Source organism: Sphingobium sp. EP60837 (assembly GCF_001658005.1).
Lineage (GTDB): Bacteria > Pseudomonadota > Alphaproteobacteria > Sphingomonadales > Sphingomonadaceae > Sphingobium > Sphingobium tyrosinilyticum.
In genome coordinates this window covers 230,686-288,356 of record NZ_CP015987.1, presented here as the reverse complement: position 1 = coordinate 288,356, position 57,671 = coordinate 230,686, and the positions used below count along the sequence as shown (strand labels likewise).

Here is a 57,671-nt window from a genome sequence, read left to right as displayed (position 1 = left end):
ATAGTCGATGTCGCCCCGCCGGTGCCCGCCAGAAATTGCGGGATCTGCAGATTTTTATAATCCACATAGAAGGCCGAAAGATTGGTGCGCAGGCGGCGATCAAACCATTCGGCCTTCACGCCGGCTTCATAGGATATGGCCTTTTCCGGCGCGAAGATGTTGATCTCCGAGGCGGACGGATTGATGCCCCCAGCGCGGTAACCGCTCGACACGCGGGCATAGGTCATCAAGTCCTGACGCAGCTTGTAATTGGCGGAAATCAACCAAGAGAAGTTGTTATAGGATACCTGTCCGTCGAGGTTGGGTTGCACATCACCGGCAAGCATCAGCCATTTCCTGTCCTTTGTATAACGGGCGCCGCCGGTCAGTTCCAAATTGCTGCTTGGCGAATAGCTGAGCTGGCCGAAAACGGCATAGGAACGTGCCTTGCCATGAAAGGCCTGTAGTGGCGAAAGATTTACACCCGCATCGCCACCGGGAAGCACGAAGGTCAACTGTTGATAATTGGCTTCGGACGACTTTTCATGAAAATAAAAGGCGCCACCGACATATTTGAACGCCCCCGATTCACCCAGCAACTGCACTTCCTGAGAAAACTGACGCTGACGCTGCGTAGTGTAGCCGTCATAGGGCGTCACCGGCTGGACCCCGGTAGGCAGGATGGTGCCGTCGATGAACAGCAGCGGGCTTAAGGTGAAGCCCAGCAACTGCCCGGTGCCCGACAGGCCGTTGGCGCCATCCTGGCGATAGGCGCGATGGGCCGTGATCGATTTGATCGCGAGCGCGGGGATAAGCTGATAATTGAGCGTCAGGGCATGGCCGTAAACCCTCGCCTTGACGCTGAAGCTCGGGTTGCCGTTTAGGTCGATGGCCGGTTGTTGTTCACCCCGGCGCAGTCCTTTTCGACCGATCTGAAATGCTGAGCCGCCAAGAGCCTGCGAATTTCCATAATAGGTACGAAGATCATCCGTTGCGTTGATGACCTGGAAGAACGTCGGAGCACCTTCACGGACATTATAGTCGAAACCGTAGTTGACGGTTAGCTTGCCGAAATCACCCTGGACAGCAGCGGTGACGGCATCACTGTTGAGTGCGCCGGGATCTTTGCTTGAGGGAGCCAGACTATTGTCGAAATAGCCGTTTTTCTGCCGATGCATGTAGGAGACCGTAGCTTTGATCGGCATGTTGCCGATTAGGCCGGTATCGAACCGCGCGCGGGCGAACCAGTCGTCGAACGTGCCATAACTCGCTTTCCCCTCGAAGCCCGGATCGTCGGTGGGCTTGCGGCTGACGAGTTGGATCGCGCCGCCCACACTGTTGCGCCCGAACAGCGTGCCCTGGGGGCCGCGCAGCACTTCGATGCGCTCCAGATCGACCAGGTCAAAGATCGCCCCGGCCGATCGCGCAATATAGACGCCATCAAGATAGATGCCGACGCCCTGTTCCGACACTGCACTGGGCGATGCGTTGCCGATGCCGCGAATAAATATCGACGCGGCGGTAATCGACGCGGGCTGCGCACTGATGCCGAGATTCGGGGTGAATTGTGCCGTCGCCACCACATCGCGGATATTAAGCTTGTCTAGCATTTCGCCGGTCAGGGCGGTCACGGCCACCGGTGTTTCCTGAAGATTTTCGCGTGTCCGGCGGGCAGTCACGACAATGGTGCCGAGTTGAGCATCGGCCTGAACCACCGGCTTTTCCGCCTGCGCTTCCGCCGCCCGGGCCGCGCCGCAAATCGCGCTCAACGCCGCGCCAGAAAGCAACAGATTGCGTGATAAACGCCGTAACATCATGACATTCCCCTCTCTTTGCGTAGCCGATGCGGCTTATCACTCCTGATTCTTTGCATGCTGGCACAGAGCTCACGTGCAAACAAGACATTGTGTAGTGTTTGTATCCCGGCTATCATGATCGCTCTGCCACCGCTGATCGCGCCCGGCGCCCGTAAGTCATGGAAAAAAGGAGAGGGAAAACATGTCCGATACCGATGCCGCCGCCAGCTATGGTTATTGCGAGGCACGCATCGCTGACCGCATCTTATTTTGCTCAGGCCAGATCGGGATAGAGGCCGATGGCAGCGTCGCACCCGATCCATCCCGCCAGTATGAGCTGGCCTTCGCCGCGCTGGGGGAGGTTCTGCGCCGCCACGGATGCGGCGCTAGCGATATCGTGGATCTCACCTCTTTCCATGTCGGCTATCCTGCGCACATGGACGGTTTCATAGCCGCGAAGTCCGCGTTCATGCAGGGCGGGAGCACCTGCTGGACCGCGATCGGCGTTAGCGCGCTGGGCCATCCCCGCTCGATCGTCGAGATCAAGGCCGTCGCCCTGCTGCCCCATGCCGTATAGCGCCGACTTTCTCGGCATTTCCATTCCTCTCCTCTTGGAGCGACTGCATGAAATTAGGCACGGAATTCGACTATATCATCGTGGGCGCGGGCTCGGCGGGATGCGTTCTTGCGAACCGGCTTTCGGCGGACGCGGCCGTTCGGGTCCTTCTCCTCGAAGCGGGTGGGCGCGATCGCAACCCACTGATCCATATTCCCGCCGGTTTCTTCCCTATGTTGCAAGGTGGGATGGCAAGCTGGCACTATCAGACCACGCCGCAGCGGCATCTCGACAATCGCATCCTGGCTGATGCACGGGGCAAGGTGCTTGGCGGCAGCAGTTCCATCAACGGTATGTGCTACAGCCGTGGCAGTCCCGAGGTTTTTAACGGTTGGGCGAACCTCGGGAACAGCGGCTGGTCCTATGAAGAGGTGCTGCCCTATTTCAGGCGCGCCGAGTGCAGTGCCCATGGCGAAGACCATTTCCACGGCGGCAGCGGCCCGTTACCGGTGACGCGCGCAGAGATCCGCAACCCCGGCCAACATGCGTGGATCGAAGCCGCGCAGCAGGCTGGTTATCCCTATAGCGATGATCAGAATGGCGCGGCGCCAGAAGGTTTTGGGCCCTCTGAACATACCATCCGCAACGGCCGCCGGATGAGCACCGCCGTCGCGTATCTGCATCCGGTGCGAGGACGGCGCAACCTCATCGTCCGCACGAGGGCGCATGTGACCCGGCTGCTGCTGCACGGCCAGCGCGCTGTCGGCGTCGAATATCGGCAGGGCAGGGAGACCCGCCAGGTCCGCGCCGCGCGCGAGGTGATCGTGAGCGGGGGCACGTTCCAGTCGGCCCAGTTGTTGATGCTTTCCGGCATTGGTGATGGCGATCATCTGAATTCGCTCGGGATCAACACCGTCATCGACCTCAAAGGCGTCGGCCAGAATCTTCATGACCATATTGGAACGCAAGTTCAGATCGGCTGTCCAGAGCCCATCTCCGACTATAAATTAGCGGCCAGTCCTATCAGGATGGCCGCCGCCGCCTTGCGCTACATGATCACGCGCGGCGGCCCGCTCTCCGGCAGCGGCACCGATGCGGTCGCTTATCTGCGCTCGGGTGCGCCGGGGCATGACGAACTCGATCTGAAATATTATTACCTCCCGATGCTGCTTGGCGCGGGTGGCAGGCCGATGCGCGAACATGGCTTCACCAAGCTGGTGATCCTCACCCGGCCGGAGAGCCGGGGGGAATTGAAGCTGCGCTCTGCAGATCCCATGGACAAGCCGCTTATCAATGCTAATTATCTTGCAGAGGAACGGGATCGGGATGCGCTCCGCCGGGGCATCCGGATCGCGCGCGAGATTTTCGCGCAACCCGCCTATGCCCACTTGCGGGGGCAGGAATATGTGCCGGGCGCGTCCTGCACGAGCGACGCTGACCTGGACGCCTTTTTCCGCAGCACCTGCAACGTCAATTATGAAGCGGTCGGAACCTGCCGCATGGGACAGGACGCGCTTGCCGTCGTGGATGCGCGACTGCAAGTCCATGGAATCGAGGGGCTGCGGGTCGTCGACGGATCAATCATGCCACGTATCACCACCGGCGATCCCAACGCGACAATCATCATGATCGCGGAAAAGGCTGCAGATATGATATTCACCGGGCGTTGAGGAATGAAGGAAAGAACATATGCATAGGCGGTGCAGGTAGACCTCCGACATGGCGAATACCGGTTGCCGAATGCGTCCTTATGCGCACGAGGGGCGAATGGCGCCATTCGAATTCCGGTTGGCTTGCGTCCGGACAGGCCGCGTATCTCATATCGTCTGCTCTTAAAAAAACTTGCGTATCTTCTTGATCGCCCAATTTTTTTGGCGCGGAGCCGACGCGACATAGGTCCTGGCTCCTCGCGACGGTTGCGACTGTCCAATCCAGGGATAGACCGTTAGCGACGGTGGACTGGGCGCAGCTGCCCTCGAACAATCAGGCTAGCCTGTTGCGCGCCAGACCCTTGCACCGGATGATGAGGATGCTAGACGTGGGATCAGCCCGTCTGACGATTGCCTAGGCGTGATCGCCATCCGAGGATCAAAGCTATCTCCAACAGCCGCCTCCCAGTTGCCGATGTTGGCACATTGCAGTCCCGCGAAACGCTGCTGAACACACTATACGCGAGTGCCTCGGAGGTCCCCGCATGGGTCAGCTTCACGCATGCTGCGCGCGCGGTTTTCGGCTGTGACCATGCAGCGGTGATGGTGGGTGCATCCCACGATGGAGTCGTCGTGGGCGCCTATTCAGATGACGCGATGGCAGCGGAGATCGAAGCTTTCTTCGCCAGCGCAGCGTTCGAACGGAACAGCGGCGTCCACAAGTTCGCATTGGCTGGCGGCGCGCATGTGACGCTCCTGCCCGTCGCCGATAGCCAGAAACGCAGTGCAGCGATCATATTGTGGGAGCAGAGTAAAAGTGCGCCCCTTTCTGCGCCGCAGGAAGAGCTGCTTGGGTCCCTGTCCGAACCATTGTGCCGCAGCTTGCAGATTTACTACCGCATCATGGATCTGGCACGGCGCGGCATGTTAAGTGATCTTGCGCTCAACACCAGCCGCATCGGCGCTGCTCTTGTCAGCAGTGATGCGGAGTTGATGATGGCCAACGATGTTGCCGACCACCTGCTTGCGACCGGCGGCGGCTTGCGCGTCGTGGGCAGCCGATTGCAAGCTGAAAGCGCGGAGGAGACGCGCACGCTCCTGGCCGAGATAAAACGCTGCGCACTTGCCCAGGCGCCGGAGCCGGATCTGCAAAATTATGTGCCGATGGCTTTCTCTCGCCGCGATCATGCCTTGCCGCTTACGATCATCGTTCGGCCGGGCCCCGGCTATTTCCCGCTGCGTCAGCCCAACCGGCGGACGGCGATCCTGGTGCTCCGCGACCCTGCGGCTCAGGCGGCGTGGCCGGCAGAGACGCTCGCCCGCCTTTTTGGCTTAAGTGCGGCCGAGGCGCTGCTTGCAAGCAAGCTGGCAAAAGGCGCAAGCCTTGAGGAAGCGGCAACCGAACTCGGCATCAGCCGCAACACAGTGCGATCGCAGCTTCAAAGCATCTTCCTCAAGACCGGAATCAATCGTCAAAGCGATCTTATCCGGGCGCTACTGAACTCAGCTGCCACCTCCGCATAGGCCGTCCTGTCATCGGAAAGATGTGAGCCTCATCCCCTTTGCAGGTCCGCATCCGCCTTGCGCTCCGCAGGATCTGGACGAAGGCCGCGCACCAGGCGTCCCGGAAGCGCCCCGGTAGGCTGCCCGTCCCGCAACACGATCTCCCCGGCCAATATGGTGACATGATAGCCATCGGCCCGCTGCGTCAGCCGCCGTCCACCGGCCGGAAGGTCGAACGTGACCTCGGGAGCATGCAGCCGAAGCGATTTCAGGTCGATGACGTTGATGTCCGCGCGGTATCCGGGCGCGAGCAGGCCGCGATCGTTGAGGCCGATGAGCGAAGCTGGACCGCGTGTTAGGGCAACGACAGCGCGCTCGAGTGGCACGCGCCCATAAGCGCGATCCCGCACCCAATGGGTCAGCAGATGGGTCGAGTAGCTTGCATCGCAAATCGCCCCATAATGCGCACCTCCGTCGCCCAACCCCATCACGGCATCGGGGTGCATCATTATCTTTCGCATGCCGTCCAGATTGCCTTCGGCATAGTTGGAGATGGTCAGGTACAGCTGCCGCTTGCCATCCCGTTCCAGCAGCAGATCGTAGGCAAGCTTGGCGGGCGTGGTGCCCAGCGCCTCTGCCCGGCCCGCCAGGCTCTCGGCCAGCGGCGGTTCGTAATTGGGTGTGTCGGCGAGAGGGAAGATGCGGCCGAAATCATGAACGAAGTTGGTCAGGGCATTCCCTGGATCGGGCGTCAACGGCTCTGAAAGGATCGCGGCCCGGATTTCCGGCCGCCGTAGCTCCGCGATCTTTTCTTCAAGCGACAGCGTCGCGAGAGAGCGGTAGGTCGGGCTAGTGCAGAAGGGGTGCAGCGTAAGCTGATGCCCCATCACAGCGCCCGTCGCACGGCCCAGAACCTGTACGCCGATGCGGCAACCGACTGCGTTGGCGGCGCTGATCCGCGATAACAGGTTGCTCCGGTCCGGGTCTTCGGCAGTGCCGCTCACGGGGAATGTGATCGGTCGACCCGACTGCCCGGCAATGCGGGTCAGCATGTCGAATTCGGCATCCTCGTCAGAGAAATCGCTCACGAACTGGAATGTGCCCCCGCCTGCAGCGGTCATCGCGTCCGCAAGCGCCTGGAGTTCGACTTCTTCGGCCGTCAGCGTAGGGATGAGGTTACCGTCTATGGAGCGGTGGAACATCGTGCGGGACGTACCGATGCCCATCGCGCCCGCCGCAATTCCCTCCTTCACCAACGCCGCCATGCGAGAGCGGTCTTCCGCCGTCGCGGGCTCGCGCGCTTCGCCTCGCTCGCCCATGACATAGACGCGCAGCGCCGCGTGCGGGATGAGCGCCGCGACATCCGCGTCGAAAGCCTTGTTACCGATGCTGTCGAGATATTCCGGAAAGGTTTCCCAGTTCCACGGCAGGCCTTCGGTCAAAACCGGGTTAGGAATATCCTCCACGCCCTCCATCAGCCGGACGAGGCCCTCCCGCTGCTGCGCGCGGCAGGGAGCAAAGCCGACGCCGCAATTGCCCATCAGCACCGTGGTCACACCATGCTCGGTCGATGGGCGCAGCCGCGAATCCCACGTCACTTGCCCATCATAATGTGTGTGAATATCGACGAAACCCGGCGTCACGATCATGTCCGTAGCATCGATCTCTTCGACACCATCGCCGAGATTGCTGCCCACCGCAGCGATGCACTCGCCGATAACCCCGATATCGGCCCGCCGAGCCGTGCCGCCGGTGCCGTCAACTACCAAGCCATTGCGTATAAGGATGTCGAAGCGGCTCATTCCATTGCTCCTCGCCATCGCCGCCTTTGCGGCGAGAACATTGCTGCTTGTTCTACGCGTTGACGGTAGCAACAGACGGCCTGCCTGCCTTCATCCAAACGGATGATCGCAGCCATGAGCCTAAGTTTCTCGTCTCCCTCCCGATCATTCATTTGCATGATGACACTCGTGAAGCGGCTCATGACAATGGGTGCCGCAACAACGAGGTCGCCCGTCACGGGGTGGATCAAGCAGTCAATCATTTTAGGATTGGGCTGAGCCAAATGAGGTATGTGCGATGATCGAAACAAGGAAGCTCGGCGCGATCGGGTTGGAAGTCATCGGCGTCGATGCTTCAAAGACAATCGATGAAGATACAGCGCGGCAGCTCGTTTCTCTGTGGCAGGAGGAGGGCGTGCTGCTGTTCCGGCGCGTCGGCATTGACCCTGAACTTTTGCTCAATCTCAGCCGATGCTTCGGCGAACTGGATCCGCACCCTATTCCCGACCTGCGCGTGCCGGAACATCCCGAATTGATCCTCCTTACCAACAAGGGCGGGCCGCGTGGACCAGTCTATGCGTTTGACGGCGTGCCGACCTATGGCCGGATACCCTGGCATACCGATCTTGCCTTCCAGGAAGTGCCTAATGCCGGGGCCTTGCTCAACATGGTTGAGAAGGCGACGATCGGCGGGCGCACCGCCTGGCTCGACACCGCAGCGGCCTATGACGCGCTCGATGAGTCGCTCCAGCGCCGTATCGAGGGGCTCGAAGTGCGTTTCGAATTTTGCACTGACCTCAGCCGCGTCCGCTTCGGCAAGGAAAATGGCACGCGCGTTAGCGAGATGAAGATGAACTTCCCGGATTATCCACCGCAGGCGAGGCCGCTCGTCTGGAGGCATCCGCAAACCGGCCGCACGATCATGAATATCTGCCCGTTGAACCTGCAAGGCATAGTTGGCATGGATCAGGGGGATAGTGACGAACTGCTCCAGACCTTGATCGACAAGCTCTGCCAGCCGCAGTTTATTTATGAACATGACTGGGAGGAGGGCGACACCGTCCTGTGGGATAATTACCGGATAATGCACCGCGCCGAAGGGCATCCGCTTGACGTGATCCGGGTCGTGCACCGGACGACATTGCGCGGATCGGCGAAGGTCGGGCGGGCCATCTCTCCGCACGCCGCGCTCGTCGCTTGATGCGGTGCCCTCCGTCAGCGCCAATCACATCGATTTGAGGCTGTAAATCGAGGAGGGGTAGGGCTTCGTCGCAGGTCTGGACCGCGCGGAGATTTCCAGTGGCTTTGTATATGATGGACGCCTTGCTTCGCCGCAGAGAATGGGTGCCGTAATCCTCCCTCGCCAGGCCAATTCCTGTGACCCAATCATTAACAAGGCGATGATATTGCCGTGTGCTGATGTGAGGCGCGTGGTCGGCGCGGCTCGGAAGGGCGAAATCCTCAAGTGATCCACCCCACAACTCAAGCTATTTAAGAAGGCTGGCTCAAGCATCGTCCATCAGCTCAAGCTGGACTGGCCTTCCGGTCTTCTTCTGAACCACGGCGGTTCGCGTCCGGATGCTTAAGCTAAGGGCGCTCAAGTGCCAGTTTTCCAATGGGGCGCGGCCACTGCCTTCGATTCTGGAGATTCCCGTTGTCTGAGAAAAATCGACAACAACACAAGAACGGCAGTGGACAAAAACTCACTTTGCCAGTTCTGAAAAGATTCAAACCAGAGCTGTGGGTCGCCCAGATAGGTCAGAGTGCTGAGAGGTGTCTCGCCATGTTGGACTGCGTTCTCGGCTGCTGCTTTAGCACTTTGCGTCCAATGGATGATGAAAGATATGAGGAAGAGCAGCGCCAACGCTGATCCTAATGAACGGGCGTAGATTGCTTGCCACACAGAACCCCACCGGAGGATGTGAGGGGCGCCTGGCCTTTGCGCCTGCCTTTCTAAATCCGCGTCGCGCGCTGAATCATCGGGATCCTTCGACTCTGCCGATCCCCGCTGAAATAAAATAGCTGTGAGGACAACATATGCGGACATCTGCAGGAATTCGCTTTCCCAATTTTCGAAGACGGAGGATAGGAAATCCGGGCTCACGGTGTAGGCAGCTAACGACAGCGCAGGCTGGTGATGACGGGACGCTTCTTCAAGCGCCACATGCCAGCCGGTTAACCATTGCCCCAGAATACTGGCCGCAAACAACGCCAATAGGGTGATCGTTAGACCATTGTCCCGCAACAGTCTCATAAGACGCGCTCCTTCATCATCGTTGAAGGAGAACGCATGTGAAACGGCTTTGGTCCGACAGGCCACCCTTTTAACCAGAGTTGATTTTTTGCCGATCTGTAGGGAGAGCCGCGGCTTTCGAGACATGCCAGCAAGCCGCTCCAAGCCTGATCGCCAAGGCAGATCGTTCTGGCTCTCGCTGACATGATCAGCGCCAGGTGTTGCGATCGCTTTTATCCTGTGGAAGGCACGTGCCCATGAAAGGGTCAAAGCTCTCAACTAAGAAGCTGGCTTCCGGTCCTGCTGCTCGATCTCGTCCAGCACCGCTTCGGGCGCCACATCTCTGGTAATGTCGGCGATGACCGGGTCATCAGCCTTTCGCAGTCCGAGATGCTGCGCCAGTTCCAGATTCAACTGGACCAATTTGGTGATCTCATGTTCGGCCAACAAGCTGATCTGAAGATCGAGATCAGCCCTCTTATCCGCCGCGGCCGCCGCTCGATTCTGGCTGATCAGAACGAATGTGGACAGGAAGATCGCCTCGACCGACGCCCAGGTTGCCAAAATGACGAAGGTTGGATCAAATGGGGCAATTTCAGGGATGAGGTTCAAATTGCTTGCGACCCATGCGCCGAACAAAACTAAATGAAGGTATACGAACCGCAAGCTGCCGGTAAACCGGTAAACTGGGTTATCGCTTCGGCGATCTTCTCCTGCGCACTCGCCTTTCCCTCTTCGCTGCGACGCCGGTCCTCAAGCGCCGCGATATTTCGTTTCAAAGCCTCAGACAGGTCGGGCGGCCCAGGAGGCGCTATTGTGACCGCTGATTCAGGTCTGGGAGGTTTGGGCTTGCTCATGACGGATCATTTTACCTGGACTTTGTTGCATCGCTTCATGTGGATCTTTCCTCAAGCGCTTGCTTTGACGTCAACCGGCGTTGAAGAAAGGAAAGTACGAGAGTTTCTTCCGGCGTTAGGTGCACCAATTCTTCACGCAGCTCCTTTTCCACTTCCACCCGGGCTTCTAGGATGAGGGTGTCACTCAAATAACTGTCGAATATCTCCGGATGAATGTAGCATTTCCTGCACACGGTCGGCGTATTCCCGAGCCGTGCGGCAACCTTCTCGATGGCTGATCGAATGTTGCGCTTTGCTGCGGCCTGGCTATCGACCTTCTCCAGTTCTGCTAGCGCAAGCGCCGCGAGCACCGTGCCGCTCCAGGTTCGAAAATCCTTCGCCGTGACCTCGCGGCCGGAGATCTCCTTCAGATATCCATTGATATCTCCGGACGTCACCTCGCGCCGTTCCCCGCCCTCATCGAGATACTGAAAGAGGTGCTGTCCGGGAAGATCCTGGCTGGCTTTCACGATCTTCGCTATTCTGCGGTCCCGAAGCGTGAGCCGCCATTGCTTTCCACTCTTGCCTTTGAATTGAAGCCGCAGTTCCGAGCCGCTCACGTCCACATGACGGTCACGCAGTGTCGTCAGCCCATAGCTCTTGTTCTGCTTGGCGTAATCAGCATTCCCGACGCGGATCATCGTTGTTTCCAGTAGGCGAACGACGGCTGCGAGCACCTTCTCGCGAGGCAGGCCTTTGAGCGCGAGATGTTCATCAACCCTCGCGCGTATACTGGGTAGAGCAGCAGCAAAATCGAGCAGATGCTCGTATTTTGTACTGTCGCGTATCTCCCGGAATTTTTCATGATACCGATATTGCTTGCGGCCTTTTGCATCCCGGCCCGTTGCCTGAAGATGGCCGTTGGCGTCCGGGCAGACCCAAACATCCTTATAAGCCGGTGGGATGGCTAGCTTGCGAATGCGCGAAAGCGTTTCAGCATCCTTGACCGGCGTCCCGTGAGGCGAAAGATACTGAAAACCTTTTCCGCGCTTGAGACGCCTGATCCCCGCGTCTTCGTCACTCGTGTAAACGAGTCCCGCCACCTCTGCAGCTTCCCGCGCGTCGACAATCGTCCCGTTCTCTTGATCGCCAGCTACGTGAGTTGAGGTTCCGAGCACCATGCTGAGAAATCACTCGGGGCTGCTGTCAGTTCCATAGCAATGCTCTGGTTGTTGGCCTCGAAGTCTGCGGCGAATGAACGACTGGGGACAGGCGAACCTTTCAAGCCAAAGCGCCCAGGCCTCTCAACTGCAACACTGATGCGCATCCTGGCTCCGACCACGATGGCCCTCGCTTCCCGTTGCAATTAGATGGGAGTTTCCTGCGTCGGATCCCGCTGTCTTTTACGATGATGAGCAGCAAGCGAGAGCGTGGCAGCTTTTGCTGAACCATTTCGCACTGGTTGCGTTTGCATCGGACACGTAGGGAGGAATTTATGCACATCAAAGGCTTAGCAGTCGTTGCAAGCGGCTTGTTGCTAGTCGCTTGCAACGGGGGAGGCTCTGGAGTCAGTTCGGCCGGATCGATGGCTGGAGGGCTAGCAGGGAAGGTGCCATCGCTCGTTAACGTGGATCTCCGTAACGTCCTCAATGATCTTGCTGTGCGCTTAAACCTCGACAAGGCAAATGTTCCTATCAACGCTCAGATCCCGATTTCGCTCGCCGTGAACGTGTGCGGGGTGTCGATCAACGTGCTGTCAGCCTCAACAGGCGGACAGGCAAATTGCACCGCGAATACCGCGTCACCCGAACTCGCGCAGGTTGTTCAGCAGCAGATGGCGGCCGGGGGCTCGGTGGGGGGCGGTGCCCAGGGCGGGTCTCAGGCAACGAACGGCGCCCAAACAGGCCTTACAGCGCCCAGCGGCGCAACACCGACGAGCGAAGCGACAGCTCCGGCAGGTGTCACGTCTCAACCTTCCAACACCCAACCATAAGTTATAAAAAGGAGTACCGGATGCGTCAGAAACTTTATCGGACCATCGCCCCTTGCGCCTTGGTGTTTGCGATGACTGCTTGCAATGGCGACGATGGCGGAACGGCCAGCGCAGGTAGTACCGCCCCGCCAGCGGCATCGGGAACAACGAACGAAACGGGCACAGCTGCGGGTACTGGCAGCGTGGCTAGCGGTGCTTCCAGCCCGTCGGGGGGTACTAGCAGCGGCATTCCTGCCCTTGTTAACGTGAATCTTCAGAACGTTCTCAACGACCTATCGGTCAGGCTTCAGGTCGATCGTGCGAATATCCCGGTCAACGCGCAGATTCCAATTGAGGTAGCCGCTAATGTGTGCGGCGTGTCTGTCAACGTGTTATCGGTTTCGACTGGCGGCCAGGCGGCCTGTACTGCAAAGGTTGCAAGCTCGGAACTAGCGCAAGTGGTTCAGCAGCAGGTTGCGGCAGGAGGCTCGGTCGGTGGTGGGGCGCAGGGAGGCTCGACCGCCGCGACAGGTGGGGCTACGACCACCGGTGGTAGCTCGACATCGGGAGCTAGCGGCACCTCAGCAACATCCTCAGGAACAAGCGAGACAACCACCCGCACCCCTTGAGGCTCCGATCTTGGAGGGCGCCGCGCCGAACCCTGCGCCCTCACTCATGCGCCAGAATGGCCCCGGGGCACAAACAAAATGGTGCGAAACGCGGCACCCGGCAATCTGGTCAGACGCGCCTCTTATTTGCACGCGGACCAATTTTCGATCTCCAGGACCCTATGGAGAAAAGCGGTGAGGTGGATGGCTCCCGCTCACGGCATCTAAGTGCCAAGATGGGTTTGCTGTCATGCAAACCCGAGCAAGGAGCCAACGCCAGGGAGATTAGCACGATCGGCCTGGATTTGGCCAAGAACGTTTTTCAGATTCACGGTATCAGCGCGACCGGCGAGGTCGTACTTCGTAAGGGGCTGCGGCGCTCGCAGATGCTGCCGTTCTTCGCCATCAAGAGCCGTGACTGCGCCACATGGCAGGGGTTAGATAGGGACCCTGTTCATCATCGCCAAGGTCGTGGAATAATAATCGCCATCGTTCCGCGCCGGGGGCTCAGGGCGGCCGAGCAAGCGTGCGGCAATGGTGCTGCCGCCGCTAGAGAGAGGATAAGGCGCAGTCTCTCCGGTCACGACATTGATCCAAGCCGGCAGCGGTTTGCCGCTCCGATTGAGCGAGAGCCAATAGCGCGCGATTGCATCGCACAGGCTGCGGCGGCCGCTCATCTGGCAATAAAGCGGAATACGAATGCCTTCAAACCCGAAGACGGGATCGCGGCCTTCAGCCGGCTCCACAATGCCCTCGCCCTTGATGTCAAGCCAGTCGGTCGGCAGGGCGTTCGTGCCGAATCGAGCGACTTTCATGATCCTCACCCCATCAGCGCTGACCCGCTTCCACGGGCGCGGGTCCTGCCGCGAGAGGGCGTCGATGGCGGGCCAGACATAGTAAGAGGGGTTGATGACTACCCGATCGCTTTTTGCAAAGCCCTCCAGCCCCGGAAGCAGCAGCGTGAAGCCGTGCCGTGAAACGATCAGTTTTTGCGTAATCGCGCTGCTGATGTCGGCGGATTGCTGGAGGTAATCAGCCTTCCCCCAACGGTGGCCCGCCAATAGCAGCGCCCATGCGATCAGCAGGTCACCGTCGGTAGCATTGTTGAGATCAGCGACCGGGTTAGCCTGACCCGGAACAAAGCGCCAGCTGTGGAGCGCGACATCCTTCCGCATCAGAGCGCCGCGGGTCCAGCGCGCCATTGCGTCGAACGCCGTGGCATCGTTCGCCGCCTGTGCCAGCAGCATGCCATAGCCCTGTCCTTCGCTATGGCTGACGCCGCCATTGCCAGTGTCGACGATCCGACCCTCCGGGAGGAGGAAGCGGCGCTTATAATCCAGCCAACGCGCCGTGTCAGGTATCGACCTTGCGGGCGACTTGGCGCGCGCGCACCCGGTGGTGAGCGCAAAGGCGAGGGCGGTCAGGACAGTGCGCCGTTCAAATCCCATGGCGCAGTTCAACACGCCCGGCTTCACGACGCTGAATGCTGGTCGAGAGCCGACCGCCGCCACCGACCTGGCGAAACCAGGCGTCATAAGCCCCCTTTAGGATCAGGGGGGCGGCGCGGCTCCATAGGCCCTGCGCGTCCCCCTCCAGGCTCCTCGGCAGATCCTCATGGAAGATGTCGATCCCCTCATCGTCCATGTCGAAGCGCACATGTCCCCAGTTAAAGGCCTGCCAAACGAGATTGGCGTGCTGCGTCAGCCTTTCCAGTTCTCGCACATTACCCGTCGGGTAGCTGGCGGCCAGCCGCTTGCCGATTGACAAGAAAAAGCCGCTCATCTGTTCGTCCGTCGCGGTGGCGGCAATCTCCGTCAGCAGCAGGCTGGCGAAGCGGGCAATCGCCTCGCGGTCATGGCCGAGCAGGGCCATATCCTGCCCCTCCGCGACGGGGAAAGATTTGACGAACAGCATCAATTATCTCCGATGGTCTGTCTCAGCCCAATGAGCGATTTGAACTCCTTATATGGACCAAAAGTATTGATATTCAGTTCTCCGCCCAGCCTTGTGTTCGGGCTGACCTGATAGAAAAGTGAGCCGCCCGCCTGCAGCCCGAAGCCTGTCCGGCTGAGGCTGTCGTAGCGGGCGCGCACGTCACTGTTCACGCTCTTGAGATAATCGAGCACGCCCTGAGCGTCCGCTTCTGTGGGATAGAGAGCCTCGCCCTGCTGGTCGTAGCTTTGATAGCCCGGCGCCACGCTAGCCTGAATGCTGAGCGGTCCATTGATCGAGGAATAACGGATCGGGAAATTGACACTCAGGAAGCTCTGCGGACTGAAATAGCCGCCATGGCCATAGGTAAAGTAGTTCTGGTTATTGTCGTAATTCTGATAATTAACGTTGAAGCCGACAGTTATGTTGGAACGCGTATCCTGCCAGGCGCGAAGATAGCCCCCCGCGTTGATTTCCATGCTCTGATTGTCACGGACGGCTGTGCCGTCATAATGATAATAGGAGCCGTCGGCATAGACACCGTTGCCGTTCCGGTCGTACGAGAGTGACAGACCGCCCCCGCTTTTCATCACCGCACCCCAAAAGGCGCCGCTACGCGGATCTTTGGTGCCGGCATAGGCGACCAGGCTGTCGGTGACCGGCTTGCGATCGGCCCAGAGGCGGGCAGAGGCGTTGGCAAACAGGCGCGGCGTGACCTCGATCTTCCCGGTCAGATGCTCCTTGGGGAAGCCTAGCGGAGTGGTGCCAGCCTCTACCGTGAGCAGCTTGCTGACATAGCTGGCGGTGATGCCGACGCCGCTCTCATGCTGAGTGTCGGCGTTGGTGAGCTGGGAAGGCTGCTCATCCACTATACCCTGCGCTTCAGGCGTGGCGTTGGTACCGAAGCGGGCGAGGCCCGATCCGGCCGGCCGGCCGGAATCCAGGACCACGGCAGTCGCCTTGACGCCGATCCTGCCTGCCGCGACATGGGTCGACAACTGCGCGCTGCCGGTCATTTCACGTAACTTGCTGAGGCCGGTTTCGCCTGAACGGGAGCGGTAGCCGGTGTCGACGTCGACGCGCGGACCGCTGTCGCCGGCGCTCTCCTGCAACTGCTGGTCGATTTCCGAAAGGACGGGATCTGCCGGCACGCTCCCGACGCTCCCATAGGCCGCATAGCCGTAAGGCTGAGCGGGTAGGGGGGCTAAGGCCGAGGACGCGGCGAAGCCCTCCGGGGGCGGTGGCGCGTACGCCGGAGCCGGCATTCCGCCGCCGCTGGCGTAGGCGGCAGCCCCATAGCCAGTTGGATAAGAGGGTGCGCTTGGCCCTTGTGGCACGAAGCTCATGGGTGCAGCGATGGGTGCGCTGTTGCCGCTCAAGGTGAAAGGATTGACCGGCTGCGGCGCCGCCATTGCCCGGAAGGGGTTGGCAGACTGGGGCGCCGCCGCGAACGGATTGCCGTTCGCCATGACGGCGCCAGGTGCCATGCCGGTTTCGCGCATGTAGAGTGCGCGCGCAGTCTTGAGATAGCGCGACGCCTCGCTGTCATTGCCGCGGGCGCGCGCCATGCGGCCCGCGGCCATATAGACGCGATAGTCGGCCGGGTGCGCCTGTATCGCCTGCTGAACGGTGGCACGTGCGCTGTCGTAGTCGCCTGCGGCCGTCGCCGTGTCGATCAGTCCGACCATCGCATCACGATCATTGGGCTTTTGCGCCAGCACCATGCGGAAGGTCTGGGCCGCCTGCGCGTTCAGACCGCCCGATTGATAGAGCCGTCCGAGAGCGGAGAGGATTTCCACATTGCCCGGAGCTTCGTTCCACACGCCCTGCAACAGATCGAAGGCCGGCGCATACTGCCCCGCCTGCCGCATCCGGTCGGCCTGAGAGGCGGCCAGCGTCGCCTTGAGATTGCCCAACGCTCGCTGCCCGGACATGGCAGGTCCGGCTAGCGTTGCGGCCTTTTGTACTGCGCTCATGGCAAGTCCGTCCTGCCCCGTGCTGGCCAGTACGCGCACGGCATTGTCAAAGGCGCCCGGATAATTGGCGGGCGCATCCAGCGCCTGGATGGCAAGCTGCGATGCGCCTCGCGCGTCGCCCAGATCCAGAGCCGCCTGCGCCAGCGCGCCGAGCCGGTCGGCCGGAAGCCCCCGCGTCTCCGAAGCCTGCCGCAGCATCGCCAGCCCCTGTCCCTGCGCGCCCCGCGAGGCGCTGGCCCTTGCCTGGGCGATCGTCGCCGCGACGCCCAAGCCGGCGGCGAAATCGCGCATCTCGGCCGTACGCTGCCCTTCAGGGATGCGAGCGACCACAGCTTGGGCGTCGCCGGTCCGGCCCGCCCGGTCGAGGATCAGCGCCGCCGCGTAAAGCGACTCCGCCTTGCTTGAATAGGCCAGCTGACGCACCAACGCGTCCTGTTCCGCTGCCCGGCCCTGCTGCTGGAGCAGCCCAGCCAGATCATAAGCGATCCAGGGATCGTCGGGAGAGTTGCCCATTGCCGCCCGGAGCAACTGTTCCGCCCGGCCCGTATCGCCCGCGTCCAGCGCGGCGCGCGCCTCGTTGCGGATCGCGCTCGCCTGAGCAGTGGCGGCGCTTGCACCTCCCTTGCCTAGTTGCCGGTATAGGTCGGCCGCCTCGTTATACCGGCCCTGCCGTTCATAGACACTGGCCAGCATCGATATCGCGGGGCCCTTGTCACGGATATCGGATTGGACCAGCGACGCCGCCAGTCGCTCAGCCTGTGGCAGGTCGCCCTTGTCGCGGGCCGCGCGCGCTGAGTCGAGATCGGCATAGAAGCGCGCCGACGCAAGCGCTTCCGCCCATTTGCCGGCGGATCCAGCGCGCGACGCGCGGGAGAGCAGGTCTCGTGCCTGCGCGAATTCCGATTTGCGCAGGCGTACGATTCCCATGCCGCCGAGCGCATCGGCGTCATTGGGATTGGCCGCAAGCGCGGTGCGAAAGCGCGCGGCCGCATCACCGAGCTGCCCTGCCTCTAAAGCACGGAAGCCCGCCGCGCGGGCGTCGCCGCCCCGGTTTGCGCGTGCTGCACGGACAGCCGTGGTGCGTCCAGCCGAGGGGAGGCCCGATTGCGCGGCCGGGCGGGCTGCGGCCTTGGGCGTGGGTGACGGCGTGGGTACCTGGGGCTTTGGCGCCGCGGCGGGCCTGGCCCCGGCCAGGCCGCGCCTTGCTTCGGTATTGGCGGGGTCGATGGTCAGCACACGATTATAGGCCTGCCGCGCCAGATCTCCCCGTCCCTTGGACTGCCAATACCGCGCCTGCTTGAGCAGCGGGGCGACGCCGGGCACTTCGGCATGCGCCGCAACGGGAGCGAGCACCAGGGCCAACAGCGGCAGCGCCAGATTGTTCAACTTCTTCATGACTGTTTCACCGCTTCCAGGCGCTTTTCTTCCTGCCGCTTGAACAGCAGGTAGACAGGCGCGGAGACAAGGAAGGCAACCAGCAGGCCGCCCAGCGCCATTAGGATGGGCCGCTGGCTCATCCAATAGGCAATCTTCATCCAGATGGGCAGGGATCCGACCCAGTAGCCGTTGCCGACCGCGAAGCTGGTCATACCCTCCCCGTCGACGACTGAAAGGTCGCCCTGCACCTGGGCGTTGATCTTCGTGTCGTTAAGGCCGCCAACCAGGGCCGGCAGCGCTTCGGGGTCGCTCGCCAGCAGCGCCACGACGCTGCGGCCGGCGTCGAAGGGGGACTGGAAACCGACAATGCCGTTGAAGCTGTCCGATCCGGAAAAGAACCCGTCGACCGTCCCCGCATCGCTGCGGTCATAGGGGGAGAAGAAGTCGAACAGGCGTTCGACCGGGGTGCGCTCCGTAACGCGGAGCCGGCCGTCCTGATAAAAGACCGGTGCTCCCGAAAAGAGCGACTCCGACTGAGCCATCTGCACCGGGCCGATGACGAGAATATCCTTCCCCTCCAGCTCCGCGGCGTTAATCGACCGGGTGACGGTCAATCGGATGGCGGGCGCACCGGTCGCATCACCAAAGCGACCCATGACGTTCAGGAAGGTTTCGACCACCGCTGGCGTTGGGTCAGCAGGTAGCAACGCGACGGTTTCCGCCATGTCTGGCCGCACGGTGAAGGGATATCCCCCGCCCGCAAAAGTGGCAAGATCCGGCATGTGCAGCGCATGATAGGCATGGGTGAGGTCGATCGTGCTTTGCGGCAGGATCGCGACGCGAACATTGTCCGGTAGCATGCCTTCGCACCGCTGTTTCGACTGCACCAGAAGATTATAGTCGAACACGAGCGAGTTCTGTCCGAACAGGTCGTAGCGAGGCAGGATCACGTCGGCATTGGACGTATATGCGGTGGGCCGGCCCGCGCCAATCCACTTATCCCACCAATGCTCGCCGCTCAGCGGCAGGGTCGTCAGATATTGCCCGTTCATCGACAGGTCGAGGCGCGACCTTTGTTTGTCGAGCCAAGGCGCGGAGGGATAGCGATAGCGCAGGTCGAGCTTGGCTCCCTGCCGCGGCCAGAAGAACAGATCGGGCGCGACATGGAAGCCGGCGCTGAGCGGCCCCGGCGGAAGGCCGGTGCCCTGAAGCGAATAGCGTGGCGCGATTTCGCCCAGCCGCACCGGGCGGTCGGTCCGCAGCCAGCGCGGCGCCGAATAGGCGGGATAGGACGGCAGGCGCACTCCCTCGAGTGAGGCACTCGCCCCGCCTAGCAGTCCGCGCCCGATGGCAAGGGCGGCGGCAGCCTGCTTCAATTCCTTTTCATTACTGCCGCTGACGATCAGCAACTGGCCTTCGCTATCCACCGGATTGGTGACGATAGTGACGGCCGGTCCCGATGGCGTTGTTATGCCCGCGATCCGGCGGCCCGGCGTCGTGAACAGTACGGCATTGCCCGCGGGGATCTGTCCGTAAATCGGTTTGAAGGCATAACCGCGGTAGCTTGCCATGCCCCCGAACCAGGAGGCCGTGCTCGCCGCCGCCTGCAGCTCGCCATTGGTCGGCTTGGCGGCGAAGACGAAGGGCAGTTTCAGCGCCAGATTGTCATTACGGTCAAAGAAGGGAGCAGGCAGCCGGGCCAGGTCCGGCCGCAACGGTAGCGTTTGCGTCGTGATATTCAGGGCCGAGCGCGTGTTGCTGACATTGGCCCAGAGCGAGCTGTGGAAGGGGTCCTCGCAGTCGCGGGTATAATGGCCCACGAAGCGCAGGTTGAGCGAATTGTCGCCTGGCAAGAAGAGGGCCGGGTTGATCGGGATAGTGATGTTCTGGCCTGTTCCGTCGGACGGACGCAGCGGTAGCGCGCTCACCACTTCTCCGTTCAACAGAACGACGATCTGACTGAGATCTCCGAGCAAGGCCGGCGAGAAGTTGAAGGCAAGTGTCAGCGACGCGTTGGTCACCACCTGATTACTACGCAAGCCGAACGGGATGCCATATTCGCCGCGGGTGCCGGCCAGGCGGATCGGGTTCCTGACCTGTAGGTCCTTGAGCAGCAACCGCTGCTGCCGGCCGCCCACGCTGGACACCGGTGCCGTTTTAGCTGGCGCACTGAGGGACACGGGAGCAGGCGCCGCATTGGCGGACGTCGGTGCGAGCGCACCCGCCACCGCGGCGGCGGCCATTGCGCGCATTGCCTTCTTTCGGCGGCGCGGCAGGCGCCATATGTCGATGATGGTATCGATGTCCACGCTGAAAATATCCTTGATCGATTTAAAGCCGGGCACAGGCGCGAGCGATTCGGCCGGCTGCCAAGCGTCGGCGCGGCCCATGACGGCGCGGACCAGATGGCGGGCGCGCACCATGTCGAGCGGCTGGAAGCGCAGCTTGGCGTGGCCGCCGGCCATGCGCACAGTGTCGACCGGGATGGTCAGAGTCTCGTCCCCCATCGGCAACGAGACATCGGTCACCGAGCGACCAGCGAGGGCGAACGCCTCCGGCAGTTCAGCCGCCAGCCCACCGAGGGAAATGTCAACGGTGGTGCCATCGACGACATAGCCATCCTCGAAATAAAGGGTGACCGGCATGCGCGCGGCGATGCGGATATTCTCGCGCACCTGCCGCTGCTCACGTGCCACCGAGATGGCGGAAATAAGGATGAGCAGGCTGAAAACGGCCCAGGCGGTATTGAGCAGCACAGTGTCGAACTGGACATCGAACAGATGCGGGTAGAGCAGTTTCACGAAGCCAAACACCACCCCGAAGACAAGCAGGCCGGCGATAATCAGGTGCGGCCGCACGGTCGTCGCATCGAAATAGGTCTGGTCGAGCAGACTGCCCTTATCGGTCACGTTGAACTTGCCCTTGCGCGGACTGAATAGTGTGACGACGGTCGGCCTCACAAGATGGAAGGCAAGCAGCGTCTCGTAAATCTCACCCCAGAACGGCCGCCGGTCGCCCCCCTGGATGCGCTCGCTCGACATGGTCGAGATGAAGAGGTGCGGTAGCGCGTAGGCGAAGATCAGTGCGGCGGAGGCGTGGATGATGTTTTGCCCTGCGATCAGATAGGCGAGCGGCGAGGTCAGGAAGACGATGCGCGGCAGCGGAAACTGGAAATGCAGCATCGCATTCAGATAACAAAGCCGCTGGTGCCAGTTGAGGCCGGGGCCGAATAGCGGATTGTCGATTCGCATGATCTGCGTCATGCCGCGTGCCCAGCGGATACGCTGGCCGACATGCAGGACAAGCCGTTCAGTGGCGAGGCCCGCCGACAGACGGATGCCGATATAGGCCGTGTTCCAGCCCATGCGCTGGAGTTTGAGCGCGGTATGGGCGTCCTCGGTCACGGTCTCACCGGCAAAACCGTTGGTCTGTTCCAGGGCGGAACGGCGGATGATGGCGCAGGAGCCGCAGAAAAAGGTCGCGTTCCAAAGGTCGTTGCCCTTTTGCACCGCGCCGTAGAACAGGTCACCTTCGCCTGGCAGTTCCTTGACATTGCCGAGGTTGCGCTGGACCGGATCGGGCGAATAGAAATGGTGCGGCGTCTGTAACATGGCGAGCCGCGCATCCTTCTGGAACCAGCCCACCGTCATTTGCAGGAAGGCACGGGTCGGCACGTGATCGCAATCGAAGATGGCGATCAGTTGCCCATCTGTCTTCTTCATCGCGGCATTAAGATTGCCCGCCTTCGCATGAAGATTGTCGGCCCGCGTTAAATAACCGCAGCCCGCCTGCCGTGCGAATGCGCGAAACTCCGGGCGGCGGCCGTCGTCCAGAATATAGACATGAAAGCGGTCTTTGGGATAATCCATGTCCATGGCCGCAAAGACCGTGTTCTGGACGATCGCCAGGCTTTCATTATAGGTCGGTATATAGACGTCTATGACCGGCCAGCTTTCGGGATCGCCCTCGATTTCCACCACCGGCCGGTCGAGCGGCCAGCTGGTTTGCAGCAGTCCCAGCACCAGGATGATCCAGGCATATAGCTCCGCCAGATATAGGCCCGACCCGAGCAGCGCGGCAGATAGGCTGTCAAATTCCAGCGTGTGGGTGGTGCGCCAGAACAGATAGCGGGTCGATACCAGGAGCGAGAGCATACCAATGGCGATTGTCGCCCGCTGATTTCGCGATCGATTGAACAGCAGGACGCCCGCCATGGTCGTGAGGGCAAACATCCACTGGGAACCAAGGTCGAGCGGCACCGTCACCACTACCAGAATGACGGCGGCCACGAAGAGCCCCACCGCAAACCTCAGCAGGGCTTGCGGGGCTAAGAAAGGGAGAAGGCGCATTAGACGTCTCCAGATACAGTGACGTTTGCCTCTCCCAAGGCATGCGCAAGGCCGATGCGTTCCTCGACTGCGGAGGCGAAGAAGCGTAGATCCTGCAAGGCGGCGCTCGTTGGCGCATTTTTGCTTATCGGTTCGAACCGCGCGAGCGCTTCATTGATGGCCTCGTCGCGGCGAATGGTGGCGAGCAGCTGGTCGCCAAAGAGATCGCGGATGAAGCTATGGCTGTGCCGCGACAGCTTCTGGCGATCATCCAGCTGATTCAGCACGAAAACGGTGCGGTCCAGCTTCATGGCGGGCGCGGTTTCGCTCAGCCGATTCAGCGTGGCGAGCGAGGCTGCTGTCGGCAGGAGCGCGCACACATGCAGCGCGCAGCGGGGCGTAAGCAGCTCGAGCAACTGCCGGTCTTCCGATGCGACGTCCACAACCCAGACGTGACCCGGATCGAACAGCCGGTCCAACTCCCGCGCCGCGTCCCGCAGAAATGCCGGTGATCGCGTATATTGATGACCTTGAAGCAGCTTGACGCCAAAGGCGACGAGCGGCTCGCTTGCCGCGCCGTCCAGTTCGGGCACCTGGTGCGGCGGCATGAAACCAAAATGCATTTTGAGCGCATTCTGATAGGTACAATCGAGGGCATTTACCTCATGCCCCTTGCCCGCCAGGTGAAGTGCCAACTGGGCCGCCAGAAACGTCGAACCGGTCCCGCCCTTGGGGGACTGAAAAAGGATGACCGCCATCAGTCGAGATCCGAAAATCGGTTAAAGAAATCGTGCAAGTCGACACCCTTTTTCGTCCCGCCTTTGAGTGGTGTCACACCATAATTGGCGAAGATCTGATCTGGCAGTGATGGCTGCTCCCGCGTCCATGCGGGGGCGGTGGCCGCCTGCGCCTTCCCCGTGCGAGCGGAGGGCAGGGTCGCTGCCGCATCGCCCACGACGCTATGATCGCCTAATACAGCGGCGAAAATCGGCCATAATTCGGTTTCGGAAAAGGAATCCTCGAACTCGCGATAGGCAAAGTCCGTTCGGTTCAGCTTCTCCAGAAGCTTACGAGCATCTCGACGCATGGGCCCCCATTAGGCTTAATCAGAAGTTGATCGCACCATATATCGTTTCTACTATAACTTTATTAACAGGAGTCCAGTCGAAAGAACCAGGCCGCATTCTTGATCTTGATCAAATAATCCTTGGCTAAAAATTCGAACGCGACTGGTAATCCACAGGAACGCGGCGTCCAGAAAGGCTGCCGTTAGCGCGGACGGTTGGGCCGCAACCTACAGGCTGTCCGTGAGCGAAGTCGTCGGGGCTTAACTTTGGTCAGTTCGATCCGTTCACGCCCGCCCCGATGGAGGGGGTTGGACGGATTGACCTGCGGTGCGATGAGCCGGTTACGGCCGAAGTTGGCCTAAGCCCGGGGCAGGGGAGCTTCGCCGAATGCCGGCGTCGCAGTAGCAGGCGCACTGGTCCACAACCTGTTCACCAATGCACAGCTCACCATGGTCTGGGGTGACGGCGCCGGGACCACTGCGACGGTTACCCTTTCAGGGAGCAGTGCGGTCATCCCCCTCTATGGCATCGTCGCCCCGCGGCAGAATGTCTCCGCAGGGATCTACCAGGACATCATCGTGGTCAGCATCGTTCATTAGCGCGGTCAGGGCAGTGATCTCGACATTGAGCCCACGAACCGCTCAGGGTCGCCATCGCGGCCGGACACCGCCCTGCCCATCCCCAAAACCCAGCGAACAGTGTCGTCGGCGCCCACCGTGCGGTAGCAGATGCGATAGGTCTCACCCGAAGCGATGTAGTCCTTGAGCTTCGCCACCACCTGCTCGCGGTCGGCGTCGTGGACAGAACTTGACCAGATCTCTCCGGTAAGTTCGAGCGGGCAGTCCGGGCCCAGCCCGTGCATGGCCCGTTTGGATCTGGCGCGAGCCAATCTCATGTCTGCGTCAGAAGCAGGAGGAAACCGCGTCAAAGGTTAGCACATGGTCCGCCCGTCGGTGCGAGAGGGTAATCTTTTGCAGCTTGCCACTCGCAATCGATGTTGGCCAAACAAGGCATCCCGCGCTACCCATTTCAGCCTTTCGCGTCGCCGGCCGCAGTAGGCTGCCGTGCCGTTTCTTCGAGAAGGTGGAGTGATCGGGCACGTCTCCCCTCCAGGTCCAGCCGGCAGAACCACCGATACGCCAGGTTGAGATGGACCTCCTCGCATAGGCGCCGCTCGGAACGGATGCCCATGCAGTAGCCGATGATCAGCATCCGGATCATCAACTCCGGGTCGATCGAGGGCCGACCCGTCTCGCTGTAATAGGGGCGCAGATGCTCACGGATTGCCGAGAGATCCACGAGCCGGTCGATCGAACGCAACATATGCTCTGCCGGCACATGACGCTCGAGACTGAAGCTGTAGAACAGCGCTTCCTGCGCCACCGTGCGTTCACCCATCGTCGGCCGTCTCCGCTCGCCCGCGATGATGGAACCAGGACTCTCCCGCTACTTCAAGCCCGTCTTTTTCAACACAATCGGCGCTTCGCGGACGCACAGCTGCAAATCTTCCTCTTCCAGGTGCGACCGGCAGCTCAGGCAAATAGGCCGCTATCCGCGGACGCGAAGCAATGGAATACGGGCGATCATGACAAGGCAGCACAGGCCAGGTCGAAGGTATCGCATTCGTACCGCGCAATCCGGCGACCTTGAGATCAGTGAGGTTTTTTGCTAATGGCTTTCGGTTCAACGCTAAGCGTGTCTCGCCTTTGTAGCACGCGGAGCGCCATCGATATTGAATGTTCAAGGATGACCATTGCCTTCCTATAAAGCTCCCTCGTTCCAAGACCGTATCGCCGCCGCAGGATCGGCCAAACAAAAGGCCTTAGATGCACTGAGAGCCAAGCCGCCCGTCGACGAGGCACTTATGGCGGAACGACGCAAGGCGCGCGAAGCGCAGGATCAAGCAATTGCAATCGAGCGGGCGGCTAAGGCTGAGGCCGTTGCTTTAGCCAAAGCTCAAAAGGCAGAACGCAAAGCGGCCGGACAGGCGGCAGAGGCCGAAAAACAAGCCGCCGCTGATGCCGCTGCGGCACTGAAGGCCGCTAGGCTCACGCCTGCCAGCGCCGCGGAAATGAAGGCTGCGCGGGACGCTCGCTACGCTGCGCGCAAAGCTCGAAATAAATAACGCCTTCTGCGGGACGGCCGATGACCTGGTGCGATCCCCAAATTGGAGATGCCGGTGTGGAGATCTCGGCCTCATCACTGCGATAGTTGGGCAGCGTAATTTTTTGAGGCAATTCAGGTAAGCGCATGGCCCGCAAGCATTTGAAACATGACTCCTACGAAGACCTGCATCGCGAGAACGAGGCTCCGGCGGCTGTAGTATGCTGCTGGCTATGTGATCGGCCTACCGGCAAGACCATCGTTTGGCACCACCCAGTGCCCAAGAGCAGGGGCGGGCGTGATGTTGTGCCCATGCATCCCATTTGCCAGCAGACGCTGACCGCCCATTTCACCAACAGCGAACTGCAGCGCTATGGGATGGATGTGGAGGGACTGCTGGCCAATCCTACCGTGCGCAAATTTGTCGATTGGGTGTCGAACAAGGCCCCAGATTTCAACGCTGCCACGGCCAAGAAACAGCGCTGATCAAATGAGCCTTGGCGTTCAGGGCAACGTATCAACACTGAGCATCCACCCGAATTCTGGAGAAAGCATGGCCGATTTGTATCAGAAAGCATTGGAGTCGGAACGCCGAAGTCTATGGGCCGAATGCAGGCTGAAAGGTCTTGCAAAGGATACCCCGGAGCGCATCCGAATAGCGGAATTGGACGAATTGCTTGCTAAGCATAAAGCCAAGAAAGGCGCCGCATCTCACCCGTCCCGCTCCGAGGGGAAAACGCCATGAACGGATACGTGAAATTCGAAACGCCCGATGGCGATGTCCTCACCATCAATGCGGACCGTGTCAGCTTCGTTCGGCGTTACAGAGGAACGGATCAAGCCAGTGCCGTTAATTTCGAGAAGGGACACTACATCGTCGTCAAGGGCGACCTTGAATCGGTAATGGAAGCGCTCGCTGAGGCGTAGTCCGCGGAGTTCGACCAATATCGGCCGCGCCATTACCACTTCTCGGGAGTGGACTGTCCGCTCGTTGCCAACCGATCGTAAATTCGTCGAACTCTGCACTTCTAATCATGTCAGCAACTGCGCCGCCAATTGTTCTCTAACCTTATTCATCAAAACATGAGGACATTGCAGTTCGATTGGACCTTCGTCTTAAATATATTCTATTGCTAACCAGCTGGATCAAATGCCGTTGTGCGGTCTTATAAGTTTAATGTGATCATCGCAGAAGAGTCACAGATCATTCGCGCAACTGCAACATCGCTTCCCTAATGGCGCTGCAAGGCCGGTCCGGAGAGACGGGTCGATCCAAGGGGGAAATCATGATCAGCATGCGCAGCCGGATGGCCTTGACGGCCTCCAGCCTCATTTTCGTCGCCATGAGCTCAGTGCCGGCATCCGCGGTGGACGCCGTCACGGCCGATGCCGCCGCAGCCGCGGCATTGGCGGAGGACAGCGGCCTAACCGTGGTCACCGTCACCGCCCAGAAGCGCCCGGAGAGCCTCCAGTCCACGCCGATCTCCATGTCCGTGATGCGCGCCGAGGACCTCGTCAGCCGCCATGTCACATCGCTTGTCGACCTCGGCGATGGCTCCATTCCATCCCTGAAGATCGCGCCCTTCTATTCTCGCAGTTCGGCGCTGGTCGTGAACATCCGCGGCATTGGCGTGCTGTCGGACGCCAACCAGCCAGCGCGCGATCAGGGCGTCGGCGTCTATATCGACGGCGTCTATCTGGGGCGCGCCCAGGGCCTTGGCACCGCCCTGTTCGATATCGAGAATGTCGAGGTGCTCAAGGGTCCGCAGGGCACCCTGTTCGGACGCAACACCGAAGGCGGCGCTGTCAATATCGTCACGAAAAAGCCGAGCGGCGAACTGCATGTGAACGCAACCGGCGGTATCGGCAATTTCGGCGCCTACAAGGGCGAGATGCATCTGGACCTCCCGTCGTTCAACGACTTCGCGGTTAAGATCGACGGCGTCGTCGCCCATCGCGACCCGCTGGTGAAAAACCCGCTCTCCGGCGCCGACGGCTTCAATCAATATGACAAGCGCGGCCTGCATGTCGAAGCGCTGTGGACGCCGTCGCCTGATTTTACCGCCGACTATTCCTTCGACATTTCGAAGGATGAATCGACCTCGCTCTACCTCAATCTCGTCGCGCCCGGCACCAACGCGCGCGCGGCGATCGCCACGGTCCAGCCCGATCGCGTGCGCACCGCCAATGTCGGCGTGCCGCTGCAGCCCAGCGTCGGCAATGTGCACGGCCACCGCCTGACGCTTGAATGGGAGGCGTCGCCCGAGCTCACCCTGAAGTCTATTAGTTCCTACCGCAAGCTGCGCCAGAGCCAGTTCGACAATGCCTCGGCCGCGACCTCTATGTCCTCACCCGCAGCGTCACTGGCCGCCAATGCCGCTGGCGGCTTCACCAACTTCCAGTTTGCCCGCTACAGCCTCGCCCATTTCTGGCAGAACCAGCGGAGCCAGGAGTTGCAGGCCATTGGCGACATCGGCCGCGTGAAGTTTGTCGCCGGCGCGCTCTACTATCGCGAGCATGTGTCGGACAATGCGCAGGCGTACAACACCAACATGTTCACCAACGCAGCCGGATCGACCTACACGGTCCTTTCGCTCGATCCCGCCGCGCAGCGGATCGACCGCGCCAGCCATGTCACGACCAAGAGCATCGGGGCCTTCGGCCAGGCGACCTGGACGCCCGATATGCTGGGCGACGCCGTGCACCTGACCGGCGGCCTGCGCTGGACCAGGGACAGCAAGCATGGCGCGCTGGCGATCGTCAACGGCGCGCTGCCAGTGAACCGCAACGGCTTGGCCGGTGAGATCGGGCTGGACGCCAGCTGGTCGCGGGTCGATCCGATGGTCAATCTTGCGATTGACCTCAGCCAGGACATGCACGTCTACGGCAAATGGTCCACCGGCTATAAATCCGGCGGCGCCAATTCGCGTTCGCAGGAATATGACCCGTTCAACCCGGAATCGGTGTCGATCTTCGAAATCGGCGCGAAGACCGAGTTTTTCGACAATCGCGCGCGCTTCAACATCGCGGCCTATGCCGGAACTTACAAGAATATCCAGGTCGACTTCAGCCGCCCCTATGAAATCGGCGGCGTGCGCCAGACGCGCACCACGTTGTCCACGGTGAACGCGCCGGGCAAGGGCGGCGTGCACGGGATCGAGGCGGACCTGACGGTCAATCCGCTCGAAGGCCTGACCCTGTCGGCCTCCTACGCCTATCAATATGTCCGCATCCCCTCGACGGTGAATCCCTATCCGAACGCCGCGGGCGTGATCAGCCCCATCGCCGTGCCGATCTACCAGACCTACACCCCTAAATATTCGGCGAGCGGCGCGATCGATTACGAGCTGCCGATGGACGGCTTCACCATCCGCGCACATCTGGACGGCAATTATGACTCGGGCTTCTATGTCAATGCCAACGACCCGGTCTATGTCGGTCCCGGTAGCGCCTCGAACGTCTACCAACCGATCGGCGAAAAGGCCTTCATCGTGAACGGTCGCCTCGCCATTTCGGACGTGCAGACGGGCACGGATGCCAAGGTCAGCTTTGCGCTGTGGGCGCGCAACCTCTTCAACGAACAGCATCTCTTCTACAAAGCGCTGAGCCCGACTTCGGGCCTCAATGGCTTCTTCAACGAGCCGCGCACCTTCGGCGGCGAGATCAATCTTCGCTTCTGACGACGGCAGGGAACGATGGGCTGAGCGCCCGTCGTTCGCCTCTGCCATCTGAATTTCACATTATTTCGGCAAGGCCGCCGATACAAACGCCGCGAGAGGAACGCCCCATGAAGCTTCAAACCGTCTTGCCCCTGATCGCGCTGCTGTTGGCCGGCACGGCCCATGCCGAGGCTGTCCAGACGCCGCTGGTGACGCGAACGGCGCTAGACGCACTGACGGTCAGCTGGTCCGGTCGGGAACCTGTCGACATTTTTCTCTCCGACGATCCCGCCGCAAAGCCGGACGATGCGAAACTGGTGTCGAAGGAGGATCGCGACGGCACGGAGACAGTGAAGGTCGCAGCCGGCGAACGCGCCTATTTCCTGCTGAGGGGCCACAAGTCCGGCGATTTGGTGCGCGTGGCGGAGCGAGTGCTGCCCTTGCGGCAGGGATCAAACTTCCGCGACATTGGCGGCTATCCGGCCGCCGACGGCAAGCATGTCCGCTGGGGCCTGATCTATCGCTCCGGTGGCCAGCCCCTCCTGACCGACGCCGACGTGAAGCAGATCCAGGCGCTCCAGCTCGCGAACCTAGTCGATTTGCGCTCGAGCGAGGAACGGGTGATCGCGCCCACCCGAATAGAAGGCGTACCCTACCAGGCTGTCGGCTATTCGATGTCGGCGCTGACCGGCGGGAGCGTCCCCAAAAATGGGCAGGGTGTCTATCGGAACCTGCCGACGATGATGGCGCCGCAGTTGCGTCTGATATTTCAGGACCTGCTCGCTCGAAAGGGAGCGATCGCATATAATTGCTCCGCGGGGCAGGACCGAACCGGCTTTGTCACGGCCATGATCTTGTCCGCGCTGGTCGTCCCGCGCGCCACGATCATCGCCGACTATCATCTCTCCACCACCTACAGGCGGCCCCAATGGGAAATGCCCAAGATCGACACGGTGGCTCAGGTCAACAATCCGGTTGCGATGTTCTTCGCCAAATATCAGCAGGACCCGGCAGCGGCCAAACCGCAGCCTCTAAAGGAGGCAGATGGCACCCCCTTCCTCAGCCATGCATTTGACGAGGTCGACAGCCGATGGGGCTCGGTGGAAAACTATCTCGATCAGGAGATCGGCGTAACGAAGCTTGACCTGGCAGCCCTGCGAGCTGGTTACCTCGAATAATGTGCGACACCTTCCGCAAAGGCCATGCAGTCGCAGCCGACCCTTCTCCTTTGCCGTTCAGCGGCCAATTTACTATCCCTAGGTGTGGACCGTCTGCTAAGCTCACTCGCTCCTTCAGGCCCCCCGGACCGAGCGTCTCGCGGAGAGGTGCTGCCGGACATGTTTGACCGCTGTCCGCCTCTAAAGCGGCATGTTGGCGCCAGATGGGCAGCTGAGAACGCGATATCATGAAAAAGCGGAGCACAATCGTGCTCCGCCAAGTGCCCAGAGGCTAGGGAGAATTTAGCCTTTGGTCTGTTCAATCATGCTGTAGTCGATATATCCGCGTGGACCTGGAGTATAGAGAGTTGACGCATCGAACTGCGCCAGAGCGGCATTAGACTTGAGGCGGAAAGGCAGATCCGGATTGGCGATGAACGGCCGGCCGAAGGAAAAGGCGCTAGCCACCCCTTTCGCAAGCAGTTGCTCGGCAAGGGCGCGCGTCAGCCCTTCGTTCAGGATGAGGTTACCCCGCCATTTGCGTCTTACCAACACGAGACTATCCAGCTGTGGATTGGCCACATCAATTAGATGGCAATAAGCAAGGTTCAAAGACGAAAGCCTCTCAAGCAATGCCCCATAGGTCTCCGTCGGATTGTCGTCCCAAATATCATTAAAGGGATTGCCTGGGCAGATGCGGAAGCCCACTCGACCCTCCCCGACAGCAGCTACCATCGCCTCAATTGTTTCAGCGGCGAATCGGATCCGATTAGCCGCGGAACCACCATAGTCATCGGTCCGTCGGTTACTGCCGGACGAGAGGAACTGTGCCGGCAGATAGCCGCTGGTGCAATGCAGTTCGACCCCATCGAAGCCGGCGGCTATCGCGTTCCGCGCGGCCTGCGCAAATTCTTCGATTAGCTTGGGGATCTCGCTAAGCTCGATCGCGCGCGGCTCGTCAAAGGGTATCATCCCCTTATCGGTAACGATTTCTCCCTTTGCGCGGATTGCAGATGGTGCGATCGTCTCCGTTCCGGGGGCCTTGTTCAGAAGGCTGCCGACACGCCCGCAATGCATGATCTGGAGCACGATCTGCCCGCCCTCCGCATGAACAGCATCGGTCACCCTGCGCCAGCCGGCAATCTGCGCCTCGCTATGAATTCCGGGCGTACGTATATAGCCCTTGCCTGATGCGCTCGGTTGCGTGCCCTCGGTGATGATGAGGCCGGCACCGGCGCGTTGCCGATAATATTCCATCATCAGTTCGGTCGGGACATCACCATCCCCCGCCCGGCTGCGGGTCATGGGCGCCATGACAATGCGGTTTGCGAGCTCAAGGTCGCCCAACCGGATGGGATCGAAAAGCGTCGCTGTGGTCATGCCACTGCCTCTTTGGTCCAGGGGGCCTCGGCGGTAACCGCGCGTCACCGTGGCGCCCTTCACGCGCATCTGATATTCCCCTGCACGGGCCCTCGGATTGAAAAACTGCCTGTACCAGATGCGCACTTTGCCGAAGGGGCCGTCCCCCTGAACTACCATGGGATTGAGGCAGGCCCTTTTGTGCCGCCAGATTTGGATATCCTGTGAAAGCGCCGCGCAGCTCGCCTCCTGGTAGGGCCGAACAGCGGCGATCGTTTCCGCGCTGGCCACCGCCTCAGCTGATTTCACTGTCAGCCCATGCCAGAGTTTAACACAGCCTTCGTCAACAGGAGTGTGACAGAAGAGCATGATCGATGGATATTCGCCTGCCATCCACGATTGAAGGATGCCTGGCCCGGTATAAGAAGTGTCATTCACCATATACTCGCCCTCGCGCCCCGCAAGCGTGCGGTGACCAGCGCGTAGATGTTGCCAAACGACATGAGCGTCGAAGACATTCTCAAAGCGCTGCATGTCAATGCTTCCGTGAATCGGCTCGAGATGGGCTTTGTCTCCAATATTGTCGATGATTTCCACTGGATGGCAGGGTAGCTCACCGAGCGGATCGATTGTCCAGTTGACCCATCGGGGATCGTCCCACTCGGCGAAGGAAGGCAGATCATAGTCAGGCTCCCCTCCCTCGGGATCGTACCAGACGAACACGCAGCCCGCGCGTTCGACAACCGGCCACGTACGGATGCACGCCGCCTTGGGAATGGGCGCGGGCGAGTAAGGAATGTCATCGCACTTGCCGTCCGGTCCAAAACGCCAGCCATGATAGGGACAGCGGATGGAATCACCCTCAATCTGCATCCCATCGCGTACGATGTAAGAGGAGCTGCCATGCGCCAAATGCGTGCCCATGTGCGGACAATATGCGTCCATCAACATGACGCGCCCGCTCTGCCCGCGATAGATCACCATGTCCTGGCCGAAATAACGAACTGCCAGCGGAGCGCTTCTCAGTTCAGCTGACGCCGCGACCATGAACCAGCCGCGGGGATAGCTAAATTCACCCAGGCCATAGTCCGCCGTATTTGCCATTATCATTTTCCCAATTGGAGCTCGCCCGTGCCCAGCACGCCATGCGCGCACGAGCGAGCTAATTTCTTAAAATTCGACGGTCAGGTCCAAACCATAGGTGCGAGGGGCACCAAAAATTGCGCTCGGGACGCCAGCCGGGAAAGAGGTCGCGTAATAATTCTCATTGGTGAGATTGCGGCCCCAAGCCGCGATTTTGACGCCGTCGAGGCCAGGAATTTTCGACAGGCTGATGCGGGCACCGAGTAGGCCGTTCGAACCGACAATATATCGGGGATCGTTGGCGATAGCGGTATAGCGATCTTGCCAGGCGTAATTAACGTTGACGTCAAATTTCCCGATGCCCGTTTCCGGCGAGCTATAGTCGGCGGCTACCGTGAAGCTGTTCTTTGGTGCATTTGTAAAGTGGAAGCCACTAGTGACATCATTTCCTGTAAAGTCGATCACCTTTTTGTACTTGGGATTGACACGACCATAGGAGGCCGAAAAAGTCATACCTTTGAAAATGCGCGCCGAGAGATCGACTTCCAAGCCAGTGATTTTTGCCTTTCCTGCATTCAGCACATCATTGACGCGCGGATTAACCGGATCGAGGACGTTGAGCTGAATGTCCTTATAGTCATTGTAAAAGGCTGCAACGTTCAGGCGAACACGCCGGTCGAAAAACTCGGACTTGAGGCCTAGTTCATAGGAGATGAGCGTTTCGGGACCAAATCCACGTGCAAAGGTCGCGGCCGAGGAGGCAGCCGGATTAAACCCGCCGGTCTTATAGCCTTTTGAGAGCTTAGCGTAGACGTTCACGTCTCGATTGATGTCGAACGCGATTGTGCCCGTAGGACTAAAATCCTGAAAACTCCTGCGCCCATGCTCATTGATAGCGACGACGCCTGGCGCCACCCCTGCGAAATTGGTTTTCACGAGCGTGGCATCACGCTTATCCTTAGACCAGCGGGCGCCTACAGTAATATGTAGTCGATCATCAAGCAGCGCGGGTGTGAAGGTTGCCTGACCGAAAACCGCGTAGGCCGAGTTCTTAAAATCCACTGCGCTCGTCGAGCGCCCACCAGGCGTCACCGATGTGTTGAAGCCATCACCATTCTCCGTGAAATAATAGATGCCGGCGACATATTTGAGCCGCTGGTCAATCGCGCTACCGATCAGTTGCAGCTCCTGCGTGAACTGCTCCTGATTGACGGTGTCACTGACCGTGAAGATCGGGAACAGCCCCAAAACACCGCTATGGTAGTCCTGATATTCAAAGGAATTGAGCCGACGATAGCCTGTGATGGACTTCACGGTGAGGGTGTCCGAGGCATCCCATGAAATCGTCAGATTATGTCCCTGCACCTGTGTGTCATTAGGCTGAAAATTGCGGACGGCGGCATTGCTTTGTGTCGCCCGCTTTGCTTCTGCCGGATAAAAGGGAACCTGCTGAATGAAGGGAGATGTGTCCTTGATCCACGCGGAGTCGTAAGTGTAGCGCAGTTCGACGTTGTCCATAGCTTTCCACAATGCGGCGGCGCGGATCGCATGACGATCAACGTCACCGAAACGTGGTGCCCCCGTCCCGAGGTTCTTTACGAATCCGTCTTGGCTGTTCCTCAGATAAGAAAGCTGGAAAGCCACGGTATCGCCGAACGCGAGGTTGACAAGTGTGCGCGCTCGGAACGCGTCATAGTTGCCGATGCCGATGTCTTGTTTTACCCAGGTTTCACCCAGCTCAGGCGCCCTGGTAATGAAACTGATCGCGCCGCCCGTGGCATTGCGGCCATATAGAGTGCCCTGCGGACCGCGCAGCACTTCGATACGCTCTAGTTCGGCCAAATCGGTGCCAAGACCCTGTGTACGACCAACATAGACCCCATCTACATAGATGGCATTGGGAGAGTCGCGCGTGATGTTGTTGGAAAGCTCACCGACACCACGGATGATCGGTCTGACCGACACTGCGCTGTTGGGATGCGGTGAAAGCTGAAGATTGGGCACCCCTCCAGCAATATCGGTGAGAGAGGCTATGCGCCTTGACTCCAGCGCGGCACTGTCAATTGCGGCAATCGAGATAGGTGTATCTTGAAGAGATTCCGACCGCTTCTGAGCAGTAACAATGATTTCCTGAAGACTGCCATCTTCGACTTGGCTATCCTGTGCCAGCGCATTTGATGAATATGCTGCCGAAGCGAGCAAAATCGCGACTGAGTATTTCATTTTCCCTCTCCCCATTTGTATTCAGAACCAGTGAAAGCGGCGATATAGGCCGTTTCTCTTGCGCTCCAACTGAGCGCGCCGGCCCTCGGCCGTGATCGTCTTGACCGACTTCGGCAGATATTTGCGCAATGTTGACTGATCGACGAGCATCGTTTCAATCGAAGTCGCGGTGTCGGCAAACATCCAGCGCCGCCCGATCATTCCCTCAGTATGTCCCGACGGATCGAACCAGTTGGGTAATCCGGGATCGTCGTGTGCGACAACCGCAATTAATTCGCCATTTTCTTCGAGCACGCCGGTGTGGTCGTTGATGCCAGTATGGCGGTAGCGGTAGTCATTCGTTTCCCACCAGGGATTTGTGAACTCGATATTCCAGAATTCGCACTGGGGCGGTTTAGTACGCAGAATGAGCGCCTTGCCCTTTGGCACCTTCCAGAAGCAGCAGGCCGGATCACCTCCGGGGGTAGCATTCATTTTGTCGCCGGTGATCTTGCGCCAGTCGATGAACTGGTTTGGCGTCTTACGAAAGAGATCGATCATATTTTGCCAGAACACGACGGTATTCTCGAGCCAGCCGATCGTCTCGTCGAGCGCTGCCATGATCCGGTCCGCAGACATGTCGGGTGGCGGGGCTGGGGGGCCAAGCCGCTCAATCCTTGCTACCATCGGACGTTCATTTTCCCAGTCCGCGAAGAACTGACGGATCGTCAGCCGGAAAACGTCTGGGCCAAGCTTGAGCCAGTTTCCGGAATGCTCACGGGCGCTGAGCATGAGTTCAAAGTTGCCATCAGGATCTGCCTTCATGTCCCGCCCAAACAGTGCGGCGCCCATTCCACCGCCCCAAGGAGTGGGTCCGCGGTTCACGGTGGTGAAAGAAATATGCTTCGCCGACCCACGATTACCACGAACGCGATATTCCTGACGGCCATCAATCGGCGCGCCAAGATAGAGTGCATCGGAATTGTCTCCGCCCTGCTTTCGCGACGGATCGAAGTAGTGGAATAGGTCGGGATTCATCGGATCGTCGTTGTGCAAATTCATCGACAGCCCGAGGGATATGTTGTTGAGTATATGTAGCAGACCTGCAGCGCGGGCGTTAGGATATTGCGCCGTACTCCGCGCAAAAGCAGTTTCCGCAACCCTGGAAATCCGCGCCATCATTGCTTCAAACACCTTCAACATCGCAGCATCGCTTTTAACGTCGGCAGCGTGCGCCGGTGTGATCGCCAACTCTATCGCCGACAAAAGGCTCAGTGTGCCGCTTCCTGCCAGCATGCCCCGCCGTGACAGCCCGGTGTTCAGGCCTGCCGTCTCCATGTCCATTTCAGCTATCCTTCCTGGTTCAGCGCAGCGCGGATCACTTCGGCAGACATCCCTGGCGTGCGACTCCGCTCTCATTGGCGATAAGCCTACATGATCCGATTTAAACTTACTCGCAAGTAGTTTTTACGGTGCCGCCTTTCTCCGTTTCATCCGCCGTGGGGTAGCGCATTTTTCTGTCATCCTCTGCGCAGCTGAGCCAGCGGATTATGGAAACCGCCGCTCCAGCATCCTGGAGTTTAAATCGACTTGCTCGAAAGTTAATTTGACATTTTCTGAAGCGGCTGCCACATATTCGCTGATGACAACTCTGAAACCTGACATGAAGCTCAACAAGGGCGAACTCACCCGGCAGAGCATTCTGGAGAATGCGGAAAAGGCATTCGCTGAGCTGGGCTATGAGGCAACTCGGCTAGAAGCGGTTGGGGACACAATCGGCATTAAGCGAGCAGCGATTTTCTATTACTTTCGCAACAAAAAGGAGCTGTACGCCGCGATTTTCGCCGACATTCACAGCAGCCTGATCCGTTTAACCTATGAGAGGCTCGACGGAGCCGAAGATCCTTGGGAACGTCTCATGCTGCTGGTCGATGGGTGGGTCGATTATATGGTATCGCGCCCTACAGCTGCTCGGCTTATTCTGCGCAATTGCGCCAATGCTGCGCATCCCGAAGAACATTCACCAGATTATTCGGCAGGCGCGCTACAGCTCTTCCGCGATATCATTCAGGAAGGCATCGCGGCTGGGAAATTCGCGGAGGCGAGCTCAATGCATCTAGTCAATCTGCTGAGCGGTAGCATCCTTCACTACGTTTGCAATCCCGAGCAATTGGGCGACCAGAGGCCTTACCGCCCCGAAGATCCAGCGGAAGTCGCGAACTTCAAGCTTGTGCTGCGGCGTACTGCGCGTGCAATCGTAGATATACGAGAGAATAATTGATCGGCTTCGCGCGCCATGCCATCACCGCCCGTCATTGATCAGGCTTCCAAGGCGCACTAGGGTGAGTGAGCGCTTATGGCGATTGGCGTTCATTGATGGTCATGCCTGCGTAGGATTGTGCTTCTGCCATAAGAACAATCTGCCGTCTGCTTCCAAGCGACACAAGCGTTCCCTGAGATGTCCACAAATTACGGATGCTGCCGATCGCGCTGGTCGAAGCGGAAGATCGGCAATGCGCCCTAGTCGCGGTCGTTGAAACTCCGTCACCGATCGCCTGAAAGCGGACAGAAGCGATATCATTTCCGTCAACAGAAATGGTGGTTCAAAGCGATTCCCCTCGAACCAAAATAAGATTTTCGTTCCAACGCATTTATTGGTCCCTTTCCCGCGGCCGAGGGGTTAGTTCGATACCTGTCGGCGCTCCGCCCCCAGCCAAATGATCGGAAAATGACCATGCGCGCACTTTGCTGGCACGGGAAAGGCGACGTGCGCGTCGACACCGTCGCGGACCCTGAGATCAAGCATCCGCGGGATGCAATCATCAAGATCAGCGCGTGCGCGATCTGCGGCTCCGACCTCCATCTGCTCGACGGCTACCAGCCGACAATGGAGGCAGGCGACATCCTGGGCCACGAGAACATGGGTGAAGTCGTGGCGCTCGGGTCCGAAGTGACCAATCTGAAGATCGGCGACAGGGTGGTCGTGCCCTTTACTATCTCTTGCGGAGAGTGTTGGTTCTGCAAGAAGGGGCTCTTCTCGGCATGTTGCACAACCAATCCCAACGCCGAGATCGCCATAAAGGCTATGGGCCACTCGCCCGCCGGCCTGTTTGGCTTCAGCCACATGCTTGGCGGCTATTGTGGTGGCCAGGCCGAGTATTTGCGTGTGCCCATGGCGGATGTCGGACCGATCATCGTCCCCGACAGCGTCACCGACGAACAGGCGCTGTTCCTGTCGGACATTTTCCCCACCGGCTACATGGCGGCCGAGAACGCGCAGATCGAGCCCGGTGATACCGTCGCGATCTGGGGCTGCGGTCCGGTCGGTCAGTTTGCGATCCGGTCAGCCCTGATGATGGGCGCCGGTCGGGTGATAGCAATCGACGAGGTGCCCGAGCGGCTGTCGATGGCGGAGGCCGGCGGCGCCGAGACAATCAACTTCAGTGAAGTCGACGTTTACGACGAGCTGCAGTATCGCACCAAAGGCCGCGGCCCTGACAGTTGCATCGATGCAGTCGGCTGTGAAGCTTCGGGCCATGGTTCGGCCGATGCGGTCCTTGACCGCGTGAAAGCTGCGACCTTTCTAGCGACCGATCGCGTCCACGTGCTGCGAGAGGCGATCATGAGCTGCCGGATGGGCGGAACGGTATCAATCCCGGGCGTGTACGTCGGCATGGGGGACAAAATCCCGATCGGCGCGATGATGAACAAGGGGCTGACGATCAAGACCGGCCAGACCCACGTCCAAGCCTATACCAAACCGCTGCTTGCGCGGATCGAGGCCGGCGACATCGACCCGAGCTTTGTTATCACTCACCCGGCGAGCCTCGAGGACGCTCCCGAGATGTACAAGAAGTTCCGCGACAAAGAGGATGGGGTGATCAAGGTCGTGCTGCGGCCTTAGGCTTCGCTGGAATACGCCCCGCTCTCAATCAGTCGCAGGGCTGGTGAATGGGCAAGCCGGATGGTGGCTTCGCGCGTTGGGCTGCGTCAGCCGCCTCGCTTTAGGGAGATGACCAATGGACGACCAACAAAGAGTTGGGTGGTGATTCAAGCAGTTAACCCGAGGACTACGCCATGACCATCACGCAAGAATCCGTATCGCTCGAAGACGCTCAGCGCGTGATCGCCGGCGGTCAGGCCAAGGCCGACGAGATTGGGTCGCCGAGCAACGTCGCCGTGGTCGACGCGGGCGGCAACCTCGTCTCTCACATCCGCATGGACCATGCGTGGGTGGGCAGCGTCGACATCTCGATGAACAAGGCCGTCACGGCGCGCGCCTTCGACATCGCCACCAAGGACCTGGCCGAGAACGCTCAGCCCGGCGAGCAGTTCTACGGCATCCAGAACTCCAACCATGCCCGGGTGATGATCTTCGCCGGCGGCATCCCGCTTCGCCAGGACGGCCAGGTCGTCGGGGCGGTGGGAGTGAGCGGAGGCAGCGGCGAGCAGGACCAGACGGTCGCCGAGGCGGCCGCAGCCACGTTCTGATCATCGCGACAACACGAACTAAGCAAATGGGAGATGCAAGATGGCAACGCGGGTCAGCAAAGCGGTTCTGGTACGCTTCAAAGCACTACCCGGCAGGGAGGACGACGTCTGCGCCTTCTTGAACCAGGGGCTGTCGATCGTCGAAGGCGAGCCCAAGACCGTCAGGTGGTTCGCAGTCCAATTCGGACCGTCGTCGTTCGGGATCTTCGACGCCTTTCCCGACGAAGACGGGCGCCAGGCGCACCTATCGGGTGAGGTCGGGAAAGCGCTTGGTGAGAATACGGGTTTGCTTTTCGAGAAGCCCACGATCGAACAGCTTGATGTCGTCGCGGAGAAGCAGCCGGCCTAGGACGGACGGCGCCGCGAGTGCGGTGCGGATCAAGCCAGAGCCTGCACGACGGCGAGTTTGAGTAGGGGGGGGTACGGTCCCCGTCGCCGTTCGAACGAGAGCGTGCCGCGGGGCGGACAATTAGCGGGTTGAAGCGTTCGCGGTAGATGAAGCGAATTTCGATGGGACGTCTTGTTGTAGGAGTTGGAGAGATGGCGAACGAGACTCTCATTGGCTTGCGGGTTGAGCAGGTGTCTTCGCAGGCGGTGACCACATGAGACTCGCCGCCGCGCAGCGGGGCCCGTCTTCACCGGGACCGGAGATCATGGAGCGACGCCCATTCGGCCCTGTGCCGCACGAGGTTGCGGTGATCGGTCAGGGAACCTGGTACATCGACGACGCGGACAGGCCCAGCGCAGTGGCCGCCCTGCGCCGAGGTCTCGACCTCGGCATGACTCACATCGACACCGCCGAGATGTACGGCGACGCCGAAATCGTGGTCGGCGAGGCGGTAGCCGGGCGCCGTGAGGAGGTCTTCCTCGTCTCCAAGGTTCTGCCGAGCAACGCCTCGCGTGCCGGGACGGTGGCGGCCTGCGAGCGCTCGCTCGCGCGTCTGCGGACCGACAGGCTGGACTGCTACCTTCTGCATTGGCGGGGCCAGCACCCGCTGGAGGAAACCTTCGCCGCCTTCGAGCGCCTCCGCGAACAGGGCAAAATTCTGTCCTGGGGCGTCAGCAACTTCGACGTGCCCGATCTCGATGCTGCCTGGAAAGCCGGCGGCGAGGGCCGGATAGCCTGCAATCAGGTTCTCTACAACCTAGGAGAGCGCGCGATCGAGCACGCCGTACTGCCTTGGTGCGACAATCACAGCGTCACCGTGGTTGCCTATAGCCCGTTCGGCCATGGCGACTTCCCCGACCCACGAACGGCGGGCGGCCTCGTGCTGGAAGAAATCGCAGCAGCCCATGGCGCGACCCCGCGCCAGGTGGCGCTCGGCTTCCTCGTGCGGGAACCAGCGTTGCTGGCAATCCCCAAGGCTTCCAGCACCAAGCATGCCGAAGACAATGCCGGCGCGGGCGTGTTACGGCTGACGACCGCCGACCTAGCACGGATTGACGAAGCATTCCCGCTCGGCCCGAGACCGTCTCGCCTCCCGATGTTGTAGGCGTTTGCAACCGAGCCGAGCGCCCAAGCGTCTCAGCAATCCAGGAGGTTCGCATGCGGGATACCAAGGCCCCCGGTTTCGTCCGCGTACGCGGCGCGCGCGAGCACAATCTCAAGAACGTAGATGTCGATATACCGCGCGACGCTCTGGTCGTGTTCACCGGCGTATCGGGATCGGGCAAGTCGTCGCTCGCTTTCTCCACCCTCTATGCCGAGGCGCAGCGCCGCTATTTGGAATCGGTCTCGCCTTATGCGCGCCGCCTGTTCCACCAGATGGAGGTACCCGAGGTGGACCAGATAGAGGGCCTACCGCCCGCGGTAGCGTTGCAGCAGCAGCGCGGATCGCCGACGACCCGATCGTCGGTCGGCAGCGTTACCACCCTCTCCAACCTGCTGCGAATGCTCTACTCGCGCGCTGGCGACTATCCGCGGGGTCAAGCCCATCTCGAGGCCGAAGCCTTCTCGCCCAACACGCTTGAAGGCGCATGCCCGCGTTGCCACGGCCTCGGCCGGATCCACGAGGTCACCGAGGCCTCGATGGTGCCCGATCCTTCGAAGTCGATCCGCGAGCGAGCGGTTGCCGCCTGGCCGATGGCATGGGGCGGCCAGAATCTGCGCGACATCCTGATCAGCCTCGGCGTCGATGTCGACACGCCGTGGCGGGACCTGCCGAAGAAGGTGCGCAACTGGATCCTGTTCACCGAGGAGCAGCCCCAGGTCCCGGTCTATCCCGGGTGGAGCCATGACCAGATCCAGCGCGCGATCCGGCGCAAAACCGAACCGGCCTATATGGGCACCTTCTCGAGCGCGAAACGCCATGTCACCCATAGCTATGCCACCACACAGAGCTCGATGATGAAGAAGCGCGCCGCGCGCTTCATGATCGCTCGGCTCTGCCCGGTTTGCGACGGCAAGAGGCTGCGGCGGGAGTCCTTGTCGGTCCGCTTCGAGGGCCTAGACCTCGCCGAGATGAGCCACTTGCCGATGGCTCGCTTCTCGAAAATCTTTGCACCTTATGCCGAGGCGAAGGCCGGCAAGCTCAGCGCGCTGCGCAAGACGCATCCGGAGAAGGCCCTGGTCGTCGAGCATATTGCGAGCGATCTGTGCCGCCGGCTGTCGGTTCTGCTAGACCTCGGCCTCGGCTATTTGACGCTGGAGCGCAGCACGCCGACCCTGTCGCCGGGTGAGCTGCAACGGCTGCGCCTTGCTACCCAGGTCGTCTCGAACCTGTTCGGGGTCGTCTATGTAATGGACGAGCCGTCCGCCGGGCTCCACCCGGCTGATACGGAGGCGCTGCTCCGCGCGCTCGAAGGCTTGAAGGCGGTCGGAAATTCGCTGTTCGTGGTCGAGCACGAAATGGACGTCGTCCGCCGCGCCGACTGGATCGTCGATGTTGGTCCTGCCGCCGGTGAGCACGGCGGGGAGATTCTCTACAGTGGCCCGATCGAGGGCCTGCGCGCGGTCGCGGCGTCGGAGACACGGCGCCATTTGTTCGACGAAGGCAGCGGGATGCCGAGCCGGGCGCGCGAGCCTGCCGGCTGGCTGCGGATGGAGGGTGTCTCGCGCAATAATCTGAAGCAGGTCGACTGCGCGATCCCGCTCGGCGTGATGACCACGGTCACCGGTATCTCGGGGTCGGGCAAATCAAGCCTGGTCAGCCAGGCGCTGGTCGAGCTCATCGCCGCTGCCCTCGGCGCCCCGGGCGCGGCCGCGGACGATGCCGAAGCCGCGCTCGAGGAGCGGCCCGCCGGCGCCACCGAGGGCCGCATCGTCGGCGGGCTCGAAGGGATCAGGCGGCTGATCGAGGTCGACCAGAAGCCGATCGGCCGCACCCCGCGCTCCAACCTCGCAACCTATACCGGCCTGTTCGACCATGTCCGCGCCCTGTTCGCCGCGACGCCCGAAGCCAGGAAGCGCCGTTACGATGCCGGCCGCTTCTCGTTCAACGTCGCGAAGGGCCGCTGCCCGCGCTGCGAGGGAGAGGGCTTCGTGATGGTGGAATTGCTCTTCCTGCCGAGCGTCTATGCCCCGTGCCCGACCTGTCACGGGACCCGCTACGACCCCAAGACGCTCGAGATACGCTATCGCGGCAAGACCGTCGCCGAGATACTCGCGCTCACGGTCGAGGGGGCTTGGGAGTTCTTCGACGACGCGCCCAATGTCTGCCGGTCGCTCAAGGTGCTTCGCGAGGTCGGGCTTAACTATCTCCGCCTCGGACAGCCCGCCACCGAGTTCTCGGGCGGTGAGGCGCAACGGGTGAAGCTCGCAACCGAGTTGCAGCGCGCGCAGCGCGGCGGCGCGCTCTATGTGCTCGATGAACCGACCACCGGCCTCCACCCGACCGATGTCGAGCGTCCGCTCGGCCAGCTCCAAGCCCTGGTCGACGCCGGCAACAGCGTCGTCCTAGTCGATCACGACATGAAGGTGGCGGCGGCGAGCGACTGGGTGATCGACATCGGGCCCGGCGCCGGCGATGAGGGCGGGCGGATCGTCGCCAGCGGCCCGCCGACGAATGTCTCCGCCTGCCCCGAAAGCCGCACCGCGCCCTATCTCTATCGCGCGCTCGGCGAACGACCGGTCGCCGTGGCCACCTGAGCCTCGGCACCTCGACCTCGCCCCGGTTAATCGTCCGCCATCTCTTCAGCGACCGGCTCCTGGCCGGGTGTGTAGCGCGGTTTGGGCTGGGGAAGCAGGAAGAAGGCGAGACACAGCATGGCGATGGCCACCCCGACGCGCGGCGCCGAGACCGTCACCGGGATCGCGGCGATCTGAACCAGGGTCGCAAGGCCGTAGCGGCGCGTCATCTGCCGGATGAAATCGGGCGAGAGCCGTTCGTCCATCAGCCGGCGACCCGACATTCCGTAGAACCACTTGCCCATCCAGGTGCAGGACGTGAGGGTAAGGCCGGCGACCAGGGCTATCGCCGCGCAGGGTTCGAGCGGCGTGCCGATGTGAAAGCACCACGCGCGGACCGGATAAGGAATGACGATGATCGCCAGCAGAAAAAGGAGATTGAGCGCGCCGAACCAGTGATCGCTCCTGGCGTAGATGCGTCCGGAATAATGATGCTGCATGCAGTAAACGCCGATCACGCCATAGCAGACGAGCAGCGCGAGGTGTTCGCGCCATTGCTCAGCCATGGCGCTTGCCAGATTGCTGTAGTTATTCGGGCCGTCTGGAGACCCTGGGACCTTGATTTCAACAATCAGCAAGGTCAAAGCGATCGCGAAAACCGCGTCGCTGAATCCCTCGAAGCGCTTGAGCCCACGCTCGGCGCCGTGCGTCGCGTGGTTGCGCATGACCATGTGCTCCCAGCGCCAGGCTCCTCGCAAGGTTGCCATCGGCCCTGCACCGAGCCCTATTTAGCGTCTGCTTGTTGAATTAAGCTTGTCGAAAGCGGCTGGTTCGCTTTCCACTTTCTGTCGTTATCTCGGCCAGTCGCGCAGACGCCGGATGTCCGCTCCTGACAACAGGATCCGACGTTCGGTAGATCGCCGGCGAAGGGCAGGAATGTCCCAAGTGTCGCCGCCACGATCGACCCTTCCCGGTCGTTCAACGTTGAATTTTGCGTACCCAGAACCTGACCTGCGGCTATTCCGTTCTGGATACTCCAGCGTGACAGTCATGTGACATATCTCCGGGGTGCGCTAATTCTCGTATGGATCGTCGAGCCAAGCCGGAATGTCACGGCGCGCATCAATCACGCGCCATACGTCGATATGGTCGTCTCGTTCGACGTAGAAGACGAGCCATGGAAAACGGGCGAGCCGGCGATGTCGCAGACCCGGCAGGTTCAGCTCATGCGCGTAGCGCGGCGAGCCGATGCCGGGATGCTCCGCTATCGCACGGTAGATCGCTTCGAGACCTTCAACAAGGCCGAGCGCAATGTCCGGTCCGGCCTCGCTCACATAATGGTCGATGGCGCCTGTGACATCGCGATGAGCCTGGTTGCGCGGAACGACCCGCTTCACAGTCATGCCGTGCGACGAGCCCGCGCGCGTAGCCCCTCGAAATAAACTTCGTCCGCCGGAGCGCCCGGCGCCGATTCAGCGCCGTCAAGCAACAACCGACGCAGCCGCTGGCGATCCTGGTCCTTGCGGATTAGCTCTCGCACATATTCGCTGCTCGTGCCGTAGCCGCGCCCAGCGACCTGTTCGTCAACGAACGCCTTGAGCGTGTCAGGCAATGAAATGTTCATCGTGCTCATGGCTGCCTACATATGCAGTTTGGCAAAATTTGGCAAGGTCGTGCCGCCAGCTACGGGCCAGCCGTGTCAGCGAGCAACAACAACGTGGTTTGTGCCGGGCAGCTCAAGACCCTGTGCATACCGACCCTTATCGGCCGCTCGGTCGTCGATTTTCGATCCCTAGATTTGGATGGTCCGCTTTCTCATTTTTCAGAGCCCGCGCTGGCCGTTGGGCGAATGTCCGCTTCAGAGCCGGGATGCCTGTATAGCCGCCGTCCGCGCGACGTCGGCTCCCGTGGAGAGTTTCGGGCGCCGGTAGGCGTACGAAAGTCCCCGAAGCACGAACCCGCGGGCACGAAGCGCTGGCCTATGGGTATTTCACCGCTTGGCTGGAAACCGGCGTGGCAGTGGCGAGGACAGAGCGGTGCCGGGCCGATGCGGGTCGAAAGTTGATGAGCGGTGATCTGTCAGGTTTTGCGCGCCCGGTGGTGATGAAGCTGTAGCCGATCGGCATGATACTGGCCCAAAGGACAAGCGTGGGGAGCGCCCGGGACCTGTTGGTCGTAGGAGGTTGGAACACGATGTCATGCCGGCTCATGACGTAAACTCCCGGATCATGCCGTGGTGGATCGGCGGTGCTCGGGGCTGCCGCCAGCGCTCGAACGTCTCGGTGATGATCATTCGGCCGCCGCAATAGGGACAGGGCGGCAGTGGATCGGCAGGATCTTCGCCGCTTTCCTGAGGGAGTGGGGCTGGAACGTTGAGCAGCTTGCGGGCCAGGGCAAGGCTGTCCTTGCGTGATGAACTGGCCAGGAAGCCGTAGTGACGGATGCGGTGGAACCCGCGCGGCAGGACATGAAGCAGGAAGCGGCGAATGAACTCGTCGGCTGCAAGCGTCATGACCTTCTGCCGTTTGGCCCCGTCGCGGCGATAGTCCTTGTAACGGAAGGTGACACCCGCATCATCAAAGCGGATCAGCCGGCTGTTCGAGATGGCGACGCGGTGGGTGTAGCGCGACAGATAGGCAAGGACCGCCTCAGGTCCGGCAAAGAGCGGCTTGGCATAGACCACCCATGGCTTCTTCCTGACTGGGGCCAGATGACGCAGGAAGGCTCCTCGTTTGGCAAGGCTGGCCACCGAGCCGAAGAAGTCGAGGCGCCCGGCATCATATAGAGTCGTCAGTCGAGCTAGGAACAGGCGGCGGAACAGCTTGCTCAAGACGCGAACCGGCAAGAGAAAGGCTGGACGAGAAGCGATCCGCCGCCTCTCGTCCATGGCAAGTCCACCCCCCGGCACGATCATGTGGACATGCGGATGATGGGTCATTGCCGAACCCCAGCTGTGCAGCACGGCGGTGATCCCGATCCGAGCGCCCAGATGTTTGGGATCGGCGGCGATAGTCAGCATCGTCTCCGACGCTGCCTTGAACAGCAGATCATAGACCAGCGCCTTGTTGTAGAAGGCGATATCAGCCACTTCGGCGGGCATTGTGAAGACGACGTGGAAATAGCCGACTGGAAGCAGGTCGGCTTCCCGCTCTGCCAGCCAGGTTCGCGCTGCGGCACCCTGACATTTAGGACAATGCCGGTTGCGGCAGCTGTTATAGGCGATCCGCCAATGGCCGCAGTCTTCGCATGCCTCGATGTGACCGCCCAAGGCGGCGGTGCGGCAGTTCTCGATCGCTGACATCACTTTGAGTTGATGCAGGCTCAGATGGCCGGCGTGGGTCGAACGATAGGCCGGACCTGCGGCGCGGAAGATGTCCGCGACCTCAAGGGAGGCGTGCACCTCTCAACCGTCTGGCGTTCCCGCTCCCGGGATGAACATCGCCAGCTTGTCGAGGGGGCTGGTCACCGCGCGGATCGTTCGTGTCGCAACCTTGGTGTAGAAGGCGGTGTTGTCCAGCTTAGCGTGGCCCAGCAACGTCTGGATGATCCGGATATCAATCCCATCTTCCAACAGGTGAGTGGCGAAGCTATGCCGCAGGGTATGCGGCCCTACGCGCTTCGTGATGCTGGCGGCCTGGGCTGCTTCGACGACGACGCGATGCAGCTGCCGCGTGCTGATCGGCTTGAGATAATGCTGCCCGGGAAATAGCCACCCATCGCGATGGAGCTCGCCCTGCCGGTATCCAACCTTCCACCATTGGCGCAAGAGGCCGAGGAGGTCGTCCGAAAGCATGGCATTACGATATTGTCCGCCCTTGCCGCGCTCAACCCGCAGCAGCATGCGTTCGCTGTCCACGTCGCGGACCTTGAGCATCGACACCTCAGCTACCCGCAGGCCCGCCCCATAGGCCACCGACAGGGCCGCTTGATGCTTGAGGCAGGTTGTCGCGTTCAACAGGCGAGCAACTTCCTCACGACTGAGCACGACGGGCAACTTGCGAGGATGCTTTATGCGGTAGAGCTTGCGTGCCAGGTCAGGGCGATCGAGCGTGAAGGTGAAAAAGAAGCGCAGCGCGGAAACGATGCTGTTCATAGTCGGTGCCGCCATGCCCGCGTCGCTCTGTTCGATCTGAAAACGGCGCAGATCTTCTCCTGTTGCCTTGTCCGGCGGGCGACCCAGCCAAGATGCGAACCGCGCCACATCGCGAAGATAGTTGCGCTGTGTATCCCGCCCGAAATGGCGCATGTTCATGTCATCGATCAGCCGCTGACGGAGCGGGCTGATGGAGGTGCTGTTCACGATAGTCATGGCAAGTTCCTCTTCGCTGAAGGAACTTCCAGGCTCAGACGGCAACCTCCCGCCGCCAAAGGCCTATATTTACCGCACTACATCGCAGCTCGCGACCCTCCCGCGGAGCGGGTTAGTGCTACGGCCAAATCACGCATGGTCAATTAGCTCACGTGAGTCGAATGGTTATTCCTTATCGCACGCGTCGCTACGTTGGGTCTCCGAATGCGGCGCTTAGCTGGACACATGCTTAGAGTTGCCGATGTGGATCGCAAGCCAGATGGTGGGATCGTCGGTGTGGGTCACAAAGTGAGCAACTCCTGCAGGGATCAGGAGGTGCTCGCCAGATTGCAGGGTCCTGCGGCCCACTCCCACGAGTGACAGCGTGGCGGTACCTGAAAGAACCATCACCCATTCGTCCCAGTTTTGGACGTAGGGCTCATCGGGCGGGGTAACATGGCCTCGCGAAATGATCCGTTCGATGCGCACGTCAGGATGGGAAAGTAATTCCTCGAAGAGTTCGGGCTCCTCCAAATTCTTCTCTGCGTGAACGGGAACATTACGGTCGTCCAGCACAGCAATAAGTCCATCGGCAGGAAAGGCAGCAGGTGGGCCGCCTTGCGAAGCAGCAATCGCAGCGAAAGCTGCGATCACAGCATCGAGTGCATCGGGAACATCAAGGAAGGTCAGCCGCTGCTCGGTCGAAAACTCGAGGCGATTTTTGAGGCCATCAACAATTTGCTCGCGCACATTGCGCTGTTCCGGTTTGCTGTAGCCGCCGTGAGGCAACCCCCAGGCGCGAAGCTGCGCGGCGGGGAACGCTTCGACCAGCATGCCGGGGCCACTTTTCCAAGGCCAAATCGGACGGCCCGCTTGGGTGAGTAGCGAAAGGCAAGCGGCCGCGAACGGCGCGCCGCCACGAGGGCCATTCCAGAGTGTCGAACGGGTGTTGACGCCGCGGGCGGTCCATCGCCGTTCGGTTTCGCGATACGGCTTCTTCCGCTCGCCCAAAGGGCTGAAACTCTGTGCCAGTTCGACGAGCGCCGCCCCCGAGGGAAAAGGCCTATCCGGTGCAGGCGGTAGGCCCGAGACGCAGCTCAGCAGTGCGGAGTGGCCCCCGGTCGGCAAATTCTCGGCGGGGATGGAAAATGGGGCGTCAATGGCGGCTGCGGTATATTCTCCAGTGCGAAGCAGCGCGATCAACCTGTGGAACGGCTCACCTTCGCCCGGCAGCTGCTGAACCGGCCGCACGTCAATGAGGTGAGGCTTGTTCGCATCATTCAAGGTCGCAATCCACACAGTTGGCCTAGAGCAACGCTTTTTCCATGGCGCTGAGCCTCCCGAGAAATCGATCCCCAAATACATATGTCATCCGTTCTGTTTGGCCGACGCTAGTGCAGCGTTCGATAGTGGAGGAGATCTCTCAGAAGTTGCTGTTCGATGGTTGAAGCGACTGATGCGCGCGCTCTGTCAGCCTCCCGCCACGCTTAGTGGCTCTTCTGCCTTATGCGCGTCAATCAATGGAACTCCACATTCGCGTAGGAAGTCAAAGCTGCTGTCGTAGAAAAGTGGATCTCGCGTAGGGTCGACCGGATCGCCTTCAGGCACAAAAATGACGAGGCCCTGCCGGGCCCGGGTAAGAAGAACCCGATATGCATTCAGGAGATAGGATCGGCGTTCAGGATCATTGATCTGCTGCCACTTCGTTCCCTTGAATGCCATGCTGCTCCAGCCGTCAGGGCTCCATCGCAGGTTGGCGTCCCAGCATAAGCAGGCCCAATCCAGCTCCAGACCCTGAACATCAAATTCTGTGGCCACGTCCTCCAGCATGTTGGAGGATCGGACGTCACTTTGCGGCGCCAAGAACCAGACCGGCGGCTCGACCTTAGCTTTGACGAAAATCCCCTCGGCCTTCAGGCGAAGCGCGTTGGAGGAGGCGAGCAGGCCCATACGCTCATTTGCGCGCGCGCGCTCCCTAAGCCATGCACGAGCCGCGCTAAGGTCCCGCGTAAGAACAATGGGATAGCCGGGTAGCTGGTTTAGCAGCGCCCGAGCGCGCGAGCTGTCGCCGTCGATAATCGCGCCAATAAACTCCGACAGCTTTTCAGCGCGGAACGAGCGGAGCGATACGGACAGATGCAGGGCGCCTGCCTTTATCGGAGCGATCGCGCCAATAGCGTCCTCACCTCGGCCAGCCAGTAGATATTCACGGCCAAGTATCTGTTCTGGTAGGTGCACCTCCCAATGCGGGAAATGTTGGGCCAGGGCATCAACCCACTCTGCCAACCCGGCTTCACCCGTGTTGATCTCTTGGCCTCCGCCAATGAGACATATGACGGTGCACCAGTCCTCATGCCGATCCATGACTGACAGGAGGAAGCGGGGCTCCGACATGGCGAAGCCACTTTGTCCCCGCTTCTGCCGCATGAACTGGCTGGTCTGCTCTTCACCCCATGCGCGCTGGGCTTCATCGAAGACCACCACCTTCTCGACAGGTGGCTCATTTCCCTCCAGATTATCATCCCGGAAATGGTGGATGTTTTGAATGAACGCACAGGATTTTTGATATTCTGATGCTCGCGAGGGACGCTCGGATCTTGGCAATGACTGATGCCGTTCGAGCGTGTCCTGCGTCAGCGCCTCCCGCAGCACGTCAACGAGAGGGCCGTTGCCGGAGAGAAACACAGCATGTTCATCCTCATGGGCCCGCATTCGGCTATTCGCGATACTCAGCCCCGCAAGCGTTTTCCCCGAGCCTGGAACCCCTGTGACAAAGCAGATGGCCTTGCGCTTGTGCCGCTTGGCGCCTTCCACGACCGATGAGATGTAGTCGGAGGTGGTGGAAAGATTTTCAGCGCCTGCCTCGGAGCGTGAAATCTCCTCGACATTGTGACCGCGGTAAAGTGCCTGTGCAGCTTCGATGATTGTAGGCGTGGGCTTATAGCGGCCGGCTAACCATTGAGTGGGATCGAGCCCTGGCCCGCCAAAGTGGGTGGCGACGGCGTGGATCTTCGTAAGAAGCCCGGCAGCGTTCGACAATAGCGGGCGCATGACATTGTCTGCGCCCCATTCCGTGCGGCTCAGCGTGTCTGTGGCGTCCGTCGCTACCACGATCGGTACGATCCGAGCGTCATGGCTGGTCTCGTGAAAATTCTTAAGGTCAAGGCCGTAGCCAAGGACCTGGTCAACTGCACCGCGACCGAAGCCGCGTTCCCCAACCTTATACTCCAAGACGAAGACCAGTCCGCGGTAGAGGAGGACAACGTCCGCGCGTCTGCCCATACGCGGGATCATGAATTCGAAAAAGAAATGGCTATCCGGCAACCCTGCCGCGATGGCCTTCAAATGGCTGATCTGGAATACCCAGGCCTGTCGCTGCATCGGGTCGACCGCGAAGGGCAGATTTTCGGTAAGGGCGCCCAGGATGGCGAGCGGATCAGCTTTCTGCAGCTCGATAGCCGAGCCATGATAATAAGCGCGTTTCATGGTTCGGCTCCGGCGGCAGCGGGGGTAGCAAGGGCGATCAGCACCACGGCTGGCGGGATCCGGTCCACGGTCGTGCTAGCCCTTCGCTCACGAGCTGAGATCCCAGTGATCTTCCATCTCTCTCCACAACCCGTAGCTTGCGGCCATATCGGTCCTGGTCTCGCCACGAGGCTGCGTGCACGGTAAAGGGGCCGGCGTTCAGCAGTTCGTGAAGACGTTCTGTTGCGCGGTTGCCAAGGTCTGCTTCAGCGGGACATCGTGGAGGATGTGTTTCGGGCGCATCTATGTCGGCAACCCGAACGCGCTCGCCGTTGAACCAGAAGGTATCGCCATCGACCACGCAATTGGTCCCGCCACCGACGTGGCAAAGGCCGAAGCGCACAGATGATGTTGGGATGGTCCTGGACGACGACAGACCGGACCAGTTCAACATCCCCAGACCTGATGAAGCTCCGATCGCCAGCCCAATGCCGATGAGGAGGAGGGTGGGGGAGCGCATGACCTCGCGCTTCCTAGCGACGCCCCTGCGCCACAGGTCACGTCGCCGTCGGCGGCGATATTTTAGAACATCCCCCATTGAACTCTATTGTTCTGAATTGCCCTGCTAATCAAGATCTGAGCGCCGCACCCGCGAGTGCGGACAAGGCATGCTGCTTGGACTCAGATGACATGCCGGGCCGCTGATCGAGGTTTGGCTAGCGGTAGCGTTGATCCGCGCTGACGGGCAGGAACGCCGGTTCGCCAAAACCCGCATAGACATCGCTCAGCAGCCAAAATTGTTCGGCTTCACGATCACATTCGGGAATTTCTTTCCACCAGAAGCGCAGTGCCCCGTCCCAACGGTAGCCCCGCGCTTTGAGGCGGTCCTTGGCATCGAATGGCGCGTCAATCGCGTTCACTCGGTAGGTTGGCTTTTCGGAGCAGGCGATAAGCTTAGTGAGGATCGTCTCGCCATCAGCAAAGCCCTGCGCCAGCAAATAGAGAAGGGCCAATATGTCGTTCTCCGCGCGATGTCCTTCATAGAACCAGCCACACTGGGCGACCAGGTGCGCAAGAGCCCGGCCGTCATAGCCAAGCTCCAGCCAATCCAGCTCTGCCATCGAACAGGCCCAGGGTTTGTCGGCGACAGCTGGCAGGCGTTTCTCGATGAACGGGCGATCAAAAGCGGCATTATGCGCCACGATAATGTCAGCAGAGCTTAATATCTCGATGGCTTCCGTCTCGTCGATCATCTTGCCGGCGAGATCTTCACCACTGATGCCTATGAGCTGAGTGATCCGCGGCTCCAGGGGAATGCCAGGATCTTCGCGCCAGACACGTGCGGTGCCCACCTGAATAATACGTCCAGCTTCATCGAACCGGAAGCGCTGCACAGCAAGCTCAATGATGTGGTCGGTGTCTTGGTTAAGGCCTGTTGTCTCCACATCCAGCGCCACGCCGACGCGGCAGCGTCCCAGCGGAGGGCCGTAGTGAAATTTCGTCAACGGCACCAGTCGGCGCAACACGCGATAATCGGAATGCCCCGCCAATATCTCGGCAGCCTGGGCGTGCTCATCAAGCGATAGGTGGCTCATCGTCAGCTTGATAGAATAGTCGTGAAACTCATGGAAGTGAACGAACGTGGAGGCCGGCCTGTGCAGCAGTGGCTACTCGCCGATGAGGTGCAGCACAATCGAACGTCTATGCGGCCGCCTCCGATGCTCGAACAAGTAGATGCCTTGCCATGTCCCAAGGGCAGGTCGACCGCCCAAAACCGGAATGGAGAGCTGCACGGACGTGAGGGCGCTGCGGACCGCTCTGGCATGTCGTCGAGACCCTCATCGTCATGTTCGTAGAGGTTGGGATCCTCAGGGACGGCCCGTTCAAACCAGGCTTGCAGATCGGTGCGGACTTGCGGCGCCGCATTCTCCTGGATCAGAAGCGAGGCCGAGGTGTGCTACAGAAGAGGGTGAGCAGCTCTTCTTGGATGCCGCAGCCCTCAGCCCAGTCTATGATCCGGCTGGTGATCTCGAAAAGGCCTTGGCCCGACGTTTTAAGGTCAATGTGGTGCTTTGTTGCCGCACATGATGCTTCTGCCTCCGATGGTGGCCGCGATGCCGCCCGTCAATTATGATTAATGTCAATGCCGAGCTTTGATCGGCTGAGCAGGGCAACCTATCGTTCCTGGCGCACGGATCGAAAACTCATCACTATTTTTTGCACATCGCGGACGAGAGCAGCCAGTAAAATGCGACGTTGGCGGCGAATGGCAAAAATCAAAAATCACCTTCGGGGATGCCGATGCTGTTTTCGAGCGAAATTTCAGCGCGGTCGAACACCAATCTGTAATCAGAGTTGAGGTCAATCTGGGTCAAAACAATCCCTATACAGCCATTTCGACATCATGGCCCGGGATCCAATTTCGTAACTTTACACCAGATTAGGGCTATTACTAGGGTCGCAACTCCTCCAAGAAAGGCGATCAACTTGATCGGCTGCACGGTCGCAGCAATAATGGCCAATGTGTCATTGCCGTGGCCGCAAATCTGCTGGATAAGCTCCGGAACTGTTTCGCTGTAGTCCAGCAGCGCAAAGGCTAGGAACATGAGGCAGATCAATTTGGAGAAGTGCAGTAGTGGCTTGGACTTTGTCCTGGTGTGTATAAGGCTGGCGCCCAGCACGCCTGCGCTTGCGGAAACCCCGATAAACAGCAGATCGATCATCATTGAGGCAGTCGCGATACTATCGACCCCTGCCGCAGACCATGAGGCATGAATATCATCCACGCGTTCCGCGCTGCCCGCAAGCTGGTGATCGATGATGCCGTTCGGAGCTGCATTGTTGGCCAAATAGCCATTGGCCATTACAATGATTGCAAATAGAAGAGCGGCAATGATAGATAGTCGTCCAAAGAGGCTCCGTGTCGGAACATCATCTTTTATTGATAACATCGAAGTGAGGACCCAAAGATAAGAGATTATATTATTTGGATGTCGTACGGTATCGCGTATCCATTTAAGGTCGGTGATGCCATGCATCGAATGAACGAGGATGTAGAAGCCAACCCATCTTGGATCAGTCTGTTAAATTGGGGAAATCAACTGCATTACTGATCTGAGCAAGCGCTCCACTCGTTTCGGCTCGAATCGATCGGGATCTATGGGTCGCATAATCATCCAGCCGTCGGCCATCGCGGTAATTTGATCTGCCAGCAGATCTGCGGGAATATCATTTCGGATGTTTCCCTCACGCTGCCCAATTTCAAGCGTCGAGGCGAACGTCTCCCGATAAGAGCGATATCGAGTAGAGAAGATCGTGGCGATCTCCGGTTCGTGCCTCGCGATGGACAATAATTGAAACAGAGAGGCCCAAACGTCGTTATCAACACTCGTCCAGTCTAGCCATACCTTCAACGTCGCCTGGAGATCATTCGACTCCAGCAGCACGTCGAATCGGTCAAACAATTGCTCTGTTACAGCTTTGAACATAGCCTCCTTATTAGCAAAATAATATGTCACTGCTCCGGTGGAATATCCTGCACGGCTAGCAACTTTGCGGAGCGACGTTCCAGCATAACCATGTTCGGCCATAACGGAAATTGCCGCGTCAAGAAGCTCAACGCGCTTTGCATCACGGTCACCAACCGGGCGCCCGCGACCTCGATTGAGGTCGTTATTCAAGCTCTCAGGTACTAAATCCAACGGATATGATGCGTGTTTTTGTTCGGTCATGCCGGCCACCCTAGCAAATATTTCGAGCAAGGCAATTCACATAACGCCTGTTGCGTAAAATGGTTGCGTGCGGTATATTCGGAGTCGTATCTCAGCAATGGAGTGGAATGCCGTGGAAACCAGCCTGCGCCAACGTTACCAAGAGGACGGTGCAGTCCTCATTAAAAATTGCCTTAATCAGGAACAACTCGACAAGTGCCGTGAGGTCTTCGACTGGGCGGTAGCGAACCCAGGACCACATGCTTTCAATATTTTTGACGGTACAGAGCATCAGACGCATAATGATAACAGCAACCCCAATGCGAAGGAAAGGATCGACGCCCTCGTAGAAACTTTGCCATTTGGAAATATTTATGCCGACCTCTGGGGCTCGGAACATGTTTGGCTGTTCGCTGAGGAGGTTTTCATGAAGTCTGGAGGCAAGCCCGGCCGTTCGCCATGGCATCAAGATACATCCTATCTACCCTGGGGCGGACAGCACTGGGGAAACACTTGGATTTCTTTCGAGTCGGTCCCAAAAAAGAATGCTTTGGAGGTCGTACGCGGTTCGCATCATGGCATTCGATATGATGGGACTACTTTTCTTAATCCTCAAGATCCGACCGAGCCGCTTCACGGACATCAGTCAGTGCCAGCCCTGCCGCGCCTTCCCGACATCGAAGCCATTCGCGCGAGAGATCCTAAAGCCTTTGATATTCTCTCTTGGGCAACGGAGCCGGGAGATGTTCTTTTCGTTCATCCCAGATGCCTTCATGGCGGTGCACCGGTCGATGCGGAATTTCCTGAACGCCACACGATTGTTTTCCGGTTTTTCGGTGATGATGCCACTTTCGATGAACTGCCGGTGCAGAGCGCATCTGGGTATGATCGTAACGGCGTCCTCTTTGTTGAAGAGATGGCGAAGATGAAGCAGGGTGAGCCGTTCCGCTCGCCCATCTTTCGTCAGCTCGCGTGAAGGGGGAGGGGCTATGACGTCGAGTAATTTGCAACGCGAGCTGATTAATCCAGCGGGCAGCGAGATCCTATACGACAACTACCATTTCTCCCAGGGCGTTAAGGTGGGATCCTCCATCTGGGTTTCCGGACAAGTCGGACTGAACAACAATTTTCAGCCGGCAGATGGGATCGTGGCGCAAACCAGGATCGCGTTTCAGTCCATAGAGTCGATACTGAAAGAGGCTGGCGCCACTATGGCGGACATCGTTGAGTTGACCAGCTTTCACATCGACCTGCATGGCGAAATCGAGGCCTTCTCGGCCGTCAAAGACGAATATGTTGCGAGAAATTATCCAGCCTGGACGGCGGTAGGCGTGACACAGCTCGCAGTTCCCGGCTTGCTGGTTGAAATTCGGGCCGTAGCCGTGCTGGGCTCCGGAAAAGAATAGAGTGAGGGATATTGGAGGAGCGCCACACCGAACATTCGGTGTGGCGCTCCTCCGTCGTTGTACTACTTCACCGCGAAATTCAGGAATGCGCGTTGATTGTTGAACCTCCATCTACGACGATGGCTTGTCCGGTGACGTAGGCGCCTGCCTTGGAAGCCAGGAAAACGGCAGCCCCCGCAACTTCATCCGGTTCTCCAATACGGCCGAGCGGTGTCGCGTGTCGAAGCGCTGCTTCGGCCTCGGGATTTTCCCAAAGGGCGCGGGCAAAGTCGGTGCGAATGACGCCAGGAGCAATGGCGTTCACGCGTATATTGTGTTTCCCTAACTCTACTGACAGGTTGCGGACCAACTGAAAGTCGGCCGCTTTCGAGATATTATATGCTCCGATGACGTCGGATCCGAGCAGGCCTCCGATCGACGAGACTATGACGATCGAACCATCCTTTCGCGCGGTCATCCCTGGCGAGACCATGCCGATCAGCCAATGATTGGCTAAGACATTGTTTTCGAAAATTTTGCGGAACTGTTCGTCACTGATACCTGCCATAGGGCCGTAATAGGGATTAGTCGCTGCATTGCAGACGAGCAGGTCAATTTGGCCGAAATGGCGTTCGGTCCGGCTAACTAGTGCCTGCAGCGCCGACTTTTCGGAAATGCTTGCCGCCATGGCGTACGCGCGCCCATCTCCATAACGCTCATTGATGGCGGCAGCCACCTCATCGCACGCGCCTTGCTTTCTGCTGGAAATGACTACTTTTGCGCCTGCTTCTGCATAAGCTTCAGCAATGGCGCGACCTATTCCCCGCGACGATCCGGTAATGATCGCGACTTTGCCGGTCAAATCAAAAAGCTTCATAAAAATCCTTTTAGTTTCCAGCCCCGGCTCGAAGCGCTTCTGCCCAAGCCGCACTGGCCAGAGGGATCACTTTGGCTGCCATGGCTTCGGCTTGCGCGCTCGATGCATTGCCGTCGAGGACACGTCGCTTGATGCCTTGTACGATGCCTGCCAATCGGAAAAGATTATAGGCAAAATACCAGTTTAGGTCGGGAAGGGTGTCTCGCCCGGTAGCTGCGCAATATCGGGCGACC

47 protein-coding genes and 3 pseudogenes (2 of these 50 only partly in view) are annotated in these 57,671 nt (G+C 60.0%); 19 read left to right on the top strand and 31 right to left on the bottom strand.

Features of this window, described 5'->3' with window-relative positions; genetic code table 11:
• A protein-coding gene (locus EP837_RS14390; protein WP_066530058.1) for a TonB-dependent receptor crosses the window boundary here: on the bottom strand, positions 1 to 1,796 show its 5' portion. It extends 535 nt beyond the left edge of the window; only the first 1,796 of its 2,331 coding nucleotides appear in the window; it begins with the start codon at positions 1,794 to 1,796; its stop codon lies off the left edge, out of view.
• Positions 1,797 to 1,977: 181 nt separating this feature from the next.
• Between EP837_RS14390 and EP837_RS14385 the strand changes: the two genes are divergently transcribed.
• From EP837_RS14385 to EP837_RS14375, 3 genes are all read left to right on the top strand, one after another.
• On the top strand, positions 1,978 to 2,352 hold the full coding sequence (locus tag EP837_RS14385; protein ID WP_066530055.1) for a RidA family protein: 375 nt from the start codon (positions 1,978 to 1,980) through the stop codon (positions 2,350 to 2,352).
• A 47-nt stretch (positions 2,353 to 2,399) separates the two neighbouring features.
• A complete protein-coding gene (locus EP837_RS14380; protein WP_066530053.1) occupies positions 2,400 to 4,001 on the top strand; it encodes a GMC family oxidoreductase in 1,602 nt (533 codons plus the stop codon).
• Positions 4,002 to 4,613: 612 nt separating this feature from the next.
• A complete protein-coding gene (locus EP837_RS14375; RefSeq protein ID WP_197486398.1) occupies positions 4,614 to 5,504 on the top strand; it encodes a helix-turn-helix transcriptional regulator in 891 nt (296 codons plus the stop codon).
• 29 nt (positions 5,505 to 5,533) lie between these two features.
• On the opposite strand, the gene EP837_RS14370 is transcribed toward EP837_RS14375, so the two are convergent.
• Positions 5,534 to 7,285: an N-acyl-D-amino-acid deacylase family protein gene (locus EP837_RS14370; RefSeq protein ID WP_066530051.1), complete on the bottom strand. Its 1,752-nt coding sequence runs from the start codon at positions 7,283 to 7,285 to the stop codon at positions 5,534 to 5,536.
• Between the two features lie 277 nt (positions 7,286 to 7,562).
• Here EP837_RS14370 and EP837_RS14360 point away from each other — a divergent pair, with 277 nt between their 5' ends.
• Positions 7,563 to 8,465, top strand: a complete 903-nt coding sequence (locus tag EP837_RS14360; protein WP_066530047.1) for a TauD/TfdA dioxygenase family protein — start codon at positions 7,563 to 7,565, stop codon at positions 8,463 to 8,465.
• A 76-nt stretch (positions 8,466 to 8,541) separates the two neighbouring features.
• Here the strand turns inward: EP837_RS14360 and EP837_RS21595 are convergent.
• The 10 genes and pseudogenes from EP837_RS21595 to EP837_RS14315 all read right to left on the bottom strand — a co-directional run.
• Positions 8,542 to 8,844, bottom strand: a pseudogene (locus EP837_RS21595) (tyrosine-type recombinase/integrase); the annotation flags it as partial.
• Positions 8,845 to 8,861: 17 nt separating this feature from the next.
• Positions 8,862 to 9,767 carry a DUF6766 family protein gene (locus EP837_RS14355; RefSeq protein WP_225870653.1) on the bottom strand — a complete coding sequence of 302 codons (906 nt, stop codon included), beginning with the start codon at positions 9,765 to 9,767 and terminating at the stop codon, positions 8,862 to 8,864.
• Between the two features lie 9 nt (positions 9,768 to 9,776).
• Complete coding sequence (locus EP837_RS21375) at positions 9,777 to 10,109, bottom strand: DUF1003 domain-containing protein (protein ID WP_237234894.1); 333 nt, start codon at positions 10,107 to 10,109, stop codon at positions 9,777 to 9,779.
• Between the two features lie 280 nt (positions 10,110 to 10,389).
• A complete protein-coding gene (locus EP837_RS14345; RefSeq protein ID WP_066530044.1) occupies positions 10,390 to 11,514 on the bottom strand; it encodes a DNA topoisomerase IB in 1,125 nt (374 codons plus the stop codon).
• 1,836 nt (positions 11,515 to 13,350) lie between these two features.
• Positions 13,351 to 14,361, bottom strand: coding sequence for a glycosyl hydrolase family 8 (locus EP837_RS14340; RefSeq protein ID WP_066530042.1), 1,011 nt, complete (start codon positions 14,359 to 14,361; stop codon positions 13,351 to 13,353).
• Positions 14,351 to 14,827, bottom strand: coding sequence for a cellulose biosynthesis protein BcsD (gene bcsD / locus EP837_RS14335; protein WP_066530040.1), 477 nt, complete (start codon positions 14,825 to 14,827; stop codon positions 14,351 to 14,353). The genes EP837_RS14340 and bcsD overlap by 11 nt, the downstream gene beginning before the upstream one ends.
• Positions 14,827 to 18,216: a cellulose biosynthesis protein BcsC gene (locus EP837_RS14330; RefSeq protein WP_066530036.1), complete on the bottom strand. Its 3,390-nt coding sequence runs from the start codon at positions 18,214 to 18,216 to the stop codon at positions 14,827 to 14,829. Before EP837_RS14330 ends, bcsD begins: the two co-directional genes overlap by 1 nt.
• Positions 18,213 to 22,547, bottom strand: coding sequence for a UDP-forming cellulose synthase catalytic subunit (gene bcsA, locus EP837_RS14325; RefSeq protein ID WP_066530035.1), 4,335 nt, complete (start codon positions 22,545 to 22,547; stop codon positions 18,213 to 18,215). Before bcsA ends, EP837_RS14330 begins: the two co-directional genes overlap by 4 nt.
• On the bottom strand, positions 22,547 to 23,284 hold the full coding sequence (locus EP837_RS14320) for a cellulose synthase operon protein YhjQ/BcsQ (protein WP_066530027.1): 738 nt from the start codon (positions 23,282 to 23,284) through the stop codon (positions 22,547 to 22,549). Before EP837_RS14320 ends, bcsA begins: the two co-directional genes overlap by 1 nt.
• Positions 23,284 to 23,613, bottom strand: a complete 330-nt coding sequence (locus EP837_RS14315) for a hypothetical protein (RefSeq protein ID WP_066530020.1) — start codon at positions 23,611 to 23,613, stop codon at positions 23,284 to 23,286. Before EP837_RS14315 ends, EP837_RS14320 begins: the two co-directional genes overlap by 1 nt.
• A gap of 429 nt (positions 23,614 to 24,042) precedes the next feature.
• On the opposite strand from EP837_RS14315, the gene EP837_RS20575 reads away from it, so the two are divergent.
• Complete coding sequence (locus EP837_RS20575) at positions 24,043 to 24,192, top strand: spore coat protein U domain-containing protein (protein WP_082919711.1); 150 nt, start codon at positions 24,043 to 24,045, stop codon at positions 24,190 to 24,192.
• A gap of 5 nt (positions 24,193 to 24,197) precedes the next feature.
• On the opposite strand, the gene EP837_RS14310 is transcribed toward EP837_RS20575, so the two are convergent.
• Together EP837_RS14310 and EP837_RS14305 are read right to left on the bottom strand one after the other, a co-directional pair.
• Positions 24,198 to 24,482, bottom strand: coding sequence for a PAS domain-containing protein (locus EP837_RS14310; RefSeq protein ID WP_197486396.1), 285 nt, complete (start codon positions 24,480 to 24,482; stop codon positions 24,198 to 24,200).
• A 172-nt stretch (positions 24,483 to 24,654) separates the two neighbouring features.
• Positions 24,655 to 24,991 (bottom strand): annotated as a pseudogene (locus EP837_RS14305) (transposase); the annotation flags it as partial.
• A 355-nt stretch (positions 24,992 to 25,346) separates the two neighbouring features.
• Here EP837_RS14305 and EP837_RS14300 point away from each other — a divergent pair.
• From EP837_RS14300 to EP837_RS14280, 6 genes are all read left to right on the top strand, one after another.
• Positions 25,347 to 25,718 carry a DUF6481 family protein gene (locus EP837_RS14300; protein ID WP_066530011.1) on the top strand — a complete coding sequence of 124 codons (372 nt, stop codon included), beginning with the start codon at positions 25,347 to 25,349 and terminating at the stop codon, positions 25,716 to 25,718.
• Positions 25,719 to 25,843: 125 nt separating this feature from the next.
• Positions 25,844 to 26,182 (top strand): hypothetical protein, encoded by a 339-nt coding sequence (locus EP837_RS14295; protein WP_066530009.1) that lies wholly within the window; start codon positions 25,844 to 25,846, stop codon positions 26,180 to 26,182.
• A gap of 67 nt (positions 26,183 to 26,249) precedes the next feature.
• A complete protein-coding gene (locus EP837_RS20570; protein ID WP_082919797.1) occupies positions 26,250 to 26,441 on the top strand; it encodes a hypothetical protein in 192 nt (63 codons plus the stop codon).
• A complete protein-coding gene (locus EP837_RS14290) occupies positions 26,438 to 26,623 on the top strand; it encodes a hypothetical protein (protein ID WP_066530006.1) in 186 nt (61 codons plus the stop codon). Before EP837_RS20570 ends, EP837_RS14290 begins: the two co-directional genes overlap by 4 nt.
• Before the next feature lie 359 nt (positions 26,624 to 26,982).
• The gene (locus EP837_RS14285) at positions 26,983 to 29,376 is read left to right on the top strand and encodes a TonB-dependent receptor (protein WP_082919796.1); all 2,394 of its coding nucleotides are present in this window, start codon (positions 26,983 to 26,985) and stop codon (positions 29,374 to 29,376) included.
• 107 nt (positions 29,377 to 29,483) lie between these two features.
• Positions 29,484 to 30,533, top strand: coding sequence for a tyrosine-protein phosphatase (locus EP837_RS14280; RefSeq protein WP_066530001.1), 1,050 nt, complete (start codon positions 29,484 to 29,486; stop codon positions 30,531 to 30,533).
• 282 nt (positions 30,534 to 30,815) lie between these two features.
• Here the strand turns inward: EP837_RS14280 and EP837_RS21960 are convergent, their stop codons facing one another.
• The 3 genes from EP837_RS21960 to EP837_RS14265 form a co-directional block, all read right to left on the bottom strand.
• On the bottom strand, positions 30,816 to 32,918 hold the full coding sequence (locus EP837_RS21960) for an oxidoreductase (RefSeq protein WP_335676301.1): 2,103 nt from the start codon (positions 32,916 to 32,918) through the stop codon (positions 30,816 to 30,818).
• A 123-nt stretch (positions 32,919 to 33,041) separates the two neighbouring features.
• Positions 33,042 to 35,177: a TonB-dependent receptor gene (locus EP837_RS14270; RefSeq protein WP_066529995.1), complete on the bottom strand. Its 2,136-nt coding sequence runs from the start codon at positions 35,175 to 35,177 to the stop codon at positions 33,042 to 33,044.
• Positions 35,178 to 35,198: 21 nt separating this feature from the next.
• The gene (locus EP837_RS14265; RefSeq protein WP_066529989.1) at positions 35,199 to 36,500 is read right to left on the bottom strand and encodes a DUF1214 domain-containing protein; all 1,302 of its coding nucleotides are present in this window, start codon (positions 36,498 to 36,500) and stop codon (positions 35,199 to 35,201) included.
• A gap of 319 nt (positions 36,501 to 36,819) precedes the next feature.
• Between EP837_RS14265 and EP837_RS14260 the strand changes: the two genes are divergently transcribed.
• The 6 genes from EP837_RS14260 (at position 36,820) to EP837_RS14235 (ending at position 43,734) form a co-directional block, all read left to right on the top strand.
• A complete protein-coding gene (locus EP837_RS14260; RefSeq protein WP_197486395.1) occupies positions 36,820 to 37,437 on the top strand; it encodes a TetR/AcrR family transcriptional regulator in 618 nt (205 codons plus the stop codon).
• Between the two features lie 453 nt (positions 37,438 to 37,890).
• Positions 37,891 to 39,060, top strand: coding sequence for a zinc-dependent alcohol dehydrogenase (locus EP837_RS14255; RefSeq protein ID WP_066531607.1), 1,170 nt, complete (start codon positions 37,891 to 37,893; stop codon positions 39,058 to 39,060).
• Positions 39,061 to 39,233: 173 nt separating this feature from the next.
• Positions 39,234 to 39,647 carry a GlcG/HbpS family heme-binding protein gene (locus EP837_RS14250; protein ID WP_066529986.1) on the top strand — a complete coding sequence of 138 codons (414 nt, stop codon included), beginning with the start codon at positions 39,234 to 39,236 and terminating at the stop codon, positions 39,645 to 39,647.
• Positions 39,648 to 39,687: 40 nt separating this feature from the next.
• Positions 39,688 to 39,996, top strand: coding sequence for a putative quinol monooxygenase (locus EP837_RS14245; RefSeq protein ID WP_066529983.1), 309 nt, complete (start codon positions 39,688 to 39,690; stop codon positions 39,994 to 39,996).
• Positions 39,997 to 40,249: 253 nt separating this feature from the next.
• Complete coding sequence (locus EP837_RS14240; RefSeq protein WP_269465831.1) at positions 40,250 to 41,140, top strand: aldo/keto reductase; 891 nt, start codon at positions 40,250 to 40,252, stop codon at positions 41,138 to 41,140.
• Positions 41,141 to 41,193: 53 nt separating this feature from the next.
• The gene (locus EP837_RS14235; protein ID WP_066529980.1) at positions 41,194 to 43,734 is read left to right on the top strand and encodes an excinuclease ABC subunit UvrA; all 2,541 of its coding nucleotides are present in this window, start codon (positions 41,194 to 41,196) and stop codon (positions 43,732 to 43,734) included.
• Between the two features lie 26 nt (positions 43,735 to 43,760).
• On the opposite strand, the gene EP837_RS14230 is transcribed toward EP837_RS14235, so the two are convergent.
• The 12 genes and pseudogenes from EP837_RS14230 to EP837_RS14180 form a co-directional block, all read right to left on the bottom strand.
• Entirely contained in the window at positions 43,761 to 44,438 is a 678-nt protein-coding gene (locus EP837_RS14230; RefSeq protein WP_197486394.1) for a TMEM175 family protein, read from the bottom strand.
• 348 nt (positions 44,439 to 44,786) lie between these two features.
• Entirely contained in the window at positions 44,787 to 45,116 is a 330-nt protein-coding gene (locus EP837_RS14225; RefSeq protein ID WP_066529978.1) for a type II toxin-antitoxin system RelE/ParE family toxin, read from the bottom strand.
• Positions 45,113 to 45,337: a type II toxin-antitoxin system ParD family antitoxin gene (locus tag EP837_RS14220; RefSeq protein ID WP_225870651.1), complete on the bottom strand. Its 225-nt coding sequence runs from the start codon at positions 45,335 to 45,337 to the stop codon at positions 45,113 to 45,115. Before EP837_RS14220 ends, EP837_RS14225 begins: the two co-directional genes overlap by 4 nt.
• 582 nt (positions 45,338 to 45,919) lie before the next feature.
• Positions 45,920 to 47,113: an IS91 family transposase gene (locus EP837_RS14215; protein WP_066529969.1), complete on the bottom strand. Its 1,194-nt coding sequence runs from the start codon at positions 47,111 to 47,113 to the stop codon at positions 45,920 to 45,922.
• Positions 47,114 to 47,116: 3 nt separating this feature from the next.
• Positions 47,117 to 48,022: a tyrosine-type recombinase/integrase gene (locus tag EP837_RS14210; RefSeq protein WP_066529967.1), complete on the bottom strand. Its 906-nt coding sequence runs from the start codon at positions 48,020 to 48,022 to the stop codon at positions 47,117 to 47,119.
• A 213-nt stretch (positions 48,023 to 48,235) separates the two neighbouring features.
• The gene (locus tag EP837_RS20560; protein ID WP_082919708.1) at positions 48,236 to 49,366 is read right to left on the bottom strand and encodes a DUF429 domain-containing protein; all 1,131 of its coding nucleotides are present in this window, start codon (positions 49,364 to 49,366) and stop codon (positions 48,236 to 48,238) included.
• A 105-nt stretch (positions 49,367 to 49,471) separates the two neighbouring features.
• On the bottom strand, positions 49,472 to 51,487 hold the full coding sequence (locus EP837_RS14200) for a DUF2075 domain-containing protein (protein ID WP_066529965.1): 2,016 nt from the start codon (positions 51,485 to 51,487) through the stop codon (positions 49,472 to 49,474).
• Positions 51,488 to 51,524: 37 nt separating this feature from the next.
• Entirely contained in the window at positions 51,525 to 51,920 is a 396-nt protein-coding gene (locus EP837_RS20555; protein ID WP_225870674.1) for a thermonuclease family protein, read from the bottom strand.
• A 262-nt stretch (positions 51,921 to 52,182) separates the two neighbouring features.
• Positions 52,183 to 53,061: a 3'-5' exonuclease gene (locus EP837_RS14195; protein ID WP_066529962.1), complete on the bottom strand. Its 879-nt coding sequence runs from the start codon at positions 53,059 to 53,061 to the stop codon at positions 52,183 to 52,185.
• Positions 53,062 to 53,133: 72 nt separating this feature from the next.
• A pseudogene (locus EP837_RS20550) lies at positions 53,134 to 53,530 on the bottom strand (secondary thiamine-phosphate synthase enzyme YjbQ).
• Between the two features lie 338 nt (positions 53,531 to 53,868).
• The gene (locus EP837_RS14185; RefSeq protein ID WP_066529958.1) at positions 53,869 to 54,330 is read right to left on the bottom strand and encodes a hypothetical protein; all 462 of its coding nucleotides are present in this window, start codon (positions 54,328 to 54,330) and stop codon (positions 53,869 to 53,871) included.
• 219 nt (positions 54,331 to 54,549) lie between these two features.
• A complete protein-coding gene (locus tag EP837_RS14180) occupies positions 54,550 to 55,197 on the bottom strand; it encodes a TetR/AcrR family transcriptional regulator (RefSeq protein WP_066531604.1) in 648 nt (215 codons plus the stop codon).
• 112 nt (positions 55,198 to 55,309) lie between these two features.
• On the opposite strand from EP837_RS14180, the gene EP837_RS14175 reads away from it, so the two are divergent.
• A complete protein-coding gene (locus EP837_RS14175; protein ID WP_066531603.1) occupies positions 55,310 to 56,152 on the top strand; it encodes a phytanoyl-CoA dioxygenase family protein in 843 nt (280 codons plus the stop codon).
• 13 nt (positions 56,153 to 56,165) lie between these two features.
• Entirely contained in the window at positions 56,166 to 56,582 is a 417-nt protein-coding gene (locus EP837_RS14170; protein WP_066529956.1) for a RidA family protein, read from the top strand.
• 79 nt (positions 56,583 to 56,661) lie between these two features.
• On the opposite strand, the gene EP837_RS14165 is transcribed toward EP837_RS14170, so the two are convergent.
• Together EP837_RS14165 and EP837_RS14160 are read right to left on the bottom strand one after the other, a co-directional pair.
• A complete protein-coding gene (locus tag EP837_RS14165; protein WP_066529950.1) occupies positions 56,662 to 57,438 on the bottom strand; it encodes an SDR family NAD(P)-dependent oxidoreductase in 777 nt (258 codons plus the stop codon).
• 10 nt (positions 57,439 to 57,448) lie between these two features.
• On the bottom strand, positions 57,449 to 57,671 hold the end of the coding sequence (locus tag EP837_RS14160; protein WP_066529948.1) for a phosphotransferase family protein. Its footprint extends 800 nt past the window's final position; the window shows 223 of its 1,023 coding nt (coding positions 801-1,023); its start codon lies off the right edge, out of view — the gene reads right to left on this strand; the stop codon is at positions 57,449 to 57,451.

What these genes read in the sequence shown, in the direction of transcription:
- EP837_RS14245 (WP_066529983.1), top strand. Translation starts at nt 39,688, where the DNA reads ATGGCAACGCGGGTCAGCAAAGCGGTTCTGGTACGCTTCAAAGCACTA.
- EP837_RS14295 (WP_066530009.1), top strand. Translation starts at nt 25,844, where the DNA reads ATGGCCCGCAAGCATTTGAAACATGACTCCTACGAAGACCTGCATCGC.
- EP837_RS14315 (WP_066530020.1), bottom strand. Translation starts at nt 23,613, where the DNA reads ATGCGTCGAGATGCTCGTAAGCTTCTGGAGAAGCTGAACCGAACGGAC.
- EP837_RS14210 (WP_066529967.1), bottom strand. Translation starts at nt 48,022, where the DNA reads ATGACTATCGTGAACAGCACCTCCATCAGCCCGCTCCGTCAGCGGCTG.
- EP837_RS14385 (WP_066530055.1), top strand. Translation starts at nt 1,978, where the DNA reads ATGTCCGATACCGATGCCGCCGCCAGCTATGGTTATTGCGAGGCACGC.
- EP837_RS14340 (WP_066530042.1), bottom strand. Translation starts at nt 14,361, where the DNA reads ATGGGATTTGAACGGCGCACTGTCCTGACCGCCCTCGCCTTTGCGCTC.
- EP837_RS14265 (WP_066529989.1), bottom strand. Translation starts at nt 36,500, where the DNA reads ATGGACATGGAGACGGCAGGCCTGAACACCGGGCTGTCACGGCGGGGC.
- EP837_RS20560 (WP_082919708.1), bottom strand. Translation starts at nt 49,366, where the DNA reads ATGTATTTGGGGATCGATTTCTCGGGAGGCTCAGCGCCATGGAAAAAG.
- EP837_RS14380 (WP_066530053.1), top strand. Translation starts at nt 2,400, where the DNA reads ATGAAATTAGGCACGGAATTCGACTATATCATCGTGGGCGCGGGCTCG.
- EP837_RS14170 (WP_066529956.1), top strand. Translation starts at nt 56,166, where the DNA reads ATGACGTCGAGTAATTTGCAACGCGAGCTGATTAATCCAGCGGGCAGC.
- EP837_RS14330 (WP_066530036.1), bottom strand. Translation starts at nt 18,216, where the DNA reads ATGAAGAAGTTGAACAATCTGGCGCTGCCGCTGTTGGCCCTGGTGCTC.
- EP837_RS14285 (WP_082919796.1), top strand. Translation starts at nt 26,983, where the DNA reads ATGATCAGCATGCGCAGCCGGATGGCCTTGACGGCCTCCAGCCTCATT.
- EP837_RS14200 (WP_066529965.1), bottom strand. Translation starts at nt 51,487, where the DNA reads ATGAAACGCGCTTATTATCATGGCTCGGCTATCGAGCTGCAGAAAGCT.
- EP837_RS14320 (WP_066530027.1), bottom strand. Translation starts at nt 23,284, where the DNA reads ATGGCGGTCATCCTTTTTCAGTCCCCCAAGGGCGGGACCGGTTCGACG.
- EP837_RS20555 (WP_225870674.1), bottom strand. Translation starts at nt 51,920, where the DNA reads ATGTTGAACTGGTCCGGTCTGTCGTCGTCCAGGACCATCCCAACATCA.
- EP837_RS14240 (WP_269465831.1), top strand. Translation starts at nt 40,250, where the DNA reads ATGAGACTCGCCGCCGCGCAGCGGGGCCCGTCTTCACCGGGACCGGAG.
- EP837_RS14235 (WP_066529980.1), top strand. Translation starts at nt 41,194, where the DNA reads ATGCGGGATACCAAGGCCCCCGGTTTCGTCCGCGTACGCGGCGCGCGC.
- EP837_RS14180 (WP_066531604.1), bottom strand. Translation starts at nt 55,197, where the DNA reads ATGACCGAACAAAAACACGCATCATATCCGTTGGATTTAGTACCTGAG.
- EP837_RS14345 (WP_066530044.1), bottom strand. Translation starts at nt 11,514, where the DNA reads ATGGTGCTCGGAACCTCAACTCACGTAGCTGGCGATCAAGAGAACGGG.
- EP837_RS20570 (WP_082919797.1), top strand. Translation starts at nt 26,250, where the DNA reads ATGGCCGATTTGTATCAGAAAGCATTGGAGTCGGAACGCCGAAGTCTA.
- EP837_RS14280 (WP_066530001.1), top strand. Translation starts at nt 29,484, where the DNA reads ATGAAGCTTCAAACCGTCTTGCCCCTGATCGCGCTGCTGTTGGCCGGC.
- EP837_RS14250 (WP_066529986.1), top strand. Translation starts at nt 39,234, where the DNA reads ATGACCATCACGCAAGAATCCGTATCGCTCGAAGACGCTCAGCGCGTG.
- EP837_RS14255 (WP_066531607.1), top strand. Translation starts at nt 37,891, where the DNA reads ATGCGCGCACTTTGCTGGCACGGGAAAGGCGACGTGCGCGTCGACACC.
- EP837_RS14195 (WP_066529962.1), bottom strand. Translation starts at nt 53,061, where the DNA reads ATGAGCCACCTATCGCTTGATGAGCACGCCCAGGCTGCCGAGATATTG.
- EP837_RS14185 (WP_066529958.1), bottom strand. Translation starts at nt 54,330, where the DNA reads ATGGCCAATGGCTATTTGGCCAACAATGCAGCTCCGAACGGCATCATC.
- EP837_RS14370 (WP_066530051.1), bottom strand. Translation starts at nt 7,285, where the DNA reads ATGAGCCGCTTCGACATCCTTATACGCAATGGCTTGGTAGTTGACGGC.
- EP837_RS14270 (WP_066529995.1), bottom strand. Translation starts at nt 35,177, where the DNA reads ATGAAATACTCAGTCGCGATTTTGCTCGCTTCGGCAGCATATTCATCA.
- EP837_RS21960 (WP_335676301.1), bottom strand. Translation starts at nt 32,918, where the DNA reads ATGGTCGCGGCGTCAGCTGAACTGAGAAGCGCTCCGCTGGCAGTTCGT.
- EP837_RS14290 (WP_066530006.1), top strand. Translation starts at nt 26,438, where the DNA reads ATGAACGGATACGTGAAATTCGAAACGCCCGATGGCGATGTCCTCACC.
- bcsD (WP_066530040.1), bottom strand. Translation starts at nt 14,827, where the DNA reads ATGCTGTTCGTCAAATCTTTCCCCGTCGCGGAGGGGCAGGATATGGCC.
- EP837_RS14165 (WP_066529950.1), bottom strand. Translation starts at nt 57,438, where the DNA reads ATGAAGCTTTTTGATTTGACCGGCAAAGTCGCGATCATTACCGGATCG.
- bcsA (WP_066530035.1), bottom strand. Translation starts at nt 22,547, where the DNA reads ATGCGCCTTCTCCCTTTCTTAGCCCCGCAAGCCCTGCTGAGGTTTGCG.
- EP837_RS14225 (WP_066529978.1), bottom strand. Translation starts at nt 45,116, where the DNA reads ATGACTGTGAAGCGGGTCGTTCCGCGCAACCAGGCTCATCGCGATGTC.
- EP837_RS14220 (WP_225870651.1), bottom strand. Translation starts at nt 45,337, where the DNA reads ATGAACATTTCATTGCCTGACACGCTCAAGGCGTTCGTTGACGAACAG.
- EP837_RS14230 (WP_197486394.1), bottom strand. Translation starts at nt 44,438, where the DNA reads ATGCGCAACCACGCGACGCACGGCGCCGAGCGTGGGCTCAAGCGCTTC.
- EP837_RS14260 (WP_197486395.1), top strand. Translation starts at nt 36,820, where the DNA reads ATGAAGCTCAACAAGGGCGAACTCACCCGGCAGAGCATTCTGGAGAAT.
- EP837_RS14360 (WP_066530047.1), top strand. Translation starts at nt 7,563, where the DNA reads ATGATCGAAACAAGGAAGCTCGGCGCGATCGGGTTGGAAGTCATCGGC.
- EP837_RS20575 (WP_082919711.1), top strand. Translation starts at nt 24,043, where the DNA reads ATGGTCTGGGGTGACGGCGCCGGGACCACTGCGACGGTTACCCTTTCA.